At 37.8% G+C, this 57,671-nt stretch carries 52 protein-coding genes and 2 pseudogenes (2 of these 54 only partly in view); 30 read left to right on the plus strand and 24 right to left on the minus strand.

Annotated features, from left to right (window positions below):
• The 10 genes from CXF71_RS19080 to CXF71_RS19125 form a co-directional block, all read right to left on the minus strand.
• On the minus strand, positions 1–1,051 hold the 5' portion of the coding sequence (locus CXF71_RS19080; protein ID WP_232771548.1) for a GGDEF domain-containing protein. Its footprint begins 863 nt before the window's first position; only the first 1,051 of its 1,914 coding nucleotides appear in the window; the start codon lies at positions 1,049–1,051; its stop codon lies off the left edge, out of view.
• Positions 1,052–1,152: 101 nt separating this feature from the next.
• A complete protein-coding gene (gene arsJ / locus CXF71_RS19085; RefSeq protein ID WP_101234517.1) occupies positions 1,153–2,373 on the minus strand; it encodes an organoarsenical effux MFS transporter ArsJ in 1,221 nt (406 codons plus the stop codon).
• A 1-nt stretch (position 2,374) separates the two neighbouring features.
• Positions 2,375–3,460 (minus strand): ArsJ-associated glyceraldehyde-3-phosphate dehydrogenase, encoded by a 1,086-nt coding sequence (locus tag CXF71_RS19090; protein WP_101234518.1) that lies wholly within the window; start codon positions 3,458–3,460, stop codon positions 2,375–2,377.
• Between the two features lie 174 nt (positions 3,461–3,634).
• A complete protein-coding gene (locus CXF71_RS19095; RefSeq protein ID WP_101234519.1) occupies positions 3,635–4,876 on the minus strand; it encodes an HlyD family secretion protein in 1,242 nt (413 codons plus the stop codon).
• Positions 4,877–5,254, minus strand: coding sequence for a hypothetical protein (locus CXF71_RS19100; RefSeq protein ID WP_101234520.1), 378 nt, complete (start codon positions 5,252–5,254; stop codon positions 4,877–4,879).
• A 79-nt stretch (positions 5,255–5,333) separates the two neighbouring features.
• Entirely contained in the window at positions 5,334–7,220 is a 1,887-nt protein-coding gene (gene parE, locus CXF71_RS19105; RefSeq protein ID WP_101234521.1) for a DNA topoisomerase IV subunit B, read from the minus strand.
• An 88-nt stretch (positions 7,221–7,308) separates the two neighbouring features.
• Entirely contained in the window at positions 7,309–7,917 is a 609-nt protein-coding gene (locus tag CXF71_RS19110; RefSeq protein ID WP_101234522.1) for a YqiA/YcfP family alpha/beta fold hydrolase, read from the minus strand.
• A gap of 119 nt (positions 7,918–8,036) precedes the next feature.
• A complete protein-coding gene (locus CXF71_RS19115) occupies positions 8,037–8,849 on the minus strand; it encodes a metallophosphoesterase (protein ID WP_101234523.1) in 813 nt (270 codons plus the stop codon).
• 33 nt (positions 8,850–8,882) lie between these two features.
• A complete protein-coding gene (locus CXF71_RS19120; RefSeq protein ID WP_101234524.1) occupies positions 8,883–9,377 on the minus strand; it encodes a DUF1249 domain-containing protein in 495 nt (164 codons plus the stop codon).
• A gap of 99 nt (positions 9,378–9,476) precedes the next feature.
• Positions 9,477–10,145 carry an NUDIX domain-containing protein gene (locus CXF71_RS19125; protein ID WP_101234525.1) on the minus strand — a complete coding sequence of 223 codons (669 nt, stop codon included), beginning with the start codon at positions 10,143–10,145 and terminating at the stop codon, positions 9,477–9,479.
• Between the two features lie 144 nt (positions 10,146–10,289).
• On the opposite strand from CXF71_RS19125, the gene tolC reads away from it, so the two are divergent.
• Positions 10,290–11,639: an outer membrane channel protein TolC gene (tolC, locus tag CXF71_RS19130; protein ID WP_101234526.1), complete on the plus strand. Its 1,350-nt coding sequence runs from the start codon at positions 10,290–10,292 to the stop codon at positions 11,637–11,639.
• A gap of 501 nt (positions 11,640–12,140) precedes the next feature.
• On the opposite strand, the gene CXF71_RS19135 is transcribed toward tolC, so the two are convergent.
• Complete coding sequence (locus CXF71_RS19135) at positions 12,141–13,235, minus strand: glycosyltransferase family 4 protein (protein ID WP_101234527.1); 1,095 nt, start codon at positions 13,233–13,235, stop codon at positions 12,141–12,143.
• Positions 13,236–13,382: 147 nt separating this feature from the next.
• Here CXF71_RS19135 and lpxL point away from each other — a divergent pair, with 147 nt between their 5' ends.
• Together lpxL and CXF71_RS19145 are read left to right on the plus strand one after the other, a co-directional pair.
• The gene (gene lpxL, locus CXF71_RS19140) at positions 13,383–14,321 is read left to right on the plus strand and encodes an LpxL/LpxP family Kdo(2)-lipid IV(A) lauroyl/palmitoleoyl acyltransferase (RefSeq protein WP_101234528.1); all 939 of its coding nucleotides are present in this window, start codon (positions 13,383–13,385) and stop codon (positions 14,319–14,321) included.
• A 167-nt stretch (positions 14,322–14,488) separates the two neighbouring features.
• Entirely contained in the window at positions 14,489–15,187 is a 699-nt protein-coding gene (locus CXF71_RS19145; RefSeq protein WP_101234529.1) for a TcpQ domain-containing protein, read from the plus strand.
• A gap of 55 nt (positions 15,188–15,242) precedes the next feature.
• Here CXF71_RS19145 and glnE read toward each other — a convergent pair whose 3' ends face one another.
• Positions 15,243–18,089, minus strand: coding sequence for a bifunctional [glutamate--ammonia ligase]-adenylyl-L-tyrosine phosphorylase/[glutamate--ammonia-ligase] adenylyltransferase (gene glnE, locus CXF71_RS19150; RefSeq protein ID WP_101234530.1), 2,847 nt, complete (start codon positions 18,087–18,089; stop codon positions 15,243–15,245).
• 142 nt (positions 18,090–18,231) lie between these two features.
• Between glnE and CXF71_RS19155 the strand changes: the two genes are divergently transcribed.
• From CXF71_RS19155 to CXF71_RS19190, 8 genes are all read left to right on the plus strand, one after another.
• Positions 18,232–19,209: a hypothetical protein gene (locus tag CXF71_RS19155; protein WP_101234941.1), complete on the plus strand. Its 978-nt coding sequence runs from the start codon at positions 18,232–18,234 to the stop codon at positions 19,207–19,209.
• Positions 19,210–19,251: 42 nt separating this feature from the next.
• A complete protein-coding gene (locus CXF71_RS19160) occupies positions 19,252–20,154 on the plus strand; it encodes a DUF350 domain-containing protein (RefSeq protein ID WP_101234531.1) in 903 nt (300 codons plus the stop codon).
• A 132-nt stretch (positions 20,155–20,286) separates the two neighbouring features.
• Positions 20,287–21,993 (plus strand): polyamine aminopropyltransferase, encoded by a 1,707-nt coding sequence (locus tag CXF71_RS19165; RefSeq protein ID WP_101234532.1) that lies wholly within the window; start codon positions 20,287–20,289, stop codon positions 21,991–21,993.
• A 423-nt stretch (positions 21,994–22,416) separates the two neighbouring features.
• A complete protein-coding gene (locus CXF71_RS19170) occupies positions 22,417–22,830 on the plus strand; it encodes a YjfI family protein (protein WP_101234533.1) in 414 nt (137 codons plus the stop codon).
• A 49-nt stretch (positions 22,831–22,879) separates the two neighbouring features.
• A complete protein-coding gene (locus tag CXF71_RS19175; protein ID WP_101234534.1) occupies positions 22,880–23,569 on the plus strand; it encodes a PspA/IM30 family protein in 690 nt (229 codons plus the stop codon).
• 90 nt (positions 23,570–23,659) lie between these two features.
• Positions 23,660–24,301 (plus strand): hypothetical protein, encoded by a 642-nt coding sequence (locus CXF71_RS19180; RefSeq protein ID WP_101234535.1) that lies wholly within the window; start codon positions 23,660–23,662, stop codon positions 24,299–24,301.
• Positions 24,302–24,313: 12 nt separating this feature from the next.
• On the plus strand, positions 24,314–24,652 hold the full coding sequence (locus tag CXF71_RS19185; RefSeq protein ID WP_101234536.1) for a hypothetical protein: 339 nt from the start codon (positions 24,314–24,316) through the stop codon (positions 24,650–24,652).
• A 117-nt stretch (positions 24,653–24,769) separates the two neighbouring features.
• On the plus strand, positions 24,770–25,027 hold the full coding sequence (locus CXF71_RS19190) for an Lpp/OprI family alanine-zipper lipoprotein (RefSeq protein WP_101234537.1): 258 nt from the start codon (positions 24,770–24,772) through the stop codon (positions 25,025–25,027).
• An 84-nt stretch (positions 25,028–25,111) separates the two neighbouring features.
• Here CXF71_RS19190 and CXF71_RS19195 read toward each other — a convergent pair whose 3' ends face one another.
• A complete protein-coding gene (locus CXF71_RS19195; protein WP_101234538.1) occupies positions 25,112–26,023 on the minus strand; it encodes a L,D-transpeptidase family protein in 912 nt (303 codons plus the stop codon).
• Between the two features lie 5 nt (positions 26,024–26,028).
• Positions 26,029–27,636, minus strand: a complete 1,608-nt coding sequence (locus CXF71_RS19200) for a CYTH domain-containing protein (RefSeq protein ID WP_101234539.1) — start codon at positions 27,634–27,636, stop codon at positions 26,029–26,031.
• Positions 27,637–27,931: 295 nt separating this feature from the next.
• Between CXF71_RS19200 and CXF71_RS19205 the strand changes: the two genes are divergently transcribed.
• On the plus strand, positions 27,932–28,537 hold the full coding sequence (locus tag CXF71_RS19205; protein WP_101234540.1) for a TIGR04211 family SH3 domain-containing protein: 606 nt from the start codon (positions 27,932–27,934) through the stop codon (positions 28,535–28,537).
• A 76-nt stretch (positions 28,538–28,613) separates the two neighbouring features.
• Here CXF71_RS19205 and CXF71_RS19210 read toward each other — a convergent pair whose 3' ends face one another.
• Together CXF71_RS19210 and CXF71_RS19215 are read right to left on the minus strand one after the other, a co-directional pair.
• Positions 28,614–29,699 (minus strand): glycosyltransferase, encoded by a 1,086-nt coding sequence (locus CXF71_RS19210; RefSeq protein ID WP_101234541.1) that lies wholly within the window; start codon positions 29,697–29,699, stop codon positions 28,614–28,616.
• A gap of 36 nt (positions 29,700–29,735) precedes the next feature.
• Positions 29,736–30,821: a glycosyltransferase family 9 protein gene (locus CXF71_RS19215; protein WP_101234542.1), complete on the minus strand. Its 1,086-nt coding sequence runs from the start codon at positions 30,819–30,821 to the stop codon at positions 29,736–29,738.
• A gap of 230 nt (positions 30,822–31,051) precedes the next feature.
• Between CXF71_RS19215 and CXF71_RS19220 the strand changes: the two genes are divergently transcribed.
• From CXF71_RS19220 to CXF71_RS19230, 3 genes are all read left to right on the plus strand, one after another.
• On the plus strand, positions 31,052–32,602 hold the full coding sequence (locus tag CXF71_RS19220; protein WP_101234543.1) for a capsule assembly Wzi family protein: 1,551 nt from the start codon (positions 31,052–31,054) through the stop codon (positions 32,600–32,602).
• A 125-nt stretch (positions 32,603–32,727) separates the two neighbouring features.
• A complete protein-coding gene (locus CXF71_RS19225) occupies positions 32,728–33,624 on the plus strand; it encodes a glycosyl transferase (protein ID WP_101234942.1) in 897 nt (298 codons plus the stop codon).
• Positions 33,625–33,721: 97 nt separating this feature from the next.
• Positions 33,722–34,585 carry a glycosyltransferase family 2 protein gene (locus CXF71_RS19230; protein ID WP_101234544.1) on the plus strand — a complete coding sequence of 288 codons (864 nt, stop codon included), beginning with the start codon at positions 33,722–33,724 and terminating at the stop codon, positions 34,583–34,585.
• Between the two features lie 128 nt (positions 34,586–34,713).
• On the opposite strand, the gene CXF71_RS19235 is transcribed toward CXF71_RS19230, so the two are convergent.
• A complete protein-coding gene (locus CXF71_RS19235) occupies positions 34,714–35,595 on the minus strand; it encodes an alpha-1,2-fucosyltransferase (RefSeq protein WP_101234545.1) in 882 nt (293 codons plus the stop codon).
• 153 nt (positions 35,596–35,748) lie between these two features.
• Here CXF71_RS19235 and CXF71_RS21740 point away from each other — a divergent pair.
• The 7 genes and pseudogenes from CXF71_RS21740 to leuD form a co-directional block, all read left to right on the plus strand.
• Positions 35,749–35,895: pseudogene (locus CXF71_RS21740) on the plus strand (GDP-mannose 4,6-dehydratase); the annotation flags it as partial.
• Positions 35,896–35,905: 10 nt separating this feature from the next.
• A complete protein-coding gene (locus CXF71_RS19245) occupies positions 35,906–36,622 on the plus strand; it encodes a DUF1796 family putative cysteine peptidase (protein ID WP_157826803.1) in 717 nt (238 codons plus the stop codon).
• Between the two features lie 96 nt (positions 36,623–36,718).
• The gene (locus CXF71_RS19250; RefSeq protein WP_101234547.1) at positions 36,719–37,384 is read left to right on the plus strand and encodes a glycosyltransferase family 25 protein; all 666 of its coding nucleotides are present in this window, start codon (positions 36,719–36,721) and stop codon (positions 37,382–37,384) included.
• A 405-nt stretch (positions 37,385–37,789) separates the two neighbouring features.
• A complete protein-coding gene (gene leuA, locus CXF71_RS19255) occupies positions 37,790–39,385 on the plus strand; it encodes a 2-isopropylmalate synthase (protein WP_101234548.1) in 1,596 nt (531 codons plus the stop codon).
• Positions 39,386–39,457: 72 nt separating this feature from the next.
• Positions 39,458–40,546 carry a 3-isopropylmalate dehydrogenase gene (gene leuB, locus CXF71_RS19260; RefSeq protein WP_101234549.1) on the plus strand — a complete coding sequence of 363 codons (1,089 nt, stop codon included), beginning with the start codon at positions 39,458–39,460 and terminating at the stop codon, positions 40,544–40,546.
• Between the two features lies 1 nt (position 40,547).
• A complete protein-coding gene (leuC, locus tag CXF71_RS19265) occupies positions 40,548–41,963 on the plus strand; it encodes a 3-isopropylmalate dehydratase large subunit (protein WP_101234550.1) in 1,416 nt (471 codons plus the stop codon).
• Between the two features lie 136 nt (positions 41,964–42,099).
• Positions 42,100–42,696 carry a 3-isopropylmalate dehydratase small subunit gene (leuD, locus tag CXF71_RS19270; protein ID WP_101234551.1) on the plus strand — a complete coding sequence of 199 codons (597 nt, stop codon included), beginning with the start codon at positions 42,100–42,102 and terminating at the stop codon, positions 42,694–42,696.
• 478 nt (positions 42,697–43,174) lie between these two features.
• On the opposite strand, the gene CXF71_RS19275 is transcribed toward leuD, so the two are convergent.
• Positions 43,175–44,839 (minus strand): AAA family ATPase, encoded by a 1,665-nt coding sequence (locus CXF71_RS19275; protein ID WP_101234943.1) that lies wholly within the window; start codon positions 44,837–44,839, stop codon positions 43,175–43,177.
• A 215-nt stretch (positions 44,840–45,054) separates the two neighbouring features.
• Between CXF71_RS19275 and CXF71_RS19280 the strand changes: the two genes are divergently transcribed.
• Both CXF71_RS19280 and CXF71_RS19285 read left to right on the plus strand, forming a co-directional pair.
• Positions 45,055–46,386, plus strand: a complete 1,332-nt coding sequence (locus CXF71_RS19280) for a multifunctional CCA addition/repair protein (protein WP_101234552.1) — start codon at positions 45,055–45,057, stop codon at positions 46,384–46,386.
• A 240-nt stretch (positions 46,387–46,626) separates the two neighbouring features.
• Positions 46,627–47,202 (plus strand): hypothetical protein, encoded by a 576-nt coding sequence (locus tag CXF71_RS19285; protein ID WP_101234553.1) that lies wholly within the window; start codon positions 46,627–46,629, stop codon positions 47,200–47,202.
• A gap of 65 nt (positions 47,203–47,267) precedes the next feature.
• Here the strand turns inward: CXF71_RS19285 and CXF71_RS19290 are convergent, their stop codons facing one another.
• From CXF71_RS19290 to CXF71_RS19310, 6 genes and pseudogenes are all read right to left on the minus strand, one after another.
• Positions 47,268–47,450: a hypothetical protein gene (locus tag CXF71_RS19290; RefSeq protein WP_232771549.1), complete on the minus strand. Its 183-nt coding sequence runs from the start codon at positions 47,448–47,450 to the stop codon at positions 47,268–47,270.
• Positions 47,451–47,662: 212 nt separating this feature from the next.
• Positions 47,663–48,295 (minus strand): alpha-ketoglutarate-dependent dioxygenase AlkB family protein, encoded by a 633-nt coding sequence (locus CXF71_RS19295; RefSeq protein WP_101234554.1) that lies wholly within the window; start codon positions 48,293–48,295, stop codon positions 47,663–47,665.
• Positions 48,296–48,378: 83 nt separating this feature from the next.
• Positions 48,379–48,792 (minus strand): VF530 family DNA-binding protein, encoded by a 414-nt coding sequence (locus CXF71_RS19300; protein ID WP_101234555.1) that lies wholly within the window; start codon positions 48,790–48,792, stop codon positions 48,379–48,381.
• Between the two features lie 178 nt (positions 48,793–48,970).
• The gene (locus tag CXF71_RS21745; RefSeq protein ID WP_232771575.1) at positions 48,971–50,077 is read right to left on the minus strand and encodes an ethylbenzene dehydrogenase-related protein; all 1,107 of its coding nucleotides are present in this window, start codon (positions 50,075–50,077) and stop codon (positions 48,971–48,973) included.
• Between the two features lie 153 nt (positions 50,078–50,230).
• Positions 50,231–50,782, minus strand: a pseudogene (locus tag CXF71_RS21750) (NapC/NirT family cytochrome c); the annotation flags it as partial.
• Between the two features lie 390 nt (positions 50,783–51,172).
• Positions 51,173–52,801 carry a cytochrome D1 domain-containing protein gene (locus tag CXF71_RS19310; protein ID WP_101234557.1) on the minus strand — a complete coding sequence of 543 codons (1,629 nt, stop codon included), beginning with the start codon at positions 52,799–52,801 and terminating at the stop codon, positions 51,173–51,175.
• A 421-nt stretch (positions 52,802–53,222) separates the two neighbouring features.
• On the opposite strand from CXF71_RS19310, the gene CXF71_RS19315 reads away from it, so the two are divergent.
• From CXF71_RS19315 to ahbB (CXF71_RS19340), 6 genes are all read left to right on the plus strand, one after another.
• Positions 53,223–53,789 (plus strand): bacteriohemerythrin, encoded by a 567-nt coding sequence (locus CXF71_RS19315; protein ID WP_101234558.1) that lies wholly within the window; start codon positions 53,223–53,225, stop codon positions 53,787–53,789.
• Between the two features lie 194 nt (positions 53,790–53,983).
• Positions 53,984–54,355, plus strand: coding sequence for a c-type cytochrome (locus CXF71_RS19320; protein WP_198559920.1), 372 nt, complete (start codon positions 53,984–53,986; stop codon positions 54,353–54,355).
• A 193-nt stretch (positions 54,356–54,548) separates the two neighbouring features.
• Positions 54,549–55,802: a cytochrome D1 domain-containing protein gene (locus CXF71_RS19325; protein WP_101234559.1), complete on the plus strand. Its 1,254-nt coding sequence runs from the start codon at positions 54,549–54,551 to the stop codon at positions 55,800–55,802.
• 2 nt (positions 55,803–55,804) lie between these two features.
• Complete coding sequence (ahbB, locus tag CXF71_RS19330) at positions 55,805–56,953, plus strand: siroheme decarboxylase subunit beta (RefSeq protein ID WP_101234560.1); 1,149 nt, start codon at positions 55,805–55,807, stop codon at positions 56,951–56,953.
• Positions 56,946–57,503: an Lrp/AsnC family transcriptional regulator gene (locus CXF71_RS19335; RefSeq protein WP_232771550.1), complete on the plus strand. Its 558-nt coding sequence runs from the start codon at positions 56,946–56,948 to the stop codon at positions 57,501–57,503. Before ahbB (CXF71_RS19330) ends, CXF71_RS19335 begins: the two co-directional genes overlap by 8 nt.
• Before the next feature lie 63 nt (positions 57,504–57,566).
• Positions 57,567–57,671, plus strand: partial view of a siroheme decarboxylase subunit beta gene (ahbB, locus tag CXF71_RS19340; protein WP_101234561.1) — the start only. 444 nt of this gene lie beyond the right edge of the window; the window shows 105 of its 549 coding nt (coding positions 1–105); the start codon lies at positions 57,567–57,569; its stop codon lies off the right edge, out of view.

Genomic DNA, 57,671 nt, shown 5'->3' on the forward strand with positions numbered 1-57,671 from the left:
TAGCTAATATTTTTTCAATATGCTTTATGCTTATCAGTACTTCATCAAAGCGTTCTAATTCATACAAAATATTAGCTTCATCAATATAAAACTGTAACCGAAAATCGAGATTCTCTGTGAACTGTAAATACTGCTTAGCCATCAATAAATATTGATATGCCATATCAGGATTACTGTCTAATTTCGTTAGATGTGCCCAAGACAGACCTGAATAAACAGTAAACATATTATCACTTGGCGTATCTTTATTTGACTCTGCGATAATCGTTTCAAATACAGTTATCGCTTGCTCATAATCCTCATTATAAGTCTGGGCCATGGCAATATTAATTAAGCTGTTATGTGCAGCTAATAACATACCAGCCTTTTTAAAGTGTACATATGATTGCTGATAATAAGCCATTGACTGCTCATCTTGCATTAGATGAGAATAAATAATGCCCAATTCTGTATTAACAGTGCCTTTAAGCTCTTCATCATCGGTTTGCCCGGCAATGTTATAGGCATCATTGAGTAAAACTAAAGAACGCTTATAGTCATCCGTTAAATAGGCAATAGCCCCTAAATTAATAAGGCCTGAAGCAACCTGGACTTTATTATGCAATGATTCCGCAACTTCCAAACCCTTTTTATACTCTTTAGTCGCTTGACTAATATCACCCAAGCTCTCAAAAGCAAAACCTTTTAAATATAATATTTCACTAATTAATATACTTGGACTGGCTAGCCTTTTTGCTATGGAAAGGCCTTTGTTGGCCATTTTTTTGGCTGTACTGTATTTATTCTGCTCAATATATATCTCTGTAACTAGTTTGAAATATAATAAGTTTTGCTCAATGGTAAGGGCATCAAGCAAGTCTTCATAAACAGTTAACTGTTTGAGGGAGAGTACTAGGTCAGTTTTTTTAAGCTCTTTGACCTCTTCTGCCACGACATTAAATTTTTTCAGGTCGACACTTTGTTGTGCAACACTAAGCATCGGCAATAGTAGGCAAACAATAGTGATAAAAATTTGTATCGCTTGAACGTTTTTTTTAGCAAAGCACAACAAACAGAGATTCCTTAAATAAGCAGAGCAGCACTGGACGATAAATGTGATTTAAAGAGTATAAAACGAATTGCCCCGAGAGTTAAACCGTAATATTTACCTATTCATGCTATTTTTCGAACAAAATTACTGGCGAGTAAAGTGAATATGAAAGCAAAAGACATGCAGGCAAATAAACCTAACTGCTGATAGATTAGCCCTGAAAGTACAGTACCAAGCAACCTACCCATGGCATTGGCCATGTAATAAAAACCAACGTCCATCGATACTCCTTCATCTCTAGCAAGCGCGACAATGAGGTAACTATGCAGTGATGAATTCATCGCAAAAACAGCACCAAAGATAAAAAGCCCTATGATCAGTACTTCATTACTTTGCGGGAAAATATAGATAGCGATACATAAAATAGACGTTACCAGTGCCAGCAATACTGACCAATGTATTACTTGCTGATGTGAGCCTTTTTCTACTCCACCACTAAGAAGGGAGAGGATCTTTGGCGCATTAGCTTGAATAACACCATAAAAGATAATCCAACAAGCGAGAAAAGTACCAACAGCTTGATGCTGCCAATTTAACTGACTTGCCAAATAAACAGGTAAAGCTATGACAAACCAAACATCACGCCCTGCAAACAAGCATAATCGCGCTGCGGATAAATAATTCAGCGATGCATTCTTTGAAAATAACTGACTAAATTTGGCTTTATAACGGGTTTTCCCTATATCGCCACGCAACATAGGGAAAGTACTCAAAGCAACAATGGCTAACGCTACAGCCATTAAAAGTACTGACAATTGAAAGTCAAAAGTAGTGAGTAACAAACCACCGAGAAAAAAACCTACGCCTTTAAGCGTATTTTTTGAGCCAGTAAGTAAAGCCACCCAAGTGAATAGCTTGTTATCTGTTTCTTCACTATCGACTTTGGTTACCAGTAACTTAATGCTCGATTTAGCGCTCATTTTGTTCAGGTCTTTCGCAATGCCCGACAGTGCTTGAGCAAACATGACGTAAGCAACCGTTAAGTATTCACTCGGCAACGCTAACATCACCAAGGCCAACATCTGGATAATGATGCCAATTAGCATGGTTTTATTTAAACCAATGCGAGCACCGAGCCAACCACCAACCAGATTAGTGATGACACCAAACACCTCATAAAGAATGAATAATGTCGCTAACGCAAATGGGCTATAACCTAACTGGTAAAAATACAGCAACACCAACATACGTAATGCGCCATCGGTCAAGGTAAATGCCCAATAGTTAGCGGTGATGGCTATGTATTTTTTTACCGGCTGTGATAAAGAACTAAATGATCCCAAACTATGACTCGTTAAACTTAGCTTCTACGGTGTTGTCTTTGATAACACTGTTTTCAGTAATCGTACTTAAGCTATTTGCCATCAATTTCATCAGTTCCGCGGTGCGATTAGCATACCCCCACTCATTGTCATACCATAAATACATTTTCAATTGGCTACCATTAATGACCATAGTTGATAAAGCATCGACTATGCAGGATCTGGCATCAGTTTTATAATCAACCGAGACTAGGGGTCTCGTTTCATAGCCCAAAATTCCCTTTAGCTCACCTTCTGCAGCATCAGACATTAACTGGTTGATTTCTTCAATAGTGACATCTCGCTGCATTTCAAAAACACAATCAGTCAGAGAAGCATTTGCTAATGGTACTCGAACAGCATGACCATTTAATTTTCCTTTTAACTCAGGAAATATATCAGTAATCGCTTTAGCTGAGCCCGTAGTGGTAGGTATTAAAGACTGACCACAAGCTCGTGCACGACGTAAATCTTTATGCGGGGCATCTAATATGGTTTGGGTGTTAGTAATATCGTGGATAGTGGTCATGCTGCCATGTTTTATACCTACCGACTCTTGTAATACTTTTACTACTGGAGCCAAACAGTTAGTCGTACATGAAGCAGCCGTAACAATGCTATGCTCATCAACTTGATATAAGTGTTGATTAACACCCATAACAATATTAACCATATTACTATCCGAGCCATCGTTTGCTAATTTCATTGGCGCAGTTACCAATACCTTTTTAACACCTTGGGTAAAGTAAGCTTGTAGCTTTTCTTTATCACGCATTACGCCAGACGCTTCGATGACAAGGTCACATCCAGACCAATCTGTTTCAGCTATATCACTATTTTGGCTTACCGTTAAAGTACTGCCTTCAATGCGCATTAGCTTATTCTCAGCGGTCGCTTCATACTGCCAACGACCATGAATAGAGTCAAAGTTAAGTAAGTGCGCGAGGGTGGGTGCATCTCCGGCGGGGTCATTAATTTGAACAAACTTCACTTCAGGCCAATGCCATGCCGCGCGTAAAATTAATCTTCCCATACGGCCAAAGCCGTTAATGCCTACTTTTACTGTCATTTTTTAAACTCTTATTTTATCTATTTTGTAATGGTGATATTTCGATCGAACGAATACTATAAGACATAAAAAATCCTCTATAAAGAGGATTTTATAAACTAACTATATTACAAATTCATGACGGTTTCATGACAAGCATTGGATACTATATTATATCCCTTTAATACCTTGAAATTAATGTCCTGAAAAAACTAACACTTTAACCGGTAGTAACAACGCTTGCATGCGCAGGATAATTGCATGAACAACCCCTACAGCATCAACCATATGTAAATAAAGACTCTTTGTAGTACTAAGTGTTCCGCTGGCAATCAATTCATGGTGATAACTGTATGCATTAGCGAGACATTTTGTTCCAGGAATTACACCATCAAGACCGCCTTCATAAAGCGGTACTAACTTGACTGTTAGCGTACCAGGTCTTGCTCGCTCTTGTACATCTAATAAATTCTCAACCGTTCTCACTTGTCCTGTAGCAATAACACTTTGAATACTCGCCACTTTCATAGGGATGATAGTAAAAGGTTTAGACAAACAGGTTATTTCAGCAAAAGTGCCTACTTTAATAACATTGGCTGCTAATTGGCTAAAGCCCGCTTGAACAGCTTCTTTCCCTGAGGCTTGTCCAGAAGACGGTACTATCATACCGGCAGAGCGAATCATCGGGTTAACAAAATCACCCGCTTGTAAGGCAAATTGTTGTAATTCACCATCAATATGAGCATAGATGGTTCGTTTTTCTTCATCAATAATGGCTTGTTCTAATACTTCTATAGCACTGGCTTTTTGGGCTGGCAATACATTGTCAATTACGGCTTGTGCAGCATCTTGGTTGGCTAAGGATGCAGATAAGCCGGCTTTATTCATTGACACAGTATCAGCTAGCTTCTGTACTTCACTTTCACTGATAATATTATTACCTTTTAAAGATAATTCCTTTTTTCGGTCATATTCATTCTTAGAACGCATATAAGCACTATTAGCTTTTTCCATATTACTTGTTGCTACAGCTAATTGTGCATAAGCAGTAGAAAACTCTGCATCCACTTGATTGACTTGTGCTTGGGCTTGGTCAATTGCCGCCAATTGAGATTCATCATACATGCTAAAAATAGCAGTGCCGGCTTTTACTTTTTGATGATTTTTAACAAAGACATGCTCAACCCTGCCACTTTTCTCCGGCATGATAGATACCGTTCTAAACAAAGGCGATGCGTTTGTCGTTGATGGATGGTAATAAAAAATCAACGTGACTAATGAAATCGATAAAATAGCACAGGCGGATATGCCCCACCTCAGCTCATACCACATGGTAAAAAAGGTAATTTCTTTCCCCCAGATTTTACCCTGCCGATATTTTCGGAATAAATAATCCGGTAAAATGGTGATAAGTGAACAAAGTAATATCTCAAACATTTAAATGCTCTCCTTAACAATTTCTTCTTGTTCACTATTTTTCTGTATTGTGACTTGCTTACTTGCTGCTATGGTCTCTAAAGACTTGGCGATGGATTTTAAAGGTGCTAAGAAATCGGGTAATTCAACAACTGCTAAGATCAATGCGGCAACCCAAAAAAGATTGTTATGAGTAAATAAGGCCAAAATAGTTAATATTGTGATCAATTGAATTTGAGTATGATTTTTTCCGTGAGCTATATGCTCAGGTATAGCATGTAATTTAAAGTAGAAAACACCTGCCATTAAAACTATTACTACAAGAATAACAGCCATTACCACCATTAATGGATCACTATTAGCGCCAGCTAAATAGCCAGGAATATGCTCTGTACTCATTGTTACGTCCCCGTTTTTTATTTTATGAAAGTAAGCATAAATTGCTCTACCAATTACCCGTTAATATTAAGCAATCAAATTAAACAATCGCCATATCACCTTTACTTTGCAACCAAATTTTCCTATCTGGACTACGCTTCTTAGATAGCAGCATATCCATCAACTCCATCGTTTCACTGTGCTCATCAATCGTTAACTGCACTAATCGACGTGTATTCGGGTCCATCGTTGTTTCACGCAATTGTGGTGGATTCATTTCACCTAAGCCTTTAAAGCGTTGCACGTTTACCTTGCCACGTTTATTCTCTGCTTCAATTCTATCTAAAATACCGTCTTTTTCAGCTTCGTCTAATGCGTAGAACACTTCTTTACCGATATCAATACGATATAAAGGTGGCATAGCAACATAAACATGGCCAGCTTCTACTAGAGGTAAAAAGTGTTGCATAAATAACGCACATAACAAAGTTGCTATATGAAGGCCATCGGAATCGGCATCCGCTAAAATACAAATTTTTCCGTAACGTAACTCAGATAAATCATCACTATCAGGGTCAATGCCCAACGCGACAGATATGTCATGTACCTCTTGCGAAGCAAGAATTTGCCCTGAGTCGACTTCCCAAGTGTTTAGGATTTTACCTCGCAGCGGCATAATAGCTTGAAACTCTCGGTCTCTTGCTTGCTTAGCACTACCGCCAGCTGAGTCGCCTTCTACTAAGAACAGTTCGGTGCGGGCTAAATCTTGGCTACCACAATCGGTTAATTTACCCGGCAAGGCTGGTCCTTGGGTGATCTTCTTTCGAACTACTTTTTTACTAGCACGCATACGTTTTTGTGCGTTGTTAATACAAAAGTCTGCCAATAACTCAGCTTTATCTGTGTGTTCGTTTAGCCATAAACTAAAGGCATCTTTTACCACGCCAGAAACAAAAGCGGCACATTGACGTGATGATAAACGTTCTTTGGTTTGTCCGGCAAATTGTGGGTCTTGCATTTTTATAGATAAGATATAACTACACTTATCCCAAATATCATCAGGCGTTAGTTTGACGCCCCGAGGTAATATATTTCGAAATTCACAAAACTCTCGCATCGATTCAAGTAGCCCTTGGCGCATACCATTAACATGAGTACCACCTGCTACCGTTGGAATTAAGTTAACATAACTTTCGCCAATGTTTTCACCACCTTCAGGTAACCAGGTAACAGCCCAATCGGCCGCTTCAAGTTGTGAGGAGAAACTACCAACAAAGGGTTGTTCTGGTAATGAAACATAGCCTTTTACTGCTTCTTTTAAATAATCAACGAGGCCGTCGTCATAACACCACTCATATTTTTTATCTTCAATTTTATCATGGAATTTTAAGGTTAAGCCTGGGCATAATACCGCTTTAGCTTTAAGTAGATGCGTAAGGTGGCGTACCGAAAACTTAGCCGTATCAAAATAGCTAGCATCAGGCCAAAATTTAACACTAGTGCCAGTATTTCGTTTTCCTACCGTGCCAGTTTCTCGTAATTCTTCAACTTTATCGCCATTTTCAAACGCCATTTCATAGACTTTACTGTCTCGTCTAATACTGACATTAACACGTGTTGATAAAGCATTAACGACAGAAATACCAACACCATGTAAACCACCTGAAAACTGATAGCTTTTATTTGAAAATTTACCACCTGCGTGTAGCTTACAAAAGATAAGTTCAACCCCTGAAACGCCCTCTTCAGGGTGAATATCGATCGGCATACCACGCCCATCATCTATTATTTCAAGTGACTGATCTTTGTCTAAAATAACACTAATATTTTGTGCGTGACCGGCAAGAGCCTCATCCACCGAGTTATCAATGACCTCTTGACCTAAATGATTGGGTCGTGTGGTATCTGTATACATGCCTGGGCGGCGACGAACAGGTTCTAAGCCACTAAGTACTTCAATGGAATCGGAGTTGTATTGGTCAGTCATTTGAAACTCAATTTAATAGTGGTTAAAAGGTCTAAGTATTATTTTTAGTATTAGTGACAGCTTAAAAAAAAGGCTTCATTTGATACATCTAATCAAGTTGAAAATAGTCACTGATGGCAGGCAAGCAACGATCAAAGTTGATAAAGCTATGATCCCCCCCCTCTTGTACTATTAATCGACAATGTTGATATTTTTCCACAGCTTGTTGGTAATTTAACACTTCATCGCCCATTTGTACCATAACTAGGTAATTATTTTTTTCATTACCATCGATAGCCGGTGCCGTTTGCTCAAGTGCTTTCAACTGCTGTATATGATCTTCGGTTACTTGATATACTTCTTCTGTATAGGGATTAACTTGCTCGCCAATATAGTCGTGCAATAATTCATAAGGTCTTATCGCCGGGTTCACTAATACCGTTAAGCTGCTATATTTTGTCGATAAGTAACTCGCAAAATAACCACCTAATGAAGAGCCGATTAAATGCCATTGTGCATTTGAGCCATTTACTTTTGAGCGATGCTTTTCAATCAGTTGCTCTAATTGCGTAATCGCTTTCGCTGGCGTTGTTGCCAATTGAGGGCAGAAGAATCCAACATCAGGAAAGTTATTTGCTAGGTACCGACGAGTCTGTTCAGCTTTTAACGACAGTGGCGACGAGTTGAAACCATGAATATAGAGAATATTTTTTTTCATTAGTAAGCTTTTATAATTGTTAATGTAAGTTATTAATTTTAGCGATTAAATAGGAGCTCTATTTAGATAAGAATAACCGTAACAGGGTGTTTTTTTAACCTAACATTACGACTTATGCTTTATAAAGTAACAACGTCAGTGTTTAATTGACCATCTGCATGTAAATAAAAAATACGATATCCTGGCCCTTTGTCTAAAGCAGCAACCCCATCAACATTCGGATCAAATTGTATTGATGTGGCGGGACAAGTATATAAAACCACAGCTTCTTTAGCCTTGTTAACATTGGGATTTATCGGTTGACTTAATGGATAACTCAACTCCATAGCACTATGCACATGACCGCAAGCAATCGCTTTTATATTGTTATAGCTATCGATAGCTTGCCAAAAATCGACTTTATTTTGCAAACCGTGCTTATCAATGAAGTAGCCTACATCTATTGGATGATGATGCATCATAAGTAACTGATGTTTATCTTGCTTGATAGCACTTTGCAAAGTTACTAGTGCCTGTTCACTGACGAAACCTGCAGGGGTTTCACTTTTGCTATCGACGAGGTGAATTTGCCAGCGGGGTAAGTCAATTTCTTTATCAGCGTGAAACGGCGCCTCTGAAAAATACTTAGCCAGTAGTTCAGGCTCATCATGATTACCTGCTAAATAATAAATAGGTACGGCAATATCACACTGATGTACACAATCAACAAAGTTTTGGTAAGACTGCTCGGTATGATCTTGTGTTAAGTCACCAGTAAAAACGACATAGTCTATTTGAGCGTTGTTACAAACACTCAATAGAACTTTTTTAAGATTTTCGAGCACATTATGCCCATGGTGTAAGCCATCTGCAGATGAAAATAAATGACTATCCGTTATTTGCGCTAAAACGATAGGTTTTGTGCTTACAGAGCAAGGTTCACTCATGTTCATAAATTAACACTTCATAAATTAACACTTCATAAATTAACACTGCAACTCAACGTTCACTTGTCCTAAACGTAAACATAAATGAAGCCATTCATTGAGAAACTGATTAGTTTGTTGCTTTTCATCTTGTTGGTGCATTTGACTATTAGGATAATCGTAGCGTGGTTTGACTTGTCTGATATCTTGGGTAGACAATACTTCAGCCACTCGAGCATCATGGTAAAGACGGATAGTCATACGTGGATGTAAAGCACTGGCAACAATACCTGGAACGTTTTTAAGCGCATGATTTAAGCTTTCTTGCTCAAAGCTAATAACAGAAGTATAACGAGTTACTTCCTTTATCGTTACATTATAAGCGAGGAAATCGCTGATAAAAAAATGACGAGTTGCTCCGAGCGATGTTTTACTCGCTAACACTTTCAGTAATAGCATGTAGTTGTTAGCACACAAGGTCATCAAACTAACTAAGTTAGGTTGATAGTTTTGTCTAGTGCCGTTAACCAATGCTCTGTTAGGAAAAAAACTCATGGCTGCCTCTTAACCGTCATTTTAGAACCGATACCATCAGACCTAATACCTTTGAAGCTAATACATTTAAAGTAACTGCGTTTTAATTCGCTACAGTTACTAGCACGACTCTGTTGTAGTCGGATATTTAATGGATAGTGATTGATAGTTCATTGCCAACCATTGTAACCCGATAATAGTGGCCGCGTTAGTAATTTTACCTTTTGCTAATAACTCTAGGGCATCAGGACGACTGACAAGATGTAACAAAATATCTTCATTTTCTTCAGGTAAACCATAAACCGTACCCGTTTTAACTTTATTACTATCGAAATGTGCCAAATACAGATGAATACGCTCACTCATGCCACCAGGGCTAGAGAGGTATTGCATTATAGGTACTAAATCATTGCTGCAAAGCGTTAAATCAGCTTCCTCTTTTGCTTCTCGTATAGCTACCTCTATAGCGCTTTCATTCGCATCAAACATCCCGGCAATAAATTCTAATAACCAAGGACTGTCATCTCCCCTTAAAGCGCCGGGCCGAAATTGCTCTATCAATAATACCTTATCTAGCTTTGCATCATAGGGAACAACGACTACAGCATCACCGCGCTCAAATATTTCTCGCGTGAATAGCAGGCTTTGCTCTCCCGAAAAAAGCTTATGCTGTAGCGTGTATTCATTCATCTTAAAAAAGCCCTGATACTTAGTTACAACTGAGTGCACAGATACTTGCTCGTTATTGAACTTCATCATAGCTAGCGGCTTATTTTTATTACTTTCCATCTGTATCTCTTTTTAAAAAAATAATTTGTTACACTAGTAAACAGTTATTTTATTTGGTTAATTTAAAAATCCATGTAGGATACCCTACCAGTGAATATCAATAAATAAAGCACAAGAGTAATACACCCAAGGAATTCCTTACTCATGAATAAAACATTAAGCACACTAATTATAGCGATAACTGCTGCTATTAGCAGTACAAATGCCCAAGCTGATGATTTACTAACCGTATATCAACAAGCTTTATTAAACGACCCTGTGGTACTTAAAGCGCAGGCGCAATTTATGATAGTAAAAGAAGATATCGTACAAGCCCGCTCTGCCCTACTACCACAAATTTCAGCTAATGGTGGTTATTCGATTGGTGAACAAGAATTTGTCGGTAATGATAATACGACTGTTAACACTCAAGAGTCTGACGCCTTAACTTATGGCGCTAATTTGAATATGCAGCTTTATCATCACGATAGCTGGTTACGTTTAGGTAATGCAGAAAAGTCAGCCCATCAAAGTGATTTAACTTACCAAGTAGCTAAACAAGATTTAATTACGCGTGTTGCTAAAGCTTACTTTGATTTACTCAGCACTAAGGATGACTTAGTTTTTGCTACTGCAGAAAAAGATGCCATTGCGCGACAGCTTGAGCAAACTAAACAACGTTTCTCCGTTGGTTTAACTGCTATTACTGACGTTTATGAAGCACAAGCGCAATTTGATAGTGCCGTTACTGAGGAAATACGTGCAGAGAATGCTATTTTCCAAGCCGAGGAAGAGCTACGTGTAATCACTAACTCTTATCCTAGAAATGTTAGTGTACTGAACACTGATCGCTTTAGTACCAGCACTCCTATGCCAAATAGTGCTGATGAATGGCAAGTGACAGCAGAAGCCAAGAACTTGGATTTAATTACTGCTAAAGTAGGTATTGATATCGCGCAAGATAATATCAATATTGCCCGTTCGGGACATTATCCAACACTAGACTTTGCTGCCAACTATAATGGTAAAGATGAAGATAAAACCATCAATAGTGGACCAACGGCAGATCTACCGGGTATGAATGGTTACTCTATAGGTTTACAACTAAGTGTTCCTATTTACTCAGGTGGTGCAATTCAAAGTTCAGTGCGTAAAGCACAAAACAGCTTTGTACTTGCCAGCCAAGACTTATCTTTAACACATCGCGGTGTGGTTCGTACTACACGTAATGCTTATAATACGGTTATTGCCGCTATTTCAGCCATCAAAGCGTTTGAGCAATCAGTATTAAGTGCGAAAAAAGCACTAGAAGCAACTGAAGCAGGTTTTGAAGTAGGTACGCGTACTATTGTTGATGTATTAGATAGCACGCAGAATTTATATAACGCTAAACGTAATTTATCTACAACACGTTATGCTTATATTCAAAACGTTTTATTATTAAAACGCGCTGCAGGTACTATTACTGATGAAGACATAAGTGCTATCAATTCAGGTTTAATAGCAGCTAACTAGTCTGTTTTATAACTAACGGATTGAAACATTAAAAAGCCCGAAGCAATATTATTGCTTCGGGATTTTTTGTTGGTATTTCACCTGTTTTGACTAATGTTATACCATTTGTATTAATTTAGTGATCAAAATTCAATGAGGATAAATTTTCAAGTTCAAGGCGCGTGATTGAGCAATAGCGAGCTATTGGGATTGAGCGCAACGCAGAAATTGTAGATTAGGACCATTTGAAGATGGGCAATTAATTAGTACAATTGGTATTAGTAAATCAATTTTGTGTGATTGATAGCATACGCTGTTTATATACCAGCAAGTAATTAAGGCAATGAACATCTGATTATTTATCTAACACAGACGGTAGGTCGCATTAATATTGAAGACTGAATTCAAAGCGATGAATAAATAAGGGTCATATTTTTTTGAGCGGTTTAGCTGATGCAATAACCTATATTTAATATCGATGAGTTAAGTATTTAGTAAGCTTAGATTAGCCTAAGCTTAAAATTAGACTAGGCTTTTAATGAAAGTGGTAAGCTCTGTTGCTTCTCGTTCAGCAGAGTAATGTTCTTCAACACGTTGGCGTCCGGCCAGTCCCATTTGAGCAAGTTTTGTTTCATCACCTAATAACAATGCCATTTTATCTTTTACTGCCGTTAAATCATTGACGGGTACGACGTAACCATCAACACCTTGGCGAATAACTTCAGGCCATGCGCCTGCCTCGCTAGCAAGCACTGCTGCACCGCTACTCATGGCTTCAAGAATAGTTAAGCCAAAACCTTCTTTTTCACTTAAGGCAACGACCAGAGACAAACTACTAAAGATCTTTGGTATATCAGAGAAATCCTGTTCTCCTACAAATATTATACGTTCAGACAAACCAGCCTGAACAATACTGTCGTGTAATTCTTGGCTGAATTTTTTATGTTTAGGCGCTACGCCACCAACAATCACAGCGGTATAATCAGGGTAGTCATTTAATAAGTCAATGCAGCTTTGTACGAATAGGTGAACACCTTTTTGTTTTCTCACTCGTCCAAGAATAGCAATACCGTATTTACCCTTTGGCTGACTTGGTGCTAATAAATCAAGCGATTGCCAAGCGTGTTGCTTATCTTTACTCGATATATAATCGCTTGTATTAACGCCATGATAAATGATGGTACTTGGTGGGTGTTCTAAATAGCTAGCGGAAGCTTTGCACATGGCAATAACTGCGTCCATACGCCTTGTCAGCCAACAGGTAAACTTAGCACGTTTACGTTGAGCTGCAGAACTGAAAAGCAATTTTATTTTGGCTCTAAAAAGATACTTTAAGACCACACCTTGAATCATTTCATCTACACGACGGGCATGAAAAACACGAAACTTACCATTTGATAAAGGCTTTTGACACATTTTGACCACTTGCCAAAAGCTAATCGCTAAACTAGTATCGGTTAAATTATTTTTCCCCATGACCCGTAACGGAATCATGTCCTTTTGGTAAGATACTACTTGCAACATTGTTGAAGTAATACCTGAAAAATTCCGTTTTGAATTTCCAATGATAAGCTCAATTTCTCTATTGCTTATCTCTGGGTTAACCATCGCATCCATCAAAAATCTCAAATACCAATTACTAATATATTAGTCGCTATTCTACTGTAAATTACCTCTCAAGTGCTAAATAACTTCATTGCCCAAAACAAAGTAACTTGCGTATAATCAAGCATAATCAAAATAAAGATCAGAAGAGAAAAAACATTGAGCAAAAATAATGTATTACAGACTAGCTTTAAGTTATCTTTTTTATTACCCAAATACTGGCTCACATGGCTAGGTGTTTTTATTCTTTATAGTGTTTCCTGGCTCCCTTTCAAGCTACAGCTTGCTATGGGGCGTACTTTTGGACGATTAATATTTAAACTTGCTTCAAAGCGAAAACATGTTGCATTGACCAACTTACGCTTATGTTTTCCTGAGAAAAGTGAGTCCGAACTTCAAAGTATACTAAAGAAAAATTTTGAAAATACTGGCATCGCTCTCTTTGAAACGGGTATGGGTTGGTGGTGGCCAAACTGGCGAGTGGCGAGAAAAGTAAAGGTAACCGGGGCACACTATATTACCGATGCACAAGCACAGGGCAACGGAGTACTTGTTTTAGCTATGCACAACTTGAGCCTGGAGATGTGCGCCCGTGGCGCAGGACTAGATAATCCATTAGTGGTTTTTTATCGACCCCATAATAATCACTTAATGGAATTTTTCCAGCACAGAGGTCGATCTCGCTCTAACAAATATATGTTAGGAAAACGTGATGTTAAAGGTTTATTACGTGCTCTGCATAATAAAGATGCTTGCGCGTATTTACCCGATCAAGACTACGGTCGAAATAAAAGTTTATTCTTACCTTTTTTTGCGGTAAAACAAACAGCCACCACCACCGGCACCCTTATTTTCGCTCGTCAGAAAAACACCAAAACAGTCATGATGATTCCACGTAGAAATGCCGATGATAGTGGTTATACTGTGGAAGTTTCGCCACCACTAAATAATTTCCCGACAGATAATGACGAGCAAGATTTAATCAGAATAAACCAAGCATTAGAAAAAGCGATTCTAGTACAACCAGAACAATATATGTGGTTACACAGACGTTTTAAGACAAGGCCTAATCCAGAAGATGCCTCATTATATAAATAATTTAAAGTTATAGCTTCAAATCAGCAATGGCTTTATTGATTTTATAATAACGGTATTCCGTTCGTACTCAATAAATTGTATAAATTTGTATAAATATTATTCTTTGCGTAAAGTAAGCTAACTTCCACTATAATTAAAGTAATGATAACAAAGGTGTTAATTAATCGATGAACTTTTGGCTACGGAACATTATTTTAGCGATTTTTCTCACTGCATTAGCGGCGGCTTTTTTTGCAAACCAAGACTTTTTGCTATCACTTGATGGATCCTCAGAAAAAGTTGATAAAAGTACAATTCAAGCCACTAAACCTACTTTAGCTATTCAACCTAAAAATACTGAAGATAAAGTTGTAAAAGTTCAACAAGGAAAAACTTCAACCAATGCTGCGGCGTTAGGTTTGTCTAAGTTTTATGCAAACTTACATGGCGATATGAATGGCAAGGGCCCAAAGATTCGTAACAATATCGTTTACCTTCCCGACCCAAAAGGTGACTTAGCTAAAATATTGCAAGCGAGAGAAATGGTGGTGCGTCCTTATCGAGATAATTGGCGTGGCAGTATTGAGTCTAGGCCTTTTCGAACTGGTGAAACCTTAAATCAAAAACTAGCTGAGTATTCTGAAAAAGATGGCATAGATTTAATTTGGTGGCTAAATCGTGATTATTTAGTGAAAGACCCGTTTAGAATAGAAAAAGACATTTTAAAAACCTCTTTTCAAGTAGCTAAAGCTATTGAAGGGCATTTTGAGTCAGGCCTTTCTATTTTCTTCTGTAATCGTCAGCGCGCTATCGTAGTCATTGAAAGTGCCCCTCACCCCTTTTTGGATGAGGAATGCATTTCTCTTGCGGGTGAAAACCCTTATTAATCTACTTACCAATTAATATGACCAAGCAATCAACTTACCTTATTAATCGTCTGTACTAATCAATAAGGCGTTTTTGCCAAATATCAGTAATAGCACCTTGCCCTGTTACCTTTTGCCTATCGATTAATTGTCCTGCATTTTGCATTGCCGCTTGATGCCCTAGCGCTCTTAACTTTTGATACATATTACTTAACTGCTGTTGTTCAATTTCTTCCAATAAGCCCAGTTTCAATAAACATTTAAATATTCCTAAATTATCACAAAAATTCATTAACTCATGACATTGATGGGCATGTGCCAGTACTAAAAACTGAGCAAGAAATTCAATATCGACTAAACCGCCCTTTCCCTGTTTAATATCAAAATGTGATTCACTTGATGTACCTAAATGGCTACGCATTTTTTCTCGCATAGTGATAATGTCGCTTTTAAGTTCGTTGAACTCTCTTGGTTGAGATAAGACATCTTGACGAATAGTAATGAACTGTTGGTGAAGTTCATCATTCCCATAAATCATCCGAGCTCTAACTAACGCTTGATGTTCCCACGTCCAAGCATCTTCACGTTGATATTGAGCAAAAGTATTTAAATGTACTACCAACAGTCCTGAGTTGCCTGACGGCCTTAAACGCATATCTAACTCATATAAAATCCCACTATTCATACGGGTGTTGAAAATATGCATAATACGTTGTGCCAACTTCATGTAAAACTGGCTTGCTGGTAGTGATTTACTGCCGGTTGTCACTTCATCAGGCTGACTATGATGAACAAACACTAAATCTAAGTCTGAGCTATAACCTAACTCTACCCCGCCAGTTTTACCGTAAGCAATAACACCAAATCCTTTTTCCTTTACGCCATCTAAACACGATGTAGGCACACCAAAGCGTTCGCTAACTTGTTGCCAAGCAAGGTTTATCACTTCAGATAAAATGGCTTCAGCTAAGGACGTTAAGTGTTCACTGATTTTTGCTACCGGTAATACATCAGCAATTTCTGCCGCCGCAATACGTAATTGTTGTGATTGTTTAAACTGACGAAGAGACTCCATTTGTGCTTCAAGGTCCTCCTCTGGAATTCTTAACATGCGCTCACGCAACTCTACCGCATAAGATGACAGTTTCGGTGGGTTATGCAGTAACTTGGGATCAATAAGTTCATCAAGTAAAATAGGATATTTCGCAATATAATCTGTCACCCAACTACTGGCTTGGCATAAATGAATAAGTTGCTTTAACGCGCCTTCATTTTCAAAAAGTAGCTCTAGGTAGGCGGTACGGGTCACTATTTTACTAAAGACTTGCAATACTCTAGCTAAAACTTGTTCTGCCATTTCATTTTTCTGTAATCGACATAAAAGTAGCGGGATTAATTTATCTAAAACCAGTCGACCTCTATTACCTAAACTGCGTTTACCTGTGTCCTCTCTAAAATCATGCAGTATTTGCCAAACCTTATCACTTTGCCAAGCAATAGCTTCTTGATCTAACCAAGCGATAGATTCTTCATCACTCCATCGGCTATGCCACAGTGTTACCCAGTGTTCGTCTGCCGCTTGATGATTTGGACTATCAAGTCCAATGAGTAAATCAAATTCTTGGTGAACGCCAGTCATATGCTTGGCTAAAACAACTAAAAAATCTGCCCAGGTATCAATGGCAAGCACCGCTAATAATCGCTGCTGATCAAGTTCATTATCGGGTAATGTTTGCGTTTGCTTGTCGGCTAATGCCTGAATAATATTTTCTACACGTCTTAAGAAACGGTAAGCGTTTTCTAATACGGCTTTATTCGCTTCATTAATTTCACCCGATGCAACCAGTTTAGGCAAAACAGTTAATAAATTGCGTTGCTGAAGCTCTTTTACCCGACCACCTCGAATCAATTGAAAAACTTGTACAATAAACTCTATTTCGCGAATACCGCCAGCACCAAGTTTTATATTATTGATTAATTGCTTGCGACGTACTTCTTGAGCAATCATCATTTTCATGCGGCGCAAACTATCTATGACACTAAAGTCAATGTAACGTCGATAAACAAAAGGCCTGAGCATACTTGATAGCTGTTCATGGTATTTAGATTCACCAATAACCCTAGCTTTCAACATGGCGTAACGCTCCCAATCACGCCCTTGCTCTTGGTAATAATCTTCCATAGCATTAAAAGTCAGCACCAGTGGACCACTGTCACCAAAAGGGCGTAAGCGCATATCTACTCGATAAGCAAAGCCATCGCAAGTTATTTGATGTAGTGAAGCAATGAGCTTTTGTGCTAAACGAGTAAAGAACTGTTGATTATCCATGCTGCGACGACAGCCTTGAGTTTCTCCACTTTCGGGGTAAGTAAAAATCAAATCAATATCGGAGGAAAAATTTAATTCTTTACCACCGAGTTTCCCCATGCCATAAACCAGTAAAACTTGCTGCTCTCCCTGCTTATTGGATGGAGTACCCCACTTTTGCTGACAAAAATTAGTGAGCCATTCTAAGCTGGCTAAAATAAGCTCATCTGCTAACGATGATAATCGCGCTAACGAGTTGTCTAAGCTAATATTAAACACTAAATCATCAAGCGCTATTTTAACCATTTGTTGTAAGCGAAAGTGTCTAACAATTCGATGTAGTTGCGCTTCATCAATGCAGTCGGTTAATTGTTCAAGCAACAGGCTTTTATAGTCTGGTAACACTTCTTGGGTTGGTTTTTTAAAAAGCTCAATAACAAGCTCAGGAGCTTGTAATGCGCTGTTAAGAATAAAGTCACTTAACGTAATGGCTTGCTTAAAAGCGTTAAGTTGCACTTCTGATAACACATCACATGCAGTGCTATGTTGCTCGATAAAGTGTTGCCAATTCGTTATTTGTTGTTGTTGTAAAAGTGGGGAAAAGGATAATGTCACAAGAATTCCTTATATTATGCAAGCGTTGCCTATAGACATAATATGTCGTTAATGGTATTAATTGACAATTGTCTATGCTTAGTCGCTAATATTAATTTATTTATTTCGATAACATAGCATTTTTGAGGAGATGATGGCAGAAATGCACTTACTAAAAACACCTTTTTTATTACTCTTGATCATAATTACAACGCTTAGCTTAGCTGGCTGTGGTGATCCCGTGAAAGAGCAAATCGAACAGCAACTACCTATTACTGAAAAAAGAGTGACTCAGTTAGGTGATGCATTAAACAATGGTCAAGTACGCAATGCCAGCTTAATCAACCAATACGCTGATAAAGTAATGGTTAATAAAGCTAATTTAGCACCATTGATCAATGAATTTCGTAAAGATGCTTCCACTGATGGCCCTATGTATAAAGCGCTGTTAGATAGAATTAATACCGCTAAGACTCAGCCACAAATGTTTGAATCTTCGCAGGCGCTTTATAATGAATTACTTAATATTTACCAAGCGGCAGACCCCGTCCTATATTCTGACGCATTAAGTGATCCTCTTAATGTATTGGCGGATATGTCTGATGGTCAACTGCCTCGTATTAATTCCTTATCAAAATCACAAAGTCAGCAAGCTAATAATGCTCAAGACTTTGGTACTGGTGAGCAGTTAATTGGTAATCCCAGTTATGGTAACTGGCAAACCGGTAGTAATGGTATGTCTTTTTGGGCTTGGTATGGCATGTACTCAATGATGGGTGACATGTTTGGTCGCCGTACCTATTATAATGATTGGGGCAGACAACGTAATTATAGCTATTACAACGATTATGGCAGAACACGTTACAGCTCCCCTGGTCAATTAAAGAATCAAACCTCACTTGATACCCGCACTAAAAAATCATTTAGTAGTCGCGGACAAAAGTTTACTAGCCCTTATAGTAAAAACAGAACGGGATCATCAAGCTTATCAGGCCAAAGTAAAACAGCCCAAACGAGTTCTAATCGCTTTCGCACCAATAGCATAAAGAAAAGCAGTTATGCCACTCCGTCTAAAAGTAAGAATTCTAGTTTTAGAAACTCAAACACCAACACATCACGCGGCTTTAGACGCGGGAAGTAACGAATAAGTCGACAATAAAAAAAGAATAGGAACAACAAAATTATGAATACATTCATCGAACTCGTTGGTGTTAATCAAGACTTACTCGTTTATTTGGCTATTGATGTTTCCATAGCTATCTTGCTATTAGGTGCTATGCGATTCCTTTCAGGAATTACTGCTAAGGTAAACAGTACAGAAGAGTTGGCCAAAGAAGATAACTTCGCTTTTGGCATCAGTGTTGCGGGTAGCGTATTAGCACTCGGTATTGTACTTACTGGCGCGATTTCGGGAGAAGCCGCAAGTAGTTACTCAATGGAAGCTATTGGCATGCTGGCATACGGCGGGTATGGTTTATTACTTATAAAAATTGGTCGTATTATTCAAGATAAAGTAGCGCTACAGCACTTAGATAAAAATGCGCTAATTATAGAAAAAAATCTTACCATTGGCATTATTGATGCCGCGGGCGCTATTGCCACTGCGATAATTATTCGTGCAGTCTTACTTTGGGTAGACGGACTAGATTTTAGTACATTTATCGCTATCACAAGTGGCTTTATTGTAGCTCAAACCATGTTAGTCATCGTCACTCGACTTCGTGAGCAGCAATATGCGAAAAACAATCAAGAAGATTGCCTGCAAGAAGCCTTCAGCAATGGGCAGCTTGCTTTAGCCATTAGATATAGTGGTCAAGTAATTAGTACGGCTTTAGCGGTGACTGCTGCCAGTCATTTCCTAACCTATAGTCCTGAAACCTTAGTTGTTAACTTACTTGGCTGGTTAGTGTTTGGTATTGTCATGACGTTGATCGTAGGTCTACTAACAGCCTTAGCTAAGCGTATTGTGCTTTGGGGGATCAATTTAGTTGAAGAAGTTGATCAACAACATAATATAGGTGTTGCTAGTATTGAAATGGCAACCAGTATTGCTATTGCCTTAATATTAACGGCGCTTATGGCCTAATAACATCAGTTAGTGAATAAGTTCACCGCTATTGTGCTTTTAAGCGCTGGCGGTGTGTTTTATTAAAGACTCTTTAAATTCCATATTTTATCTCCCTATCCCACAAATACTAATTATTAACGATTAACTTATATGCCACAAAACACTTTACCCCAAGAAAAGTCTCACCTACTCGACGATATCTTACTTATTTTAACTATGGCAGTTTTAGCTGGTTGTGGACTGATTTATGAGTATTTGCTCTCTCACTACGCTGGCCGAGTGTTAGGCGTAATGGAAAGTACTATTTATACCATGATCGGGTTAATGATAGTATCTATGGGACTTGGCGCTTTTGCTGCCCGAAAAGTACGCTGTGCCTTTAATGGTTTTGTCTGGCTAGAACTTATTATTGCCTTAGTAGGTAGCTCAGCCATTTTGATCATTGGCGGTTTAATTGCTATTACACAAATATTCCCACAGCTTATTGCTGATATGTTATCACTTCCGCCAGATATGAAACCACAAGGTGGACTGTTCAAACAGTTAAGTTGGTTAGCCTTTAAAAGCCCGTATTTCTTTGGTGTAATTCTCGGATTTTTTATCGGCATGGAAATACCATTAATTGCTCGCATTCGAGAGAGTATTCATAAACAGCATCTTGCCAATAATTTAGGCACCATTTATGGCGCAGATTATGTCGGTGCCGGTGTCGGCGCTGCTATTTGGGTCATTTTTTTACTGAGTATCGATATTAGTAAAGCCGCAGCAATAACCGCAAGTTTAAATCTTATTGCCGGTGCGTTTTTTATTCTTCGTTATTGGCAGCATCTTAATTGGCGTAAAACCTTTGTTGCTTTACATTGTGGTTTAGCCTTAATCATTGTCTTAATGTTTAGCTATGGTAATCAGTGGCTTAATCAGATGAACAGCCTACTCTATCTTGATAAAGTCGTTCATACTGATAAAACTCGCTATCAACAGCTAACTTTTACTGAGCGTCATATGGGGCTTGACCAGAACAATATAATCAATTTTTATTTAAATGGTCGTTTACAGTTTTCGTCCATCGATGAACATATTTATCATGATTATCTTGTAGCGCCAGTTATGGCCGGTTCAGCACGACATGAAAACATTCTTATTATTGGTGGTGGTGACGGTTTAGCCTTACGGGATGTTTTAAAATACAACCCTAAAAACGTGACCTTAATTGACTTAGATAGTGAGTTAATAGATATATTTAAACAGCCAAAAAACCTGGTAAATCCTCGTTTAGCGAGTCAAATATTACAATTGAATAAACAAAGTTTACAGGATGATCGTGTCACGATTATTCCCGCAGATGCTTTCATTGCCATTAATCAATTATTAAAAAACCGACAAGTATTCGACGCCATTATTGTCGATTTACCCGATCCAAGCCACCCTGATCTTAATAAACTTTATTCGGTAAATTTTTACGCTCGACTTAAGCTATTACTGTCAGGTGATGGTTTAATCGCGATTCAATCAACTAGCCCGTATCATGCAAAAGACTCATTTATTGCTATTGGCAATACTTTAGCAGCCGCTAAGTTTGCCCATGTAGAGCAATACCACGATAACGTACCAAGCTTTGGCGAATGGGGTTGGACCATTGCCTCTAAGAGTGGCGCGAGCCCTTTAACCAGATTAAACAAATTAACTAAGCTCCCAGTAGCGCATCAATGGTTAAATTTGGCTATATTAAAGGCGGCCTTTATTTTCCCAAATGATTTTTATCAAAACAAAGAAAATATTGGTATTAATATATTAGGTAGCCATACCATTTATCAATTACATCAAAAGGCTTGGCAAGACCAGCAAAACTTAAATTAAGCCTTAATACCCATATTATTATTTAGCGTAATCTTAATAATAATTACAAATAGTTTATAAAAACACCTTGACATAATATGTCAAGGTGGTAAATTTAACTCAGACGACATAATATGTCATCTTATACCAAGTTGATTGAGTTCTTTCCCACTCAGCGAAAATTAAAAGGTTTATAGGCAAGGCATTGATTGAAGATAATGGTTATTCCCTTGTCAAAATCAATAACGCAGTATCTAAACCTTTTAAATTCGCCCTTTGGGAGCTTGCTCGATAAGCACTAACATCGTTAGATTTATTGAGTTTAGAATGACTAAGCCTAAACAAATCTTCCTTGTTATTGAATATCGAGCACAGCTCTGAGTTAGGAAGAAATTTAATCAAATTGGTATAATTTTCACTTAAGAAAGGAAGGATAGGAAATACATGAATATTCATACTATAGCCGATCACTTAAACAGCTTGGCAGATAATTCAGACACAGGAATGAGCTTTGATTGCCAACCAATATCTGGCGAAGTTGACGTCCTACAAATTAGTATTTTAGGCCGTGAAGAGTTACCCGTTTTTGTTTCAGTAACTGATGATCAAATTATTTGTATCAGTTACTTATGGGGAACAGAAGAAGTTAAGCCCGAATGTATTAATGCAATGCATGAAAGCATGTTAGAAATGAATATCCCTATGCCCTTATCATCATTTTCAAAAATTGGTGATAAATATGTAGTCTTTGGCGCTTTATCTATTAATTCAAGTTTTTCTGATGTTGAACATGAATTAGCGGTATTAAGTAACAATGCCATTGAAGTGATTGATGATATGAGTGATTACTTACTTTAGTTAAAAGCTAATTAAGAGTCATTTTGATTACCCTAGTTAGGAGTTAATAATGAGTATATTTAAAAAAATTATGACCGCAATTCGCGGCGGCGCATCAGAAGCTGGTGAAGCAATCATTGATGCTAATGCTACCCGTATTTTTGAACAAGAAATTCGTGATGCTGAAAATCACCTTACCAAAGCAAAACGTGACTTAACAGGCGTTATGGCTGAACAAATGGCAGCAAAACGTGAGATTGACCGCTTAACACGTGAAATTACAGAGCATGAAGGTTATGTTGCTCAAGCACTTGAAAAGGGTGATGAAACCTTAGCACTTGCTGTCGCAGAAAAAATTGCTAACTTAGAAAGTACTTTAGCTGATCAACAACAAGCCCACGATAGTTTCAGTGGTAGCGCTGATCGTTTAAAAGACTTAGTTAAGAAAAGTGAACGCCAAGTTGCTGAACATAAACGTCAACTTTCTATGGTTAAAACTACTGAAAGTGTGCAAAAAGCGACATCAGCAATTACCGATAACTTTTCATCAAGTAACTCTAAGCTATTAAGTGCGAAAGATTCATTAGAACGCATTAAAGCGAAGCAACAGAAATTTGATGATAAAATGAAAGCTGCTGAACTACTTGATTCTGAAGACTCAGATACTTCATTACAAGCGCAATTAAAAGCCGCTGGTATTGGTTCACAAGATAACAGTGCAAACTCTGTGTTAGAGCGTTTAAAAGCGAAGCAGAAGTAGCATTCATTGCAAGCCAGCTAAAATTTAGCTGGCTTTGTATTTTGTACAAATGCGATATGAAAAAATGCCCACCTTCTATCAGGTAGTCCTATGAGTTTTTTTAAAAAAATATTTAATAAATCATCTAACGCGCCAAGAAAATTAACACAAGTTAATCAATTATTGGTTGGTGATATTATTGTTTTAACCGATAGCTTTGCCTTACCGGAATCATTACGTGGCCAAGAATTTCAAGTAAGTACCGTTAATAGTTATGAGTTTGAACATAAGGTGCAAACTGAATGGGCCTTGATGGGTACTAACGCCCTAGAGATATTTTTAACACTCGAAGTAGATGATATTACCGAGCTAAAACTATCATTAAAAATTCAACATGAAGATGTCGAAACCTTATTTGATTTAGAGCGTTTTTCCGAAGTCTTTGATGAGCCAGGAGAAGCATTTTTAGAGAGAAAAGCTGATTCTACCATCACCAGTATGTGGAGTAGCGGGCAATATCAACAAAGCGTATTTGCTAAAGTTGGATTTTTTCACCGCAAAGATCATCGTAGTGAAAATCTATCGGCATATGAAGGAAAAGATAGCGGCGAACAATTTGAACTCTACAGTCTTTATAATGAAGACCAAAGTAAAGGCGTTGATGTTGAAGTATGGCAAGATGGCGACACTGAAGTTTGCTTAACTTTATTTAGGCCACTTAGTGATATAATTGATATGTACCCAGCAAGTTAACCGGAAAGTAATATGGCGCGAAAAATCCCCGAGAAATGGCAATCATCTGTTAAAGCAATAAAAGCAGTGCAAGTCGCTTTTGATATGGACGAAAAGATCCAACTATCTATTCGTAAGCAGGCGCTTGATGCTGGTTTAAGTCCATCAGATCAAATTCGTGATATTTTAGGGTTACCAATAAATAAAAGACCTAAGCGGCCGCGTCTAACCGTGAGCTTAGCGCCTAGTGACTACCAACTTCTTGCTGAAAAATATCAACTACAAGCCGAAGATCAACTAGAAATTAAGAAGAAGTTGATGGACGATTTGATTACTCATATAAATTTGGTCAATAAAGACAAAAATGAATAGTGATATCAATAACCATATCGCTATAAAATATCACCATGTAACTGCTTTGTTATAGTTTTTTTTTGTGCCATACTGCTATGAACAGGAACAAATAATAACTTCACATGGGATATCATTATGTTAAAAAAAATTACCGCGGTAACACTAGCATTAGCACTAACAGCTTGTGCCAATACAGATGCACTTGATGAAAGTATTACTTCATTAACGACTAAAGTTGATGCTTTGTCAGTTCAAGTTGCTGATTTAGATGCACAACAAAAATCTATTGCCGCTGATGCACAGGCCGCAAAAGAGTTAGCTGAGCAAGCAGCAAATGATGCTAAAGCAGCTAACGAACGTATTGATAATGTTGTCGCTTCATATAAAAAATAATTGTTTATTAAGCTAACAATAGACATTTAAAAAGCACCTTCAGGTGCTTTTTTAATGTTTATTACAAACAACCTAATTTTTAAATTATTTAGCTAGCTCAATGACTAAACCATTTGGCTTTTCTATAATTGGTAGAAGTTTCTGCCAGTACTCACGTTTAGTACCAACAAATCGTTGCATCGCTTTAGTTAAAATAACATTACCTTTAGTCGCTTCATGATCAGTTAACGGTTGATGTATCTCTATTAGCTGTTTATCACCATTTTCATATGACATTTTCACAGGCTGATTCACCACTCTGACTTTAGTGTTTACAGGTACGTTATCAAAAAGCCACTTAATATCATTATCATACATTCTAATGCAACCTGAGCTAGCACGCATACCAATACCAAAACGTTTATTTGAACCATGAATTAAGTACTCACTTGTTCCAAGACGTAATGCATATTTACCAAACGGGTTATTTGGTCCTGCTGGGATTTCTTTAGCGAGATATTTACCATGCTCAGCAAAGTGACGATCTTGCATTTCTTTTGTTGGTCGCCAGATAGGGTCTTTTCTCTTTTCCCCGATGATAGTACTCGTTAGCGGTGTAGATAACCCTTGTCGACCAATACCCACAGGGAAAACATGTACTTTATTTTCTACTGGTGAAAAATAATAGAGTCGTAATTCAGGTAAATTAATGACTATTCCCTTACGTGTCATAAAGGGTAATAACATTTGAGTAGGGATAATTACCTCAGAGTCAATCTGAAGTAAAAAAGGATCATGTTGGGGGTTAGCTGCCAGTAAAGCTAAAAAACCAACGTCATATTGTTCTGCCAATTGCTGAAAATAATCACCTTTCACTACTTTGTGTATCTTAGGCGTACCAATTAGGCGAGTTTTCACACTACCGAGTTCATAAACAGTTGCCATTAAAGGTTTAACAAATATCAATAAGATAAATAGGCATAGCGAAATAGAGCATCGATTTTTATTTTGTTTCATAATAACTATGGCCAGTAAGGTTTCATTGTTAAAGCTTTAGCTCTAGATTGATCGAGTGCTGTGATTAAATTTTCACTTTTATTGGCTAACCAAAGCGCTAATTTTTTTTCTGGCTTTGGTAAATGTACTAACTGCTGCTGTAATAAACTCAACGATTGCAACTCACTGATACCCTGCTTAATATCAAGCCAAGGCATGTTGAACCGCTTAACGATCTCACTCCCTGATTCAGCGAACAAACCACTGAACCAGCTTGTGGTTAGCAATGCTCTAATCAATAAACTGTGCGCGGTTAAATACAATTCAATTGAAGAACTGTCTTGTGGTTTTTGCAATTTAGCTAGCTCAATATTCAATGCCTTAGTGCTATTGGTTAATTGCTTAGCCGCAAATTCAATTAATAATGAAGAGTTTTTATTTACAGGCGTATTAGCATTATTTCTTTTAAGTAATAATGAGAGCAAGTCTAACTGTAAATTATTAAAACGTTCGCTATGTAGTAACGCTAATACTTGTGATTCATTTGGATAACGGTTTTTACCCAATTGTAACTTAGTTATCAACTCTTGATTAACTAACATTTCTTTTTGATATGAGCTTTGTTTACTCGTTAGCGATTGAATATAAAGTGCATTATCGACCCAATGGATTGTTCTAATAAAATAACTAAGCTCATTGCGCAGCATTATATCATCATCCATTAATAGTTCACTGAACAGCCAGAATCCCTGTCTAAGTAGAACAAGTAATTCACTTATTTTATTCAACTTAGTTAATGAAGGAGTCTCAACGTAACCATCTACACTGTGCTGTAATTGAGTTAAAGAAAATTCGATCCCCTGGCTAAAAGCTTCATTAAGTTGAATTTTTTTTGGTAAATCAATCATAGAGAGTGCTATCGGTTCAACAACTACACAGCTATTAGTCTGTTTATTATCTATATCTGAGCTTAATGCCAAGCTCTCATGATATAAAGCATAACCACGGGCTGCCTTTGTTAACTGCCCTGGTCGTAAAGCTAATTGACTAAATAAAAGCTTAGTTAACAAAAATAATGCTTGAGCATCACCGTTAACTAACTCTAACTCTATTTCATAAATGCGTGGCTTATGGGTATATCCCTGGCATGCTACTTCACCACAATCAAATGCAATCTCAATTTGAGCGTCTGCCAGACTAACAAGCCAAGTATGACGGGTGAAATTAGTAGAAAATAGCTCAATAATTTTTAGTTGTAATTGATTTAAATCGGTATTGGATGGCCAAATGGTATCGGGAAATAGCGCAATAGTAGGTTTATCATCGGTGATGTCGACATTGTATTCTGGCCTTTGGTGTAGACCTGCAATAATGGTTCCTGACGTTTTTATCGTTTGTTCAAAGCGTTCAGCTTCACCTAAACATTGAGTACCACGAGTACGTAAAGCTATTTTATTTTTACGTAAGGTTAGATTAACCGTATCGAAGTAGTGATTACTCAGTTGCTTCTCTTGATGAACAAAGACTAACTCATGCTCAGAGAGAAGCTGGCTTATATTTGTCTGTATCTGCCTTGGTGTAGTCAAATCATTGCTTTCAAGCAAGGAGTACTTTAATTCTATTTCTGTAACCATTATGCCCTAATTAAGTATTTTACTAATCACTTAACAAGCATACCGTTAGTACATCAATATGCCAATAGAGAGTTTTTCCTTATTTGCTGCAAACTTAGGAAGAATAAGACCTATTCTACGACCCCCTTACTAGTAAATAGTAATTTAACTTAGCTATGTATGCCCCTCAAAAGCTAAATTTGCTTTAGGTTTGAGATAGCCTTTGTATGAAGGGATGTCATTCTTAGCTTGCCATCAAAGCTGCAAACACATAATATCTTGTCCTCCTTGATTTATTTACTACATTGGTTTTTCTATGAATAACGTTATTAACGTCATAGCATTTGTTGCTATAACTTTATCTAGCTCGCTTTTTTTATCTGCTCAAGCGGCAGAAAATAATTATAAGCAGGGCTATATCTCAGATGAATTATTCATATATATGCATGCTGGACCTGGTACCAACTATAGAATTTTAGGTACTATCATCGCTGGCTCAGAAGTTAAAATTACTGGCGCAGAAGATAATGGTTATAGTGAAGTTATTGATGATAAGAATCGAGCCACTTGGGTTGAAAGTAAATATGTAAGTACTGAACCAGGGCTTCGTTTTGCTGTTACTGAGTTAAATGCAAAAATAGCCAACAGCAGCGACTTTACTAGCCAACTCGATGGCGAAGTAAATGAACTAAACAGTAAAGTTAACTTATTGACTAATGATAAGAAGAAACTGTCTGCCGAGCTTAAAAAAATGACGACTACATTAGCAGAAACCCAAAGCCAAATTAAAGATCAAGATACCAATATTAAAAAGCAATGGTTTTTTACCGGTGCCTTAGTTTTAGGCATAGGGTTAATCTTAGGCTTAATATTACCAAGATTATTCGCTCGTCGTCGTGGCACTATGGATAGCTGGTCATAAATATATAAGTAAAACGAGTACCTCAAAAACTATTTTTGAGGTACTGATAATAAATCAGCTACAAAAATTTATTATTTTATCCCGCTAAGCTTAAATATTGTTTTGCAATTTGACTTGCTGATACCTTACTAAGAATATCCGTTTTACTTAAGTTAAGTTCTGTTTTCAATACGCTATTAATTGCTTCTGCCAGTGCTTTAGGTTCTCTTCTAGGTACTAAAAAATCACTTAATGGCCCCGTTAATATTTCATCCGGCCCATGTGGGCATGCTGTACTGACCACTTTTGTATTAACAGCGATAGCCTCTAATAGAACATTACCAAAACCTTCATAATCAGAACTAAGCACAAGCGCTTGCGCTCGTTTTATCCAATTGTAAGGGTTAGCCTGAAAACCAGGTAAAATAAGACGTTCTGCCACACCATATTTCTCTGCTAATTTCAGCGCTTTATCTGGGTTATTACACAGTAACACCAGCTTAACTTCTTTTGATACATGAGCTAATGCAGCAAATAAAATATCATGACGCTTTTGTTTTGCTAAACGACCAACATGAATGATATAGGGCTCATTTGGTATTGTACCATCGGCTATTAATGACTTTTGTTGAATATCTTCAATGTCAAATGGGTTGTAAATGGTGTGAATGCTCTTAGGGTGTATTATCTTACCTTGACAAATTTCCTTCTCAATTCCCTTTGAGACTGAAATTAAATTTTTACCCGAAAGATTCTTTTTCGATTTAAGCAAATACCAGTAAGCTAAAGGACCCATTTTTTTTTGTCGGATCAACTCTTCTTCAACACTGTTATGGACAATATAATAGACTGAATCAATGTTACTTTTGGCAAGTAAATTATTACTACGATCTAAATTAGATAACACTAAGTCAAAAGAATTTGATAATTGATATTCAGCAAACCAATGTTCTAGTTTGGCTACACTCGCTTTTATTTTCCAGAACCGATCCACTTTTGAGGCTTTATGGTCAAATAGATAACAGACATTAATACCATCAGGGATAACATAATCACAGCGATTACCTAATGATAAAATGGTGACTGTATGTCCTTGACCAACCAATTCGGATGCTAGACTGATCATCACACGTTCTGCACCACCTCCGGTTAAACCGTCTATGACTATGGCAATATTTTTCATTTACTTATCATCCTGGCTACTATGTTTCTGAGCACTTTATTCTTTAACCGAAGAAAAAAGCAAAGCGATATCATCAACAATGATCTCTAATGCTTTCACTGGCGCTTGATTCTTCATATTGTTAATCATCGTTTGACACTTTTCTTTATCAAGCATGAGCAATGCCTGCTGCACTAAGCTCTCGATGTTAGGCTCCGCAGCAAGTACTAATTGCTTATTCTGACATAGCTTTAATCGCGCGGGTTGATCAGGTGAAACTGGCGCTGCCACACAGGATTTATGTAAGGCTATACATTGCAGTAAGGTATCACCGGCACTAATAACACAACCTTGAGCGTTTGATAACAAGGCTATAAAGTCTTTATTTTCAATGTTTTTCAAACAAATAATATCTTTGTTTTTGGGAAGTTCTTTTGGATAGTTACTACCAAATAACACAACACATTTCATCTTAATTTTACGATTAAAAGTTTGCTGATAAAACTCTTTTGCTGCTTGGTAATAAATATCAGCAGCAAGTGCCCCTTTAATTTTATGCCCACCAGAGCCAGCATTAAAAATAAAATAGTGTTCATTATTTAAGTCGAACTGTTGCAGTAACTGTACTTGGTAGTCATCATTGCTCAGTTCAAAAACTGGCCCTATGTTTTTAGGTGCTTTTTTATTAAAAACGGCTAATTTGACTCGTTGCCAATAACTTAATGATTTAATGCAGTAATCAGGTTGTACTACCCAGTGAATATCGGTGTTTAGTAATCGATTGAGTTTTAATCCACGACTGCGTTTTTTATTGTGTTGAGAAATAAAGGCAACTTTTGCACCAACGGCTTTCGCCTTGTTGAATTGCTTAGCACGACCCGATGCATCAAAAATCACCAAGTCAGGACTCAGCTCTCCAATAATATCGTTAACTCTTGATACCGCTTTGGTAGGTGAGTCTTGGCAGGTGTGAACCGTATAAGGACAATCTTTTAGGTAAGCAACTTGCTCGTTTAAAATAAAGTGTATTTGGACATTAGGCCAACGACATTGCAACGTTTTAGCAATAATTATAGACCGCATGTATTCACCAATACCCGAAGGTGAAGAAACAGGAATGAATAAGACGCAGTTTAGTTCCATTAAAGCAAAACACCTAAAATAAACAGAGGTTGATAATGCCGCTAATTTTACCTGAAAAAAGCATAATCCTCTAACCCCTATGACTGTTTTTTTTGTTACACGAGGCAAAGAGTGGATGAGTTCACTAGCCAACACTGCTACAATCGCCCCAATTTTGTTTCAGCAGCTTTATTTTAAACTTAGTTTATTAATAATTTTTCTCGATGTACTGCACTTTTTAGGACGTTTTAATGTTGTTAAAGCCTAGTTTGGCCCTTTTATCTTTATTTTTTTTACACGTAAGTTTTGCCGCTCCTTGGGTAGAACCAGATGATCTCGCCTTAAGAAATGATATTCAATTACTTGCTGATAGCGGTATTATTACGGCACCCGTGACCACCTATCCATTGATGTGGAATGCGATTAAAGATGACATTTTATCAGCTAATATATCTTTACTAAATGATGAACAAGTACAAGCCCTTAACCATGTAAGGTTTAGCTTTAAGTACGCTTCGGGCAATCAAAACATCACTAAAAAAAGTGTTTACCTCGCTAGCAGTGCTAATCGCTTTACTAGTTATGGTAATGATAATTTCGATCAAGGTAATATTGAATTATCAGATGAATTTTTTGTTGGTAACCTAGCGGGTAAATTACAGATTAATTATCGTCTGGGGTTAGACGATAACCCAGAATTAAACCAAGGAAATGATGTAAACCTTGACGGTAGTTATTTGGCCTACAAATTTGGTAACTGGGTGTTAAGTGCTGGAGCCATTGAACGCTGGTGGGGGCCAGGTATAGATACTAATTTAATCATGACAACCAACTCAAGACCGTTACCATCGATAGCAATCACCCGTGATAACTCGGCAGCTTTTGAAACACCTTGGTTAAGTTGGATTGGCCCTTGGACACTTACCGCGCAAATGGCGCAATTAGAAAGTGATCGTACAGTTGCTGATACCTTAATGTGGAGTGCGCGTGCCACTATTCGTCCTTTTAGGGGCTTAGAGATAGGCACTGCTTGGTCATTTCAATGGGCGGGTGAAGGTCAACCAAGTTCCATGAAAGATTTCTTTAAAATTCTTTTAGGTGGTCAGGAATGTGCTAATGAGCAACCCAATTGTGATCCTTCTTTAAATACATTCCAAGGTAATCATGTAGCCGGTTATGATATCCGCTGGTCTGATACTGTAATAAATTTACCTTACGCACTTTATTACCAAACAATTGGTGAAGATGGCTCACCTAATGCAGGCATAATTACTGACAAAGCTACTATGTATGGTATGGAGACACGCTTCACCCTGTTTAATCAGCGTATATTGGCAAATTTAGAGTATACCGATACGCAAGTTGCCTGTGGCGGCACAGGTACAACTGACCTCAACTGCTTTTATGAACATGGCACATACCAGTCAGGCTATCGTTATTATCGACGTACTATTGGCTCAACTTATGACAATGATGCACAAACACTTGTCGCTACCTTTTTAATCCAAACCACTGCGGGTAATAGCTGGCAATTAAAACTTAGAAAAGTGCAATTAAACACTGATAATATTGATCGCTTCCCCGATGATATAAATATGGGCAATCCGGTATCAAAAGTAGCCGAAGATGTTTTACAGTTTGATGGTCAATATAAGTTTATTGCTTTTGACTCTCGTTTTACCCTGGGAGCGATAGTGACCAACTCAAAATTCGACAATAATAAGAGTAAGATAAGCAACGATCCTAACTATGAAGATGGCACAGAATTAGATGCCTATATAAAGTGGGAATATCGCTTTTAAAACTCCCTTGTTATGGGAGCTTGTTAAGTCGCTTAGTAAATAATAAACCGATAATTTTAAAGAATATAAATTATGGTATACTTCGAAGCTTAAAAACTATAATTAACCCAGATGCGAAAGAGCTAATGAAAACAACAACGACTACTTATGCGCCTCGCTGGTATAATACTTATGCCATTCACTTCTTCCGTTTGATTGTTGAAAAAATATTACCATCATCTTGGTTTAGAGACACTTTACCTCCTGAAGATAAACGTACTGCCGTTGATGGCTTTTTCAATCTAGAAATAGTTAGTCACTGTTGGCAATATTCAAATATGCTTAGCTATCAATTAAGCTCATTTGTGAATCACCCACCAACAAAGTGCGCGCTTACCGTTACTATATTTTACGGTAAAGAAGACCATAAAACCCAAGCTGTACTAGATTTTTTTAATACAAAAACTGTTAACAATGTCACTTGGAACTTTCAACAGCTACCAAAGAGTAAGTTATTCAGACGCGCAATAGGCCGTAATATGGTGGCACGCTCAAGTAAAGCCGACTGGCTTTGGTATACCGACTGCGATATTATCTTTCATGAAAATTGTTTAGATTCTCTGGCTGAACAGCTCCAAGGGAAAACAGACAGCCTATACTTCCCTAGAGAAGAGCGCACTACAGAGATGCTTGCGCAAGACGACCCAATGCTTAGTCAAGACAGCGTTCCCCAATTAGTAAATATAGAAACACAAAACTTTAGCTTACATTCACGTGATAAAGCTAAAGGTGCTTTTCAAATTGTTCATGGCGATGTTGCACGTGCTATTGGCTATTGCGAAGGACTAAGCATTTATCAAACCCAGTCGCTACATTGGTGTAAATGTTATGAAGATCGTGCTTTTCGATGGTTACTCGGGAGCCAAGGAACACCTATAAACGTCGACGGTGTTTTTCAAATTAGGCATGTTCATAAGGGGCGTTACACAAAAGATACTTTTGCTTCAAGAATTAGAAGTAAGATCAGAAGAATCCAAGAGTAAACCACTCTTACCTAATCTTGGATGACTATTCATTCAGAATGTATTAAATCAAAATACTTTTTAGAATACCTCTCAAGAATAATTAAAGGTTAGCTCAATGAAATTTCATATCATTATCGCCATGTATAACGTCGAAGAATGGATAGTTGAAAATATTGCTATGCTCAGACAGCAAAGCTATCAAAATTTTAATGTTGTTATTATTGATGACCTATCCACCGATAGTACCATTAATCTTGTTAACGATTCTATAGACGACGATAAGCGCTTTAACTTTGTTATCAACACCGAAAAGAAGTATAAAACCCGTAATGTTGTCGATGGTATTACTTACGCTAATGCCGCCGCTGAAGATGTTATTATCCTGCTTGATGGCGATGATAGACTCTTCGATAAAAATGCCTTACAAACTGTAGCCGATACCTACCAGAAAGATGACTGTTGGATGACATATGGCAGCTTCATTCGCTCAGCCGGGCGCAAGAAAAACAATAGAGCTTATAAACAAAGTGTTATTGATGCCCATAGTTACCGACAAAATAAATGGTTAGGCTCTCACTTGAAAACTTTTAAGTATTCCCTCTGGTGTCAATTGAATATGAATATATTTCAGGTGAATGACCTTGAAGTTAATAATGCAGTGAAACGGTGTTTATTAAGTTTTAATCTTAAACGTTGGTTTTCCTGGCGGAAAATCAAAGCAATTGATTTACACGACGCTTCAGGTTTATATATTAAACGCGTGGATGACAAAGCTTTTTCTTACCCTATGTTAGAAATGTCAGGTGTAAAAGCAAGTTTTATCGACTCACCACTTTACTACTATCGTAATGATGTTACTGATTATAGTAGTGCTATGCGCAATTTCGGTGTGCAAAACAGTGAAAAAGAATATACTCGGATTATTCGAGATATTTTAATTCATAAAAAACCTTATAAACGACTTAATTCTTTAAACTAACGCCACAAATAGTTTTGTATATAACACTAAGTTTAAAGGTATGCTCAACACTTGTATTATAAATTAAATTCACTTAACTCTATTAATTTATAATACAAGGTTATCAATTTCGTGAAAGATAAACAACGTTAAGCTGACGCTTTCACTTTAAGCCATTCGGACGGTAAAACGCCTGTAGCTTTGGTATAGTGCACCCATTTATCAGGGCATATTACCTTTTTATTCTCATTAGCGTTTAACCACGCGCCCCACCAACTAAAACTACTATTAGCAATAATATTGTGTTTGCACAAACTCATTAACTGCATGTCACGATATGAGTTATCACCACTATTCCAGTCAACAAATTTAGCTTGTTCAAGGTTTAGGTTTTCTTTACACCACGGGATGTCGTCAGAAAAGACAATAAACGCTGGATTTTCGACTAAAGCGTTAATCTTCTCTACTGCTCGTTGGTAATATGATAAATCACAAATACCACCAAAGGCTTTATGTTGCACATAATCACCACGTCTTACATGGATAGAAACCGATGAACTCTCTGTAATGTAATGAGATAATTCGATGTTTTGCTCAAGCTCAAATTCAGGAAAATTTAGATTAGCCTTAAGCTCTACTTCAATACCCGCTAGGTATTTGGCATGTTGCCAGTAGCCTTTATAATAGATAGCAGTATTTGCTTCACCGAAGCTTTTTTCATGAAAAGTAAAGTGCTCTCGCTTAGGTTCTAAAATATAATTATTGTTGATTGCTAATTTATTTTTCAAACTACTAAGGAGTTTAGTAAAAACATTATTATCTTTTCTTACTATGCTGCGTTGTTCGGTTGTACAATAATTTGCATCAAGTTTAAATATGCCTTCTAATTCGTAACCATTATGCAAACGGTAAGTCGCCATATCTAAGTTATCTAAATATACTTGCTCTTGATGTTTTTTAGCTAAGGCTAAATAAAAGGCATATTGAAAAAGTTGATTACCAAAACCACCTGCGACTTTTACAATTTTCATACATTCTCTTTAATAGGGTTTGTTGTGATATTTAGAATAATAAGGCTCTTTAGCGCTGCGTTTCAGTTTACCATGAGCACCACGACTCATGCGAATTTAAGCGCATAATATTTAATGAGTAAATAAAAAAAGCAGCTAGGCCATCTATATTTTATTTATTGCAAATACTTTATAATTATCGGCATTACAGGGAAAGATGGCTCATAGCTAGCCAAATTTACTTTGGAAAAATGTTATGAAGTACACGGCATTAATCGTCGCGCTTCATTATTAAATACCGAACATGTTGATCATATCCATTAAGGTAACCATGAAATACGATACTATCATCCCTATTGGCGCTAACTGCAGGGTTGCACAAGCCCTTAGAGATCTAAAGTTAAGGCAAGCAGCCTTTCCTCTAGATTGGACGTTGAACAGTGCTCAAGCAGTGCTAGCACTATTTAAAAGTGACTTTGATAACTTCTTTTCTTCAGCTAGTTGCCAAGAGAAAGTCACAACCTCTCAAAAGGGAAAAAATTACCCTTGGGTGTTAAACACACAATACCAAATTGGTCTTATGCATGAACACCATTGGTCAGAAGAAAGAGTTATAACCTATCAAAATCGAATCAACGCTCTTCAACAATCATTAAACGCTGACAGAGTACTATTAATTCGCTGGGATATGAAAGCGCCATTTCACAATGATCCAACCCATGCTGAGCATGAAAAAAGAGATACAGATTTCTTTGAACAAGAAGATTCAATCGCTCATTGTTATGCGCTCAAAGATTTATGTAATGAGAAATACTCAGGCAAGATAGACTTATTAATTTTTCATGCTGACGAAATAAAAGAGCAAGATAAAAGACCTGACGTTTGTTATCATCATATTGACTTTTCAACAGCTAAAACTAAAGGAAAAGTAAAGGAATGGGATCGCACGGCAATAAAAGAAGCATTAATAGCGCTTGATATACAGCTTGAGAATCCAATAACTGAGTTAAGTCGCTTTGCAAAAATGAGAAGTTACTTCTCTAGGTAGTAATTAATACTCCTACTCGTTTTATCGATTGATTATTTAAATTAATTTAGGAGAGAGTAGTTATTACTTCGTTATAAAAATAGTTATGGAGTAGATATGAAGATATACGTGCTTACCGTTGGTGATCAGCAAAGGCTTGATCTTATTGCACAACAATTAGGAAATATAGAGTATGAGCTAATATACTCAGAATCAGAAGAGGTTTTAAATGAGTATAATAAAACATATTCTGATAGGCAGCTAAAATTTAATACTAGAACATTAGGACTTGGAGAAATGGGGGCTTGGCGTATTCATGTCAGAGCATGGGAAAAAATAGCTCAACAAGAATGTCCCTGCTTAATATTTGAAGATAATGCACTAATTAGTCCCGACTTGGCTGAAAATCTCCCACAGATAATGTCAGACATTCGTGATTATGGGATGATTTCATTCGCAGAGCACCCAAAAAGAAACGTAGAAGCTATGCCATATCAAATAACTCGCTGGAACTTACCGCTCTACATGTATGGTGTCACTCCATTTTATGCCGATGCAATTCTCTCCAGGATAGAGAAACTCGGTTATACATTTCCAATTGACGGTTGGATTAGAAAAGGAAAAATAACACAAATTCGGGTTTTTGCTACATCATATAAACTCGCATCAAGGAGACCAAGAAAAGTGTTAGGCAGTTATGCTCAAAAAAACATTCCTAAAAAATCATACAAAATCACCTATGTACTCTATAGGTTATTTAACAAAATTAAATATCGAATTTAGATTAGTTTAAAGTAAACATTGAGCACCTAGAGTACAGACTTATACCGCTTTGTTATAGACATGAACATTTTAGCCATTGACCCCCTAGGCTAAGTGCGCTATTAATAGTACATTGAATATTTATCTTCTAAAAAGAATATTTATTAGCTTTTTTCGTATTTTTAAACAAATGCTAGTAACAAAACAAATATGACTAAATTGATTAAGCACATTAAGACTAACCTTCTCCTCCTCGCACTCATCGTGCGCGGTTAGGTTTTGTTGCTTCTTCAAAAGTTTAAATATTGAGAACTAAGTAGAAAATAAAATAAAACCCGCGCTAACAATCGCGGGTTTTTTTATGTCCGCAGTTAATAGTGATAATTGAACCATAGACATCAGCAAAGTTTTAAAGGACAGGAAAATATGAGCAGCCCACACGCTTCTAGCAATAAAGTGAACAATGACCAAGTTATTATTTTTGACACCACCTTACGTGATGGTGAGCAAGCATTAAACGCCAGCTTATCGGTCCATGAAAAACTTCAAATAGCTTTGGCCATTGAACGTTTAGGCGTAGATGTAATGGAAGTCGGTTTTCCTGTTTCTTCCCCTGGTGATTTTGAATCAGTTCAGCAAATTGCACGCGTGGTAAAAAATGCTCGTGTTTGTGGTTTAGCACGCGCAGTAGAAGCAGATATCGATGCCTGTGCCCAAGCGTTAAAAGTTGCTGACCAATTTCGTATCCATACTTTTATTTCAACGTCTGATGTTCATGTACAACAAAAATTACGTAAAGAATTTAGCGATGTAGAAGCGATGGCCATCCACGCGGTGAAACATGCAAGAAAATACACTGATGATGTCGAATTTTCCTGTGAAGATGCTGGTCGTACCCCCATTGATAACTTATGCCGCATGGTAGAAAGTGCCATTAAAGCCGGTGCTACCACAATAAATATTCCTGATACGGTTGGTTATACTCTACCCTTTGAATTTCAAGGCATCATCACTGACTTGTTTAATCGCGTGCCTAATATTGATCAAGCGATAATTTCTGTTCATTGTCATAACGACTTAGGTTTAGCCGTTGCTAACTCAATGGCGGCAGTGCAAGCCGGAGCTCGCCAAATTGAATGTACCATCAACGGTATTGGTGAGCGTGCTGGTAACTGCTCTTTAGAAGAAGTTGCTATGATCATGCAAACCCGTCAGGCCTTGTTAGGTGTTAGAACCAATATCAATCATCAAGAAATAGCACGTGTATCTAAGTTAGTTAGCACAGTATGTAATATGCCCGTGCAATTAAACAAAGCCATTGTAGGCGGTAACGCTTTTAGCCATTCATCAGGCATTCATCAAGATGGCATGTTAAAAGCCAGTAATACTTACGAGATCATGACACCTGAAAGTGTCGGTATCGCAAAAACCAAGTTGAATCTAACTTCTCGTAGCGGTCGTCATGTCATTAAACATCGTATGGAAAGTCTAGGTTATCAAGAAAGTGATTATGATATTGAAGAATTATATGCTGATTTTCTAACATTAGCGGATAAAAAAGGTCAGGTCTTTGATGATGATTTAGAAGCGTTAGTCTTTAAACTACAACAAAAAGATTTAAAAGATTTTTTCCAGTTAGACACGATTAATGTGCAATGTGGTAATGGCGAGTTTTCTACTGCAAGTATTAAACTTATCTCAGGTGAAGTAACCGGTGATAAAGGAAATACCAAAGTTCATGCGGCAACAGGTAACGGTCCAGTTGATGCACTTTATCAAGCAATTAAACAAAGTGTTGATATTGAATTTGAAGTCAGTGATTACAAAATATCAAACAAAGGCTCAGGTGAAGACGGTTTAGGCCAAGCTGACTTAGTTATCATTTGGCAAGGTAGAAATTTCCATGGTTACGGTTTAGAAACCGATGTTATTGAAGCATCTGGTCAAGCATTGATTAATGCACTAAACAGTATACATAGAGCAATGACAATTGCCGATTTGAAATCAGCAAAACAAGCTTAATCGCTTTAAAAACAGACATTAACAGTAGCGAATAAATCGCTAAAAAGTTTCTAAAATATAAAGGTTATAAACATGTCCAACATAGCAATTTTAGCCGGTGATGGTATCGGCCCTGAAGTCATGATTGAAGCTAAAAAAGTATTAGCTACAGTAGCAAGCAAGTTTGATTTTGCAATAACAACTAAAGATTTTGATATTGGTGGTGCCGCCATTGATAATCACGGTAATGCTTTACCAGAATCAACCATGGCCGGCTGTGAAGCAAGCGATGCGATATTATTTGGCAGCGTTGGTGGTCCAAAATGGGCAAACTTACCACCAACAGAGCAGCCAGAGCGCTGTGCATTACTAGGTCTTCGTGGACATTTCGATTTATTTTGTAATATGCGACCAGCAACATTACAACCTTCATTATCTGCACTTTCTACATTACGCAGTGATATTTCTTCACAAGGTTTCGATGTATTAGTTATTCGTGAGCTAACCGGTGATATTTATTTTGCTGAGCCAAAAGGCCGACGTGGCGAAGGTGAAGAAGAAACCGGTTTTGATTCTATGTTTTATTCACGCCGTGAAGTTAAACGTATCAGCCATCTTGCTTTTCAAGCTGCGCAAAAACGTAATAACAAAGTAACGTCTGTTGATAAAGCTAATGTACTAGCGACTAGTCAATTATGGCGTCAGGTTGTTGAAGAAGTTGCTGTTGAGTACCCTGATGTTGAGTTAGAGCACCTTTATGTAGATAACGCCGCTATGCAATTAGTCCGCGATCCTAACCAGTTTGACGTGTTGCTTTGCCCTAACTTATTCGGTGATATTTTATCTGATATTTGCGCCATGATCACCGGTTCAATGGGTCTACTACCTTCAGCGAGCTTAAACAGCGATGGTTTTGGTATGTATGAACCTGCTGGTGGCAGTGCCCCTGATATTGCAGGCCTTGGTATAGCTAACCCTATTGCGCAAATCCTATCGGCCGCTTTAATGCTTCGTTATAGCTTAAATCAAGGTGTCGCAGCAAAAGCAATCGAAGATGCAGTAAGCAGTGCCTTAGATAACGGTATTTTAACAGCCGACTTATTACCAGCCAACGAACGACAAAATGCTAAATCAACCAGTGAAGTGGGTGATTATATTTGTAAACAGATAGAGAGCGCTTAAGATGACAATTTCTACTCCGCAAACCATGTATGAAAAATTATGGCAAAGCCACTTAGTTGAAGAAGCTCAAGGGGAAACACCATTATTGTATGTTGACCGTCACTTAATTCATGAAGTGACCTCACCACAAGCTTTTGCAAACTTACGTTTTCATAACCGCCCTGTACGTCATCCTGAACGTACTATTGCGACCATGGACCATAATATTTCAACACGTTCAATTAAAATTGATGCTGCTGGTGAAGGTGCTGCCAATCAATTACGTGCGTTAGCCATTAACTGTAAAGATTTTGGTATCGAACTTTTTGATATGGGACATAAAAACCAAGGTATCGCACATGTTATTGGGCCTGAACTAGGTCTAACATTACCTGGTACTATTATTGTTTGTGGTGACTCTCATACAGCAACACATGGCGCTTTTGGTGCCCTTGCTTTTGGTATTGGTACCTCTGAAGTAGAACATGTTTTTGCGACGCAGACATTACGTCAAAACAAAGCAAAAACGATGATGATTGAAGTTAAGGGCCATGTTGGTGCTGGTATTAGTGCCAAAGATATTATCTTAGCCATTATCGGTAAAACGGGAAGTGCTGGCGCAACAGGTTATGTGGTTGAATACTGCGGCGAAGCTATCGAAGCGCTAAGTATGGAAGAGCGCATGACGGTGTGTAACATGAGCATCGAATTTGGCGCAAAAGCAGGTTTAATAGCACCAGATCAAACCACATTTGATTATGTAGAGGGTAAAGAATACGCACCTAAAGGTGACGTATTTGAGCAAGCCGTTGTTGATTGGACAAACCTAAAATCTGATATTGATGCAACATTTGATGCGGTATTAACACTTGAAGCAAAAGATATCAAAGCACAAGTCACGTGGGGAACAAACCCAGGGCAAGTTATTAGTGTCGACGGTATTGTGCCTTCACCAGAAGACTTTAGTGACCCCGTTGAAAAAGAATCTTGTATTAATGCTCTTAAATATATGGGTTTAACGGCTGGCACCAAGATGACAGATATTCAAGTTAATAAAGTATTTATTGGCTCTTGTACTAACTCACGCATTGAAGATTTACGCGCCGCTGCCGGTGTTGTTCAAAAATATGAAGGTCAGCAAGTCGTCGATACTATTGATGCCATAATCGTTCCTGGCTCATATCGCGTTAAAGAACAGGCAGAAAGTGAAGGGTTAGATAAAATCTTCATCAATGCTGGTTTTGAATGGCGTTTGCCTGGTTGCTCAATGTGCTTGGGTATGAATGATGATGTACTTGCAGAAGGTGATCGCTGTGCATCAACCAGTAACCGTAACTTTGAAGGTCGTCAAGGTCGTGGTAGCCGTACTCACCTAGTGAGCCCTGAAATGGCTGCCGCTGCAGCAATCACTGGTCACTTTGTTGATTTAAACGCGTAACGATTATCTTTTTGCTATTTAAAGCAATTAAGGTGTCAATAGTACTCATTGACTAGCGTCAACTCCGTGCTATTTCCTGTTAATTACATGAAATAGCTTCAAGAGAAATCGCTACTAAGAATTTTAGGAAAAGAAAATGGAAAAATTTAACACACATACAGGTTTGGTTGTGCCATTAGATATCGCCAACGTCGATACCGATCAAATCATCCCTAAGCAGTTTTTGCAAAAAACTGAACGTGTAGGTTTTGGCGTGCACTTGTTTCACGATAGCCGCTACTTAGATCATGCTGGCACGCAGGAAAATCCTGATTTTGTTATCAATAAGCCAGAATATAAAGGCGCAAGTATCTTATTAGCCGGTGAAAACTTTGGTTGTGGTTCAAGTCGTGAGCATGCGCCTTGGGCACTACAAGAATACGGTTTTAAAGTTATTCTTGCGTCAAGTTTTGCTGATATTTTTTACGGTAACTGTATCAACGTTGGTCTTTTACCGATTAAATTAAGCGAAACAGAGATAGAACAATTATTTAAACTATCTCCTGATGCTCAATTAACACTTACCGTTGATCTACCAAATAATACCGTGACGTGCGGGGAACTATCTTTTAAGTTTAGCTTGAATGAATTTCAGCAATATAGTTTAGAAAATGGTGTCGATAGCGTCGGTTGGACGTTAGATAAACTTGATACCATTAAAGCTTTTGAAGCGAAAATGCCAGCTTGGCAATAAGCCTTTTATACCAAGTTGATTAAGTTCTTTCCCACTCAGCGAGAATTAAAAGGCTTAGAGACAAGGCATTGATTGATGAGAATGGTTATTCAGGAGAATATGCTCCTGCATTCTCTAAGAAGCTACATCCATGTAGCGTCCTTATCAAAATCAATAACGATGTGTATAAGCCTTTTAAACTCGCCCTTGGGAACTTACTCGATGCCCATTAACTTCGTTAAATTAATTTGATTTAGAGTGACTAAACCGAAATGAATTTTCCTTGTTATTGAACATCGAGTATAGCTCTGAGTTGGGAAGAAATTTTATCAAATTGGTATGACTATAAAAGTGTTATGCCATAAATAAAAAAGCCCTAATAAGTGATTTCTTATTAGGGCTTTTTTATAACTGAAAATACCTAGGTTAATAATCTAATAGTCAAAAATGACGTTATGATTATATTGATTATTGTTAAAAGTTTTTAATTAGTCATTGCTCACCAGTTAGTTAATGCCGGTAAACTGAACTTTTCACCTCTGTAAGAAAGGATGACTTGTTGAGGTAATATTTTCTCCACAATCAAGTTGTCACCGATAGCGTCGCCTTCATAACGATCGCGACCATTAACCTTTATCCAACCTTCGCCATCACTAGCATAGATATGCTGTTCAAACTGCATACTAGGTAATGCATTTTGTATCTGCCGCGACATTTGAGATAATGGTTTAATGCTTGTCGCCTCATTCATATCAAAAGCTAATGTGTTAGGTTCACTCAGCTCATTTGATGATTGTTCAGCTGTGTTAGAAAGGTCATATTGATAATTATTCTTTGGCTTACTGTTCGTTTCGGTTTCATCAATAGCCGCTTGAAAGCGTGCCAATAAATCATTGGAAACACCTTCAACTTTGGTCACTTGATAATTCAAATCAGCATTAGCTATCCCTTGATTATCCTTTATCAAACGTTGCTTATTAGCGCTGATAATGAGCATCTCATCTGTCTTACGCTCGTTAACCGTTTTTGTAACTGGGATTACTTTTAGTTCTTTGTTCTTTATTTCCGTATTATCTACAGCCTTCGCGGTGACAATTTCTTCATCTAATGTAGAAGTTGCTTGAACAGTGTTTTCTGTAGAAACACCTACTGGGATGATAACCTCTTTATCTAGCACTACTTTTACTTCAGTATTAGTCACTTGTTCTTGTTGATTAATAACCATTGATTCATTAATAGGGGTCGGCGTTTGTCCCCACCAAAAGCCTGCTAACGCAAAGAAAGCGGCAACACTTAATGCTGTAGTAAAAATCAAAGCACCGTTATAATTCACTCTTTCTTGTTGACGAGTTAAATCGTCACCTAATGCTCGATCTGCTGCCAAAATAACAGTTTTTTTATTCACAAGACTGTCATTTTGGTTATACGCCAGCATCAATGCGCTATGACAAAGCAAATTAGTGAGTCGTGGTATGCCTTGAGAAAGTTGATGTATTTTAGCTAGCGCAGCCTTATCAAAAAGTGGTCTTGCACAATCAGCAACCGTTAATCGGTGTTGAATGTATTGGCTTAACTCCTGTTTTGTTAACGGCATTAAATGATATCTAGCGGTTATTCGTTGCGCTAATTGACGTAAATCACGGCGTTGTAATAATTGCTGTAATTCTGGCTGACCAATTAAAATCACCTGTAATAACTTTTTAGTATTCGTTTCTAAATTAGTGAGTAAACGTAATTGTTCAAGTACTTCTGGCTGTAAATGCTGGGCTTCATCAATAATCAATAACGTATTGATATCATTCTCATGGTTTTTCAGCAGTTTTTCTGAAATTTTATCCGTTAGATTTTTTAAACTAGCATCTGTTTTTCGATAACGAATCTTTAGCTCATCACACAGTGTCGCTAAAAGTTCTTTACTAGAAAGCGTTGGGTTTAAAATAAATGCAGCTTGGGTGTTATCGGGTAATTGCTCCATTAAACAACGACTAATGGTTGTTTTACCGGTACCGACCTCCCCTGTTAATAACGCAAAACCGCCGACCTCACCTAAGCCATAAGTTAAATGTGCCAGTGCTTCCCTATGACGATCACTCATAAACAAATATTTAGGATCGGGGGATATTGAAAAAGGTAATTCACTTAATGAGAAAAAATTGCGATACATGGCGTGTGCTGGACAAGAAAAGTAGGGTACAAAATTAACTGCTTGCTTGGTAGATGTCAAAGAGTTAGATAATTTAGCGTAATATAAGAAATATTTTACTTGAAAATAGATTTCCATAGCCGACATTAATTGCGGTTTTGTTCACTGACTATCTCGGAACTTATTACGCTATTATGGTACACTTTATTTAACATTCGCTTCATTTTGGTCGTACTTTGTTAACCAACAACTCTGAAATTAAAAATAGCCAACTTAACACTTACTTAGTCGGTGGTGCGGTGCGCGATATGCTACTTAATCGCCCCATCAAAGATAAAGATTATCTAGTGGTTGGTGCCAGTGTTGAGCAAATGAAAGCGCTAGGTTATCAGCAAGTCGGTAAAGATTTCCCCGTATTTCTGCATCCAAAAACCAAAGCAGAATATGCCCTAGCGCGTACTGAACGCAAACAAGGTCAAGGTTATACGGGTTTTAGCTGTTATTTCGCCCCCGATGTGACTATTGAAGAAGATTTAAAACGACGAGATTTAACCGTTAATGCCATGGCTATGCATGACAATGGAGAAATAATCGACCCCTATAATGGCCAAAAGGATCTTAATGATCGTATTTTACGCCATGTCAGTGATGCTTTTCTTGAAGACCCTTTACGTGTACTTCGCGTAGCACGTTTTGCCGCACGTTATCATAAATATGGTTTTACCATTGCTGAAGAAACACTCCGCCTAATGCAGGAAATAAGTGCCAGTGGCGAGTTAAAAAGTCTAACGCCTGAACGTGTTTGGCAAGAAATGCAATTAAGTTTGGCTGACGGAGGCGCTAGTTCTGACACTAATTCAGGTAATCCTGAAGTATTTTTTGAAGTACTAAAACAATGTAATGCCTTAGCAGAATTATGGCCTGAACTTGACGTTTTGTGGGGTATTCCCAACCCTGCGCTTTGGCATCCTGAAATATGCAGTGGCCTACACACCATGATGGTTTTACAACAAGCCGTTTTGTTAACACAAGTAATACCTGTTGAACAAAGTGACAATAAAACGGCAGTGCGTTTTGCTGCTTTATGTCACGATTTAGGTAAAGGCATCACCTCAGATAAACTATGGCCCAGTCATAAAGGTCATGAAAAAACAGGCTTACCTTTAGTTGAGAAAATCTGTCGACAACTAAAAGTACCTTCACACTACAAACAACTTGCGCTAAAAGTGTGTGAATTTCATTTACATTGCCATAAAGCATTTGAACTTAAAGCCAGCACGTTATTAAAAATGTTTGACCAACTCGATATTTGGCGTAAACCAGAAGAGTTTGAATTATTTTTGATGGCGTGCAAGTCTGATTTTTTAGGCCGTTTAGGTTTTGATAACCGCCCTTACCCACAAGAACAGTATTTACAAGCCGCAGTAAAGGCAGCAAGACTAGTAACAGCAAAACCCTTTATTGAACAAGGTTTGCAAGGACCCGCTATAAAAGAAGCAATGGCGAAAGCAAGGTTAAGCGCTATTGTAAAAATTAAAGCTGACTCTGCGCATTTAAACCCTACTTAGCATTAATAATAATCAAATAAATAGCTTTACTGCGACTTAGTGAGCATATCAATTAAGTCGCATGGTAAAACACATCTTCAAATACTACAGTACAAAATACCGACAACAATTTATTGCAGGGTGTTTACAAACGACAACAACTTATTAGCCCCACTTTCACTATGCTATCACTATCAAATTTATATTAAGTTTACGTAACGCTTAATTTCTTAAAGCATAGTAATAAGTAAGGTGGTTAATATGACAATGCAAATAGCTTCTTCTAGTAACTTTACTTCAGTTCACACCATTCAATCGGTTATGCCTGTCATACCTCAACCAAAACCAGGTCCTGACTTTAGCGATATTTTGACACCTGAGCAAAAAAACACAGTACAACAAAGTACTGATGACAAAATAGCAGAGCAAGTTGAAAACGTGAAATCAAACTACCAAACGGCTAAAGATATTGATTTGATGCAGTCTTATTATCAGCAACAGCAAAAACTCTTTGATATTTACCTACAAACTAGTACTGATGCCAATTCATCATTAAGCTCTACTCAAGCGAGTGATAATCGAAGTGCGGTGTCAACATTAACTAATACCTATGCTGAACTCTATGAATTACATCAGACGGTAAAAAATGGTGCTGATAAATTACCTAATATTGGCAATGAACATGAAGGCATAGCAACCTTACCCGCAAGTTCAGTTACCAATACTAATGGGATAGTGAAAAGTGAAAACAATCAATCATTAGCGCATAAACAAATAGATACTTACAACAGTTTAATGATGCCAAGTACTGCATCTTACGTACACCTGAGTGCTTAGCAATTTACAGTGTTTATTTGCACTTTAAGTTCTGCCATTTGCAACTTACCGATTAAACTGTAGAACTAATGTTTGATTGCTTTGAGTAAGTTCAATTCAAGTAATAAACACTGTGGTAACCATAACCACAGTGTTAACGCTAGTACGTAAGCAAGATTCACATCAAAGTAAAGTCCAATCAGACTTGCCACATAGATTACTGCTCGATTACCATATAAAAGGTAATGCCGTTTCTTTTCAATTGTCATAATGTTCACCATTAATATGATGCACAAACTCAGTTAACAATGCTTGTGATATAGGGTATTCCTTTAGCTATTTATCGGCCAAAGCGAATAAAGAGTAAGCATTAATTAACCTGGCATGTGCTTTTTGACACTCGTTGGTCTTCAATGATCTTTAAAGAATATTGTGCATTTTTTAAGCCAGAAGACTTATTAATTGAAGTCACAAACTAAGATCATTTAAGTTCAGGTTTGTCTATCGTTCTAAAGGTGAGGTTTATCCGTGGCTCAGAGACTTTTTTGGTTGGGGGTAAACGGTGTAACCAGTGTTGCTGGGTAGTACCTTTCATCACTAACAAGCTACCGGGTTTAAGTTGCAAGGGCACAACTTGTTTGGAAAGCTTATGTTTAAAGGCAAATTTTCGCTCCGCACCAAAGCTTAATGAAGCAATAGCCCCTTGCTCTTTTAAATCAGCCTCGCCATCGCTGTGCCAAGCCATGCCCTCTTCACCTGAGTGGTAAAGATTTAATAGACATGAGTTGTAGGTTTCATTGGTATGCTGTTCAACTAACTTTTTGAGTATTAATAACTCGTTAGTAAACGCCATAGAGTGCCTAGTGACGCCAGAATAGCTATAAGCAAAAGGTTTACCGTCAATAGTATCGGCGCACCATGCAACTTTTCTTTTCGTTTCAATGATATTACCTAACACGAAAGCTTGATCACAGCGCCAAGCAATGGTGTTAAATAACCGCTCAAAATAATAGTTACTATCACTAAGCGGCATAATTTCGCCGTAGTAATTAACCACACCATCGGCTGGTAAAATATTAATCGGCTCATCGAGCAAAGAAGAAAATAAATCCATGATTAGATAAAAGAGCCTTAACGATGATTACTAACTTAGAGAATGGCTTAGGTCATAACTTAGGTAATAACTTAGGTAATAAACTACCTGCTACCCCAAGGATTAGTAGGACCGGTTCTAGCAGAACGCTCTCGGGTTTTCTCTGCGGTCTTTACACGAATTTCTTCAGCATCCTCAAGACTAAGTTCTTTTGGTGGTCTTTGCTCTAATCCTGCAGGCACAATACGATCACGTGGTGGTAATTCAAAGTTAGCATCATCAGCTTTAGGTAAGCTGTTATATTGATACATATAAAAGGCTTCAACCTTTTCTTGTGCCCATGAGGTCTTTTTCAAGAATTTTAAGCTCGACTCAATGCTGGCATTTTGCTTAAAGCAATTTAGGTTCATGTAAGCTGATAAGATTTCAAAACCGTAATGGTCAACTAAGGTCGTTAAAACAGTCTCTAAACTTGTGCCGTGTAATGGGTTTGCTTTGTAAATATCTGAGTTACTCATATTTTTTCCTAACATTTCATCATCATTCAATCGTTAGATTATACCTTATCGTTGTATTTCAACAAACCGAATCAAAAATAAAAAAACCGTAGAGTCAATATCACAATATTAGTGACATTAATCTATACGGTTTTATACTTTACAGCTATACAGCTATACAGCTTTATGGTGTTAGAAACTATTGCTTAGTAACATTTACTTCCGCATCAGCGTTATCCAGTGCTAATTTATAACCAAAAGAAACATGGTGATAACGAGCGCTTGAGTAATCGTCATGTATTGCAAAACCAAAGTTGTACACTTTACCTGCTTCAATGCTGACATCACCGGCTGTATCAGACTTAAGCTTACGCTTAACAATGACTGACCAAGTACCATTTTTAAGTGACGCTTCAACCGTTGCACCCACGCCTTTATGCATGTCGCGTTCTGCTAAAATCTGGCCATCTTCCACTTCTTTAGTACCTGATTTATAGCGAACAACATCCATAAATTGATTGGCCGATTGGGCTGCATCAATTTCGCTTTGATCTTTCAGTTTATCCCAGCCACCAAGTGCTTTACCACCACGACCTTTAAGTTCTAATTCAGTACGCGACTCTTTAAGGTACTTAGTGACGCCAGTGCCTGAGCCAGTAGTGAAGTTTAAGCGGTTAGCTAAATCACTGCCCTTCAATGCATCACCATCAGGTGCAAACGGCATAGAGTTAGCATCAGCATGACACGTACCCCAACAACCTGCTCTGTCTGCGTACTCAACATCATCAGTTGCTAACATAAAGGCTAATTTCATTGGGTTTTCTGGGTCCATTTTACCGCCATCAACAAAGGGAACAGCAGCATGCTCACCTTCAGGCCAACTAAATCTTAAATATAGATGTTCAGCATCATGTGTTGAATCAATCGTTACATCAATATGGCCACGTTTTCCAGGGATAACATTAGGTTCAAGTTCCTTCTCACTTTCACCTGTCACTATATTATTACCAATATCAGCTATCTCTTCACCATGACATTCAATACAGCGATCACCTTTACTAAAGGCACGTTTACCACCATGTGAACGACCTAAAATCCATTCAATAGAAGCAGTACCTGGGTAGAAAACACCAATATCTTTTGAACTTGCTTTACCCCAATCAACATTAATATTACTTGCAACAGGCGCAGCAGCTTTTGATGGTTTGCTGGTAGTTGCATTACCCACTTTACTAGGTACTACGCTAGCCAGTGCTTCTTTAACGGCAGCCGCAATTTTTTGCTCAGTTTTTGCGTTTTCAGCCATTTTTTCTTCTTTGACTGTTGCAGCTGCTGCAGCTTCTTTTGCTTCAACACGTGCTAAACCATCACGATAAGCTTGTGGCACTTCTCGAATATAATCCGGATTTGGTGCTTCTAACTTTTCTAATTCTTCATCAGAAAGCTTGTCGCGAACATTGTGATGCGCAATACCTTTATGACAATCGATACAGGTTTGTCCCGTTTCAAAAGCATTTAAATGTTGCTTACGTGCTCGTGGTTTTTGAAACTCAGGATTCATTGATTCAAAGTTATGACAGTTACGACACTCTCTGGAATCAGTTGACTTCATGGCGCCCCAAACACTTTGGGCCAATTCAAATCTGTGCTCATTAAATTTTTCTTTCGTATCAAGCTTACCAGTTAACCAAGAGAAAACTTCTTTTGACGCTTGAATTTTACGAACAACTTTATGTATCCAAGGTTTAGGTACATGACAGTCAGGACAGCCCGCTCTTACGCCTGTTCGATTAGAGAAATGAATTGATGGTTTGTATTCTTGATAAACGTTGGCTTCCATTTCATGACAGCCAATACAAAATTCAGTGGTATTGGTCGCTTCCATCGCTGTGTTAAAACCACCCCAAAAAATAATACCCACGACAAAAAATAATACGGCACCTGAAACAGTAGTACCCCAAATTAATCTGCGTGACCAAAAACTAGGTTTTAAAAAAGTGTTATTTGCCATAATTGACTCTTGAATTGACTCTTAATAAGTTCAGCTCTCTTCCCTTGAACAATAAAGCGTGAGGGAAATTATTATCCACTGCCTTCCTAATTAATCTTAGTAAGGAAGTCACAATGCTTATAAGGCGTAGTAACCTGTGTATAAAATACGGTTACAACCCTTTCTATTTTCACTACTAATAATCATTTAAAATGAAAATAAAAAGGGCACGGCATTAGCCATGCCTTTAATTACTTAACCTGGTATTGAAGCGTTTAAATATACACTTCGGAGTATTTAACCTTGCAGCTAGTCGGTTCAAATTCAAGGAGAAAGCGCGGAGTTGACACATGTCAATGAGCACTTTCGACAACGAAGTTGAGCCAAATAGCAATAAGGTTAATACTTCAACTAGGTTTTGTGATTCATACGGTTATGAACGTTAAACTTACCCGTTGGGGTAGTTAAACCTTTAATGCGGTATAACTCTTTAAGCGTTTTTGCATCATAAACTACAATTTCACCCGTTGGATTTTTAGCATCTTTACGGTTCCAAACTGAAACCCAAACTTCAGAGCCATCGTTGTTAAATTCCATGTGAAGTGCCGCTTTACCTGGCTCAGTTGTTACACGGATAGTTTTAACAATTTTATGGGTATCTTTATCAAATACTTGCACTGACTGTTGAACTTCTGGCTCAGGATGCTTAAGTTGATCAGCCCAAACGTATTGTGAAGTTTCATGGGTACGGATGAATGCACCAGCACCATCTGTTTCAACTTCATAACAAAGTTTCCATGCTTTATCTGGGTGACCCATAGGATCGTTACCCCAAACAGAAACTAGGCCAACACCTAAGTGAGTTGTGCCGCCAACAGGACCACATTCTTTATCAATCCAGTTAGCACCAGGACCAGGATGTGGTAATGCATCAACTTCGATCATTGCTTCTAATTTACGTTCGATAGTATCGATAACAACCATTTTGTTTGATGCGTTAGCAGCAATTTGGAAGTAACGACCTGAAGGGTCAAAGAAACCATCATGTAAGAATTCAGCTGAAGCGATGCTTGTAATCGTTAAGTTATCTAAGTCGGTATAATCAACTTGTAACATTTGACCTGTTTCTTTAACAGCTACGATAAATGAAGAGGTTAGCGGCGAAGTATAAATAGCCGCTACACGTGCTTCATTGATGAATTCACCTTTAGTATTGTAACCACGAGTAGAGACAACTTTAAGTGGGTTTAACGTTACAGCATCCATAATAACGAAATGCGCAGGCCAGTAACCGCCAGCAATAACATATTTTCCGTCACCCGAAACAGCGATATCTCGAGCGTCATAAGCCATTTTAGTTTCAGCCACTAACATTTTGTCAGGTGTTTGCCATAAATCGATCTTGTTAACTTTACCGTCACGACCTATGGTGTACCAAAAACGACCAACATCTTTTGCATGGTCAACTTTATGGTGCTCAGTACCTTTGATTACATGTACTGCGTAACCGGTATCGATATGGGTGATGATTTTCTTAGTATCGCCATCAATAATTGCCGCAGTACCTGCGTCACGTTCGATAACAACAAAGAAATTTTTCCAGTTTAAGCCGTGCATTGGCTTAGTTGGATAATCTTTTGGTGCAACATACTCTTTAGTATGTGAGCGCATTTGCTCTAAAGACATTTCTGGTGGAACAGGTGGTTCCATTTGGATGAACGTTGCTAAGTTAGCAATTTCTTTCTTAGTGAACAAATCATCAAAGTTGTTCATGCCGCCTTCAGTACCTAAAGCGATAATTTTCTCTAAACGCTTTTGACCTTTTTTCAACGTATTTTCTGGCTCAAGGTTTTTACCCGTAGCACCTTTACGTAAAGTACCGTGACAACCAGCACAACGTTGGAAGTATTGTAATTTTGCTTTATCAAAGTCAGCTTCAGACAATGTTGGCTCTGCCGCTGATACTGTCATACTAAGACCAGTAGCAGCCATACCGATTGCAAGTCCAAGTGCTGAAAGACCATAATTCACTTTTTTCATTGGGTACTCTCCAGATTTTAAAAATTAGTTTTTTTGTTAAACAAGTTAAATAATGATGCTTTACCTTCGTTTAACTGATTAATCATTTTCATTTAGTCGGTCAGAGTTATTAAAATTCAATCGACTGAAATTCTGATAAAAAAGGCATCTTCAGGAAAATTGTTTACACATAATGTGTTAAACCTTGATGCGTTCTTTATGTAACGAAATATTACTATCAGCACTATCAGCTATATCCACTTTTGAAAATGTGATGCAGATCAAGTTTAAAAAAAAATAATTGTTAATGAATACACAAGTTGATCAAGGTCAACAAATGACGCTTTCAATTATAAAAATACTACTTGTTCATCAGTATTAAGCGCTACTATTCAGTCAACGTTACAAACACTTAACCATATTATTTTTAGGGGTATTATTTATGGAGAATCGCACTAAGTCTTTTATTTATGCGGCTATCATCGGCTTAATTATTGTGGCCATATTTTTAGGTTTTTTATCAAGTATGGCCAATCCCATCTCTTGGATTTTAATTGCGGTGTTGGTTCTGATTCCCATTCTTTACAAGAAAAAATCTAATCCTACTCAAGTACTGTGGCGTGAGGAGTACAGTGTAGGCATAGCTCATATAGATGATGATCATAAAAAGCTGATCAGTTTATTAAATAACTTCAGCATTGCTTACGACTACGCCATGAGTGAGTCTTTTGAAAAAGAAGCGTTAAACGAATTAATTAGCTATACCAAATATCATTTTGAGCGTGAAGAAAAAATGATGGAAGATAATGACTATCCCGATTTAATCGCCCATAAAGCGCAGCATAAAGTGATGATTGAGCAAGTTGAAAAATTTGTACAGCTATACAATGACAAAGGACATGATGCCCTTGATGAAATTGCCAGTTTTTTATCTGATTGGTTAATAAATCATATAAATGGTACCGATAAACAGTATTCTGAGCACCTACATAATAAGGGTATTCATTAACACTTAATCACACAAACTTCACAGCTAAACACAATAAAGAGCTTCCTTGAGGCTCTTTTTTTTGTTAATCCCTCTTTCGATGATTTAAATCAAAAAAGCCCCGCACTTCCTTATCAAAGTATGATCTTTGACAAAAAACTAATCCCCTAAGCGTTATAAGGTTAAGCCAACTTAGAAAGCACAGTGGAAATCAAATGAGTTCTTTAAAAATCACCTTAAGCTGCTTAGTTATGGCTACTCATTTATTAAGCCTTACCTTTGTTACAGCCGCTTTTGCAGTAAACCTTGTCGGCAGCGAAGACGAATTACCTCAAGCACGTAAAAATCAACTGACCCATATAGTTCAACAAGATTGCGGATCTTGTCATGGCATGACCTTAAAAGGTGGTTTAGGCCCGGCTTTATTACCTGAAAACCTTGCAGGGAAACCCGTTTTTTTATTACAACATACTATTTTACATGGCCGAGCAGGCACAGCTATGCCGCCATGGAAAACGCTACTAACAGAACAAGAAGCGTTATGGATTTCCCAACAATTAAAAGCAGGAAAAATTGCGAAGCAGTAATACAAAACTAATCACACTAGCAATAATGAAGACTGGCCGTCATTTCAAGCAGTAATAGCAAGGACAGGCTGTCATTCCCGTAGTCGCTTTACCTACACGGATGTAGGCACTTAGCTTTGGTCTGGAACTGCAAAGCTGAATCGGGAATCCATCTTTATTTATAAAAAATTTAATAACAATTTTAGGAAAACAGATGAATACTACTTTATTAAAACTAGCGAGCGTTGCATTACTATCGAGCGTTATTGCCGCTTGCTCTAGTCAAACTACTAATGACATAGCTGAAGTACCATTACGCGCCACAGGTGATATGGGGGTTGTTATTGAACGCGCCACTGGTCAAGTGCAAATTATCAACCATACCCATCAAGAAGTATTGGCCGAAATAGATGGCTTAGGTGATTTATCTCACGCTTCAATTGTTTACTCACGTGACCAACGTTACGCCTATGTTTTTGGCCGCGATGGGGGGTTAACTAAAATAGATATTCTTAAAGACAAAATTGCCAAGCGAGTAATGCAATCTGGTAACAGTATTGGCGGCGCCATTAGTCAAGATGGTAAATTAGTTGCTGTTTCAAACTACACCCCTGGCGGCGTAAAAGTATTTAACAGTGAAACGTTAGAATTAGTCGCTACCATTAATAGCTCAATTTTAACCACTAAACCTAAAAATAAAGATGGCAGCCCAGTGCGTTCTAAAGTGGTTGGCTTAGTTGATGCGCCCAACAACAAATTTGTTTTTAGCTTATTCGACAGCAATGAAATTTGGGTTGCTGACTTCTCAGATATTGAAAAAAGTAAAACACTTAAATTTGCACCTAAGCTAACAAAATTTACCAATATTGGCTTATTCCCTTACGACGCATTAATGAGCCCCGACGGTCGCTACTATATAGCGGGGCTATTTGGTGAAGACGGCATGGCATTACTTGATTTATGGCATATTGAACAAGGCGTAAAACGCATTTTACCTCACTACGGTAAAGGCGAGCAGAAACTACCTGTTTATAAAATGCCGCATTTAGAAGGCTGGGCAATCGCTGGCGATTACGCTTTTATGCCGGCAGTGGGTCAACATAAAGTCTTAGTGGTAAATACTAAAACATGGCAACAAGTGACAGAAATATCGGCTCATAGCCAGCCAATATTTGTTATGGCGCAGCCTGATAACCGCCAAATATGGGTTAACTTTGCTTACCCTGACAACAACACCATTCAGATATTTAATACCGAAACCTTTGAGTTAGTCAAAACCTTAACCCCTGGTCCTGCGGTTTTACACATGGAATTTACCCCACGTGGCGAACACGTATGGATGTCAGTACGCGACAGCAATGAAATTCAAATATACGACACTAAAACTCAAACCTTACAAAAAACACTTAAATCATCAAGCCCGAGCGGTATTTTTTTCACCAATCGCGCACACCAAATAGGCTTGTAATCATGTCTAACAATACGGCTAAAAATATGACTAAAGACATCGCTGATATATCACAATTACAGCAAGACATTATTAATAACAGTCAAAAGGGCTTCCCCCTTACTAGCCAGCCTTATAAAACAATTGCTGAGCAACTAGCAAAAGTTAATATTGTCACGAATGAGCTGAAAGTATTTCTAGCTATTGATGATCTCAGCAACCAAGAAGTGCTATCACGCGTTGGACCTGTATTTGATCATAAAAAAGCAGGCGCAAGCACTTTGGCCGCATTGGCTGTGCCAGCAAAAGACTTAGATAAAATTGCCGGTATTGTTAATCAATTCGAGCAAGTTAATCATAACTACGGCAGAGAATCTCATTCTCAAAAGGAAAAGTACAACCTTTGGTTTGTCGTAACAGCCAGCGATATGGTGGCACTTAATAGCACGATAGCAAATATTGAATTACTCACAGGTTTAGCTGTTTTGGTTTTACCTATGGAAGCTTCATACCACATTGACTTAGCGTTCAGTATTAATGTTACCGGTGTTGAAAGCCCTACCTCTAATCAGCAAAGCAAAACGATTACCTTTAATAGTAATGATACAACCTGCTTAACTGACCATGAGAAAGTAGCCTTACGTAGCGCTATAGAAAAAGGTCTACCAACGAGTTTATTGCCTTATCAAGTGATTGCCCAGCAACTATCACTGACAGAGCAACAAGTGATAATGCAAATTTCCCTTTGGCAAGAAGAAGGCTTAATTCGCCGCTTTGGTTTAGTTATTAAACATCGAAAATTAGGCTATGACGCCAATGCCATGGTCGTTTGGAATATTCCTAATGACGACATGGATGGCGTTGCTCAGAAGCTAGCAAAATGCGCCCCTGTTTCACTGTGTTATCAACGCCCTCGTCGTCTACCAGATTGGCCTTATAACTTATTCTGCATGATTCATGGCACAGATAGATCCCTAGTTTTACAACAGATTGATCAAATAACAGAACAACTTAGCCTTGAGTCAATCCAAAAAGATGTGCTGTTTAGTTTTAAAGCTTATAAACAACATGGCGCACGCTATGGCAAAACAAAGAGCGCTAAAACAAAAAACAGCAAAGTGAGCAACAACAATGCTTTGAACACTGCACAACAAGGACAAGCTCATGGATAACACCACTCTAAGCTCATCTACCGCTAACAAAACTGCGGATAAGACAACAACTAACGTAATGAATACCGCAACCAATAATGAAAAGATTTGTCATGAGGTAGCCGAGCTCTCTGCGCTTGATAAAAGCCTGATCAACCTACTACAGCACGGTGTGCCTGTTTGTGAACGCCCTTTTGAGCAAATCGCTAATGAGCTTAATAGCACTGAAGCTGAAGTAATACGGCATTTAAATGAATTAAAGGAAAGCCGAGTATTAAGCCGCTTTGGCCCAATGTTTGACGCCGTTTATTTAGGTGGCGCATTCACCTTAGCAGCACTCGCCGTGCCCGATGAAGATTTTGACCAAGTGACCGAGCAAGTAAATAGCTTCGAACAAATAGCCCATAACTACCGCCGTACTCACAGATTTAATATGTGGTTTGTTATCGCGACAGAAGAGGCCGATGAAATTGAACGTGTAATTACCGCCATCGAAGAAAAAACAGGCTTAAGTGTACTCAATACACCAAAACTTAAAGAGTTTTACGTGGGTTTATATCTGCCGGTATAGCGAACTCACCGCTTAATTCATCGTATCAGCAATTTAACACTCATTACTTTAGCAGAGCATATTATGTCGGATAACAATATCATCCAAGAAAAACCCACTTTAACAGCAATAGAACGCCAATATATTCTGCTCACGCAAAATGGCTTACCCATTATTGAAAAACCTTAT

The organism is Colwellia sp. 12G3 (genome assembly GCF_002836775.1).
In the GTDB taxonomy this organism is placed as follows: Bacteria; Pseudomonadota; Gammaproteobacteria; order Enterobacterales; family Alteromonadaceae; genus Colwellia.

Coding starts and splice junctions, on each gene's coding strand:
- leuB (WP_101234549.1), top strand. CDS start 39,458: ATGTCCAACATAGCAATTTTAGCCGGTGATGGTATCGGCCCTGAAGTC.
- CXF71_RS19310 (WP_101234557.1), bottom strand. CDS start 52,801: ATGAAAAAAGTGAATTATGGTCTTTCAGCACTTGGACTTGCAATCGGT.
- ahbB (WP_101234560.1), top strand. CDS start 55,805: ATGTCTAACAATACGGCTAAAAATATGACTAAAGACATCGCTGATATA.
- CXF71_RS19135 (WP_101234527.1), bottom strand. CDS start 13,235: ATGGATGCGATGGTTAACCCAGAGATAAGCAATAGAGAAATTGAGCTT.
- CXF71_RS19230 (WP_101234544.1), top strand. CDS start 33,722: ATGAAATTTCATATCATTATCGCCATGTATAACGTCGAAGAATGGATA.
- CXF71_RS19125 (WP_101234525.1), bottom strand. CDS start 10,145: ATGGAAAGTAATAAAAATAAGCCGCTAGCTATGATGAAGTTCAATAAC.
- leuD (WP_101234551.1), top strand. CDS start 42,100: ATGGAAAAATTTAACACACATACAGGTTTGGTTGTGCCATTAGATATC.
- leuC (WP_101234550.1), top strand. CDS start 40,548: ATGACAATTTCTACTCCGCAAACCATGTATGAAAAATTATGGCAAAGC.
- CXF71_RS19235 (WP_101234545.1), bottom strand. CDS start 35,595: ATGAAAATTGTAAAAGTCGCAGGTGGTTTTGGTAATCAACTTTTTCAA.
- CXF71_RS19115 (WP_101234523.1), bottom strand. CDS start 8,849: ATGAACATGAGTGAACCTTGCTCTGTAAGCACAAAACCTATCGTTTTA.
- tolC (WP_101234526.1), top strand. CDS start 10,290: ATGAATAAAACATTAAGCACACTAATTATAGCGATAACTGCTGCTATT.
- CXF71_RS19190 (WP_101234537.1), top strand. CDS start 24,770: ATGTTAAAAAAAATTACCGCGGTAACACTAGCATTAGCACTAACAGCT.
- CXF71_RS19110 (WP_101234522.1), bottom strand. CDS start 7,917: ATGAAAAAAAATATTCTCTATATTCATGGTTTCAACTCGTCGCCACTG.
- CXF71_RS19295 (WP_101234554.1), bottom strand. CDS start 48,295: ATGGATTTATTTTCTTCTTTGCTCGATGAGCCGATTAATATTTTACCA.
- CXF71_RS19185 (WP_101234536.1), top strand. CDS start 24,314: ATGGCGCGAAAAATCCCCGAGAAATGGCAATCATCTGTTAAAGCAATA.
- CXF71_RS19300 (WP_101234555.1), bottom strand. CDS start 48,792: ATGAGTAACTCAGATATTTACAAAGCAAACCCATTACACGGCACAAGT.
- CXF71_RS19335 (WP_232771550.1), top strand. CDS start 56,946: ATGGATAACACCACTCTAAGCTCATCTACCGCTAACAAAACTGCGGAT.
- CXF71_RS19165 (WP_101234532.1), top strand. CDS start 20,287: ATGCCACAAAACACTTTACCCCAAGAAAAGTCTCACCTACTCGACGAT.
- CXF71_RS19285 (WP_101234553.1), top strand. CDS start 46,627: ATGACAATGCAAATAGCTTCTTCTAGTAACTTTACTTCAGTTCACACC.
- CXF71_RS19095 (WP_101234519.1), bottom strand. CDS start 4,876: ATGTTTGAGATATTACTTTGTTCACTTATCACCATTTTACCGGATTAT.
- CXF71_RS21745 (WP_232771575.1), bottom strand. CDS start 50,077: ATGGCTGAAAACGCAAAAACTGAGCAAAAAATTGCGGCTGCCGTTAAA.
- CXF71_RS19155 (WP_101234941.1), top strand. CDS start 18,232: ATGCACTTACTAAAAACACCTTTTTTATTACTCTTGATCATAATTACA.
- CXF71_RS19160 (WP_101234531.1), top strand. CDS start 19,252: ATGAATACATTCATCGAACTCGTTGGTGTTAATCAAGACTTACTCGTT.
- CXF71_RS19320 (WP_198559920.1), top strand. CDS start 53,984: ATGAGTTCTTTAAAAATCACCTTAAGCTGCTTAGTTATGGCTACTCAT.
- CXF71_RS19100 (WP_101234520.1), bottom strand. CDS start 5,254: ATGAGTACAGAGCATATTCCTGGCTATTTAGCTGGCGCTAATAGTGAT.
- CXF71_RS19220 (WP_101234543.1), top strand. CDS start 31,052: ATGTTGTTAAAGCCTAGTTTGGCCCTTTTATCTTTATTTTTTTTACAC.
- CXF71_RS19200 (WP_101234539.1), bottom strand. CDS start 27,636: ATGGTTACAGAAATAGAATTAAAGTACTCCTTGCTTGAAAGCAATGAT.
- CXF71_RS19315 (WP_101234558.1), top strand. CDS start 53,223: ATGGAGAATCGCACTAAGTCTTTTATTTATGCGGCTATCATCGGCTTA.
- CXF71_RS19170 (WP_101234533.1), top strand. CDS start 22,417: ATGAATATTCATACTATAGCCGATCACTTAAACAGCTTGGCAGATAAT.
- CXF71_RS19210 (WP_101234541.1), bottom strand. CDS start 29,699: ATGAAAAATATTGCCATAGTCATAGACGGTTTAACCGGAGGTGGTGCA.
- CXF71_RS19195 (WP_101234538.1), bottom strand. CDS start 26,023: ATGAAACAAAATAAAAATCGATGCTCTATTTCGCTATGCCTATTTATC.
- CXF71_RS19120 (WP_101234524.1), bottom strand. CDS start 9,377: ATGAGTTTTTTTCCTAACAGAGCATTGGTTAACGGCACTAGACAAAAC.
- CXF71_RS19180 (WP_101234535.1), top strand. CDS start 23,660: ATGAGTTTTTTTAAAAAAATATTTAATAAATCATCTAACGCGCCAAGA.
- CXF71_RS19325 (WP_101234559.1), top strand. CDS start 54,549: ATGAATACTACTTTATTAAAACTAGCGAGCGTTGCATTACTATCGAGC.
- CXF71_RS19175 (WP_101234534.1), top strand. CDS start 22,880: ATGAGTATATTTAAAAAAATTATGACCGCAATTCGCGGCGGCGCATCA.
- CXF71_RS19215 (WP_101234542.1), bottom strand. CDS start 30,821: ATGGAACTAAACTGCGTCTTATTCATTCCTGTTTCTTCACCTTCGGGT.
- parE (WP_101234521.1), bottom strand. CDS start 7,220: ATGACTGACCAATACAACTCCGATTCCATTGAAGTACTTAGTGGCTTA.
- CXF71_RS19225 (WP_101234942.1), top strand. CDS start 32,728: ATGAAAACAACAACGACTACTTATGCGCCTCGCTGGTATAATACTTAT.
- CXF71_RS19245 (WP_157826803.1), top strand. CDS start 35,906: ATGAAATACGATACTATCATCCCTATTGGCGCTAACTGCAGGGTTGCA.
- CXF71_RS19205 (WP_101234540.1), top strand. CDS start 27,932: ATGAATAACGTTATTAACGTCATAGCATTTGTTGCTATAACTTTATCT.
- CXF71_RS19145 (WP_101234529.1), top strand. CDS start 14,489: ATGAACTTTTGGCTACGGAACATTATTTTAGCGATTTTTCTCACTGCA.
- CXF71_RS19290 (WP_232771549.1), bottom strand. CDS start 47,450: ATGACAATTGAAAAGAAACGGCATTACCTTTTATATGGTAATCGAGCA.
- CXF71_RS19275 (WP_101234943.1), bottom strand. CDS start 44,839: ATGTATCGCAATTTTTTCTCATTAAGTGAATTACCTTTTTCAATATCC.
- leuA (WP_101234548.1), top strand. CDS start 37,790: ATGAGCAGCCCACACGCTTCTAGCAATAAAGTGAACAATGACCAAGTT.
- CXF71_RS19250 (WP_101234547.1), top strand. CDS start 36,719: ATGAAGATATACGTGCTTACCGTTGGTGATCAGCAAAGGCTTGATCTT.
- CXF71_RS19090 (WP_101234518.1), bottom strand. CDS start 3,460: ATGACAGTAAAAGTAGGCATTAACGGCTTTGGCCGTATGGGAAGATTA.